At 47.3% G+C, this 57671-nt stretch carries 55 protein-coding genes, 1 pseudogene and 1 other annotated feature (1 of these 57 running past the window's edge); of the genes and pseudogenes, 8 read left to right on the forward strand and 48 right to left on the reverse strand.

The annotated features are described in order from the left end of the window. Positions 1-12: 12 nt before the first annotated feature. Positions 13-963 (reverse strand): annotated as a pseudogene (locus QD47_RS03340) (type VII secretion protein EssC); the annotation flags it as partial. A gap of 67 nt (positions 964-1030) precedes the next feature. Next, complete coding sequence (locus QD47_RS03345) at positions 1031-1351, reverse strand: hypothetical protein (RefSeq protein ID WP_044644794.1); 321 nt, start codon at positions 1349-1351, stop codon at positions 1031-1033. A 393-nt stretch (positions 1352-1744) separates the two neighbouring features. Here QD47_RS03345 and QD47_RS32915 point away from each other — a divergent pair, with 393 nt between their 5' ends. After that, a complete protein-coding gene (locus QD47_RS32915; RefSeq protein WP_081473730.1) occupies positions 1745-1984 on the forward strand; it encodes a hypothetical protein in 240 nt (79 codons plus the stop codon). Positions 1985-2109: 125 nt separating this feature from the next. Here the strand turns inward: QD47_RS32915 and QD47_RS32395 are convergent, their stop codons facing one another. After that, a complete protein-coding gene (locus tag QD47_RS32395) occupies positions 2110-2262 on the reverse strand; it encodes a hypothetical protein (RefSeq protein WP_200893384.1) in 153 nt (50 codons plus the stop codon). 216 nt (positions 2263-2478) lie between these two features. Between QD47_RS32395 and QD47_RS03350 the strand changes: the two genes are divergently transcribed. Further along, positions 2479-3498 (forward strand): flagellar motor protein MotB, encoded by a 1020-nt coding sequence (locus QD47_RS03350; protein ID WP_235332174.1) that lies wholly within the window; start codon positions 2479-2481, stop codon positions 3496-3498. Positions 3499-3539: 41 nt separating this feature from the next. On the opposite strand, the gene QD47_RS03355 is transcribed toward QD47_RS03350, so the two are convergent. The 3 genes from QD47_RS03355 to QD47_RS03365 all read right to left on the reverse strand — a co-directional run bounded on the left by QD47_RS03355 (position 3540) and on the right by QD47_RS03365 (position 6096). Further along, positions 3540-3878, reverse strand: coding sequence for a L,D-transpeptidase (locus tag QD47_RS03355; protein ID WP_044644795.1), 339 nt, complete (start codon positions 3876-3878; stop codon positions 3540-3542). 76 nt (positions 3879-3954) lie between these two features. Further along, the gene (gene rsgA, locus QD47_RS03360; protein ID WP_044644796.1) at positions 3955-5052 is read right to left on the reverse strand and encodes a ribosome small subunit-dependent GTPase A; all 1098 of its coding nucleotides are present in this window, start codon (positions 5050-5052) and stop codon (positions 3955-3957) included. 447 nt (positions 5053-5499) lie between these two features. Then, the gene (locus tag QD47_RS03365) at positions 5500-6096 is read right to left on the reverse strand and encodes a DUF2087 domain-containing protein (RefSeq protein ID WP_044644797.1); all 597 of its coding nucleotides are present in this window, start codon (positions 6094-6096) and stop codon (positions 5500-5502) included. Positions 6097-6417: 321 nt separating this feature from the next. Here QD47_RS03365 and QD47_RS03370 point away from each other — a divergent pair, with 321 nt between their 5' ends. The 3 genes from QD47_RS03370 to QD47_RS03380 all read left to right on the forward strand — a co-directional run bounded on the left by QD47_RS03370 (position 6418) and on the right by QD47_RS03380 (position 8569). Beyond that, entirely contained in the window at positions 6418-7389 is a 972-nt protein-coding gene (locus tag QD47_RS03370) for a YpdA family putative bacillithiol disulfide reductase (protein ID WP_044644798.1), read from the forward strand. Positions 7390-7411: 22 nt separating this feature from the next. After that, on the forward strand, positions 7412-7855 hold the full coding sequence (locus tag QD47_RS03375; RefSeq protein ID WP_044644799.1) for a DUF441 domain-containing protein: 444 nt from the start codon (positions 7412-7414) through the stop codon (positions 7853-7855). A gap of 201 nt (positions 7856-8056) precedes the next feature. Further along, positions 8057-8569 carry a hypothetical protein gene (locus QD47_RS03380; RefSeq protein WP_044644800.1) on the forward strand — a complete coding sequence of 171 codons (513 nt, stop codon included), beginning with the start codon at positions 8057-8059 and terminating at the stop codon, positions 8567-8569. Between the two features lie 135 nt (positions 8570-8704). Here the strand turns inward: QD47_RS03380 and QD47_RS03385 are convergent, their stop codons facing one another. Then, entirely contained in the window at positions 8705-9007 is a 303-nt protein-coding gene (locus tag QD47_RS03385) for a HesB/YadR/YfhF family protein (protein ID WP_014281172.1), read from the reverse strand. 588 nt (positions 9008-9595) lie between these two features. On the opposite strand from QD47_RS03385, the gene QD47_RS03390 reads away from it, so the two are divergent. After that, positions 9596-11353 (forward strand): ABC transporter ATP-binding protein, encoded by a 1758-nt coding sequence (locus QD47_RS03390; RefSeq protein WP_044644801.1) that lies wholly within the window; start codon positions 9596-9598, stop codon positions 11351-11353. After that, a complete protein-coding gene (locus tag QD47_RS03395; RefSeq protein WP_044644802.1) occupies positions 11353-13545 on the forward strand; it encodes an ABC transporter ATP-binding protein in 2193 nt (730 codons plus the stop codon). Before QD47_RS03390 ends, QD47_RS03395 begins: the two co-directional genes overlap by 1 nt. Positions 13546-13656: 111 nt before the next feature. Here QD47_RS03395 and QD47_RS03400 read toward each other — a convergent pair whose 3' ends face one another. The 3 genes from QD47_RS03400 to QD47_RS03410 all read right to left on the reverse strand — a co-directional run bounded on the left by QD47_RS03400 (position 13657) and on the right by QD47_RS03410 (position 17278). Further along, on the reverse strand, positions 13657-14625 hold the full coding sequence (locus QD47_RS03400; RefSeq protein WP_044644803.1) for an S-layer homology domain-containing protein: 969 nt from the start codon (positions 14623-14625) through the stop codon (positions 13657-13659). A gap of 205 nt (positions 14626-14830) precedes the next feature. Further along, positions 14831-16555, reverse strand: a complete 1725-nt coding sequence (gene argS, locus QD47_RS03405; RefSeq protein WP_044644804.1) for an arginine--tRNA ligase — start codon at positions 16553-16555, stop codon at positions 14831-14833. A 60-nt stretch (positions 16556-16615) separates the two neighbouring features. Continuing rightward, positions 16616-16870: a binding site (T-box leader), on the reverse strand. 78 nt (positions 16871-16948) lie between these two features. Then, positions 16949-17278 (reverse strand): four-helix bundle copper-binding protein, encoded by a 330-nt coding sequence (locus QD47_RS03410; RefSeq protein WP_044644805.1) that lies wholly within the window; start codon positions 17276-17278, stop codon positions 16949-16951. A gap of 260 nt (positions 17279-17538) precedes the next feature. Here QD47_RS03410 and QD47_RS03415 point away from each other — a divergent pair, with 260 nt between their 5' ends. Beyond that, positions 17539-18054 (forward strand): MogA/MoaB family molybdenum cofactor biosynthesis protein, encoded by a 516-nt coding sequence (locus tag QD47_RS03415; protein ID WP_044644806.1) that lies wholly within the window; start codon positions 17539-17541, stop codon positions 18052-18054. Between the two features lie 70 nt (positions 18055-18124). On the opposite strand, the gene QD47_RS03420 is transcribed toward QD47_RS03415, so the two are convergent. From QD47_RS03420 to pnp, 38 genes are all read right to left on the reverse strand, one after another. Further along, a complete protein-coding gene (locus tag QD47_RS03420; RefSeq protein WP_044644931.1) occupies positions 18125-19588 on the reverse strand; it encodes a nicotinate phosphoribosyltransferase in 1464 nt (487 codons plus the stop codon). A gap of 120 nt (positions 19589-19708) precedes the next feature. Further along, positions 19709-20275 carry a cysteine hydrolase family protein gene (locus QD47_RS03425; protein ID WP_044644807.1) on the reverse strand — a complete coding sequence of 189 codons (567 nt, stop codon included), beginning with the start codon at positions 20273-20275 and terminating at the stop codon, positions 19709-19711. A 67-nt stretch (positions 20276-20342) separates the two neighbouring features. Continuing rightward, the gene (locus tag QD47_RS03430) at positions 20343-21131 is read right to left on the reverse strand and encodes an NUDIX domain-containing protein (protein ID WP_152643760.1); all 789 of its coding nucleotides are present in this window, start codon (positions 21129-21131) and stop codon (positions 20343-20345) included. 65 nt (positions 21132-21196) lie between these two features. Beyond that, positions 21197-21619 (reverse strand): PaaI family thioesterase, encoded by a 423-nt coding sequence (locus QD47_RS03435; RefSeq protein WP_044644932.1) that lies wholly within the window; start codon positions 21617-21619, stop codon positions 21197-21199. 122 nt (positions 21620-21741) lie between these two features. Next, on the reverse strand, positions 21742-22194 hold the full coding sequence (locus QD47_RS03440; protein WP_044644809.1) for a YlbF/YmcA family competence regulator: 453 nt from the start codon (positions 22192-22194) through the stop codon (positions 21742-21744). Positions 22195-22277: 83 nt separating this feature from the next. Further along, the gene (miaB, locus tag QD47_RS03445; RefSeq protein WP_044644810.1) at positions 22278-23831 is read right to left on the reverse strand and encodes a tRNA (N6-isopentenyl adenosine(37)-C2)-methylthiotransferase MiaB; all 1554 of its coding nucleotides are present in this window, start codon (positions 23829-23831) and stop codon (positions 22278-22280) included. 295 nt (positions 23832-24126) lie between these two features. Next, complete coding sequence (pduL, locus tag QD47_RS03450) at positions 24127-24699, reverse strand: phosphate propanoyltransferase (protein WP_044644811.1); 573 nt, start codon at positions 24697-24699, stop codon at positions 24127-24129. A 112-nt stretch (positions 24700-24811) separates the two neighbouring features. Continuing rightward, the gene (locus QD47_RS03455) at positions 24812-25915 is read right to left on the reverse strand and encodes a low temperature requirement protein A (protein WP_044644812.1); all 1104 of its coding nucleotides are present in this window, start codon (positions 25913-25915) and stop codon (positions 24812-24814) included. A 190-nt stretch (positions 25916-26105) separates the two neighbouring features. Further along, positions 26106-27119 (reverse strand): dipeptidase, encoded by a 1014-nt coding sequence (locus QD47_RS03460; protein ID WP_044644813.1) that lies wholly within the window; start codon positions 27117-27119, stop codon positions 26106-26108. 126 nt (positions 27120-27245) lie between these two features. Beyond that, complete coding sequence (locus QD47_RS03465; protein WP_044644814.1) at positions 27246-27506, reverse strand: stage V sporulation protein S; 261 nt, start codon at positions 27504-27506, stop codon at positions 27246-27248. A 130-nt stretch (positions 27507-27636) separates the two neighbouring features. Further along, positions 27637-28431: a TIGR00282 family metallophosphoesterase gene (locus QD47_RS03470; RefSeq protein WP_044644815.1), complete on the reverse strand. Its 795-nt coding sequence runs from the start codon at positions 28429-28431 to the stop codon at positions 27637-27639. A 76-nt stretch (positions 28432-28507) separates the two neighbouring features. Further along, positions 28508-30052, reverse strand: a complete 1545-nt coding sequence (gene rny / locus QD47_RS03475; RefSeq protein ID WP_014281153.1) for a ribonuclease Y — start codon at positions 30050-30052, stop codon at positions 28508-28510. Between the two features lie 377 nt (positions 30053-30429). Continuing rightward, complete coding sequence (locus tag QD47_RS03480) at positions 30430-31179, reverse strand: regulatory protein RecX (protein ID WP_044644933.1); 750 nt, start codon at positions 31177-31179, stop codon at positions 30430-30432. 195 nt (positions 31180-31374) lie between these two features. Further along, the gene (gene recA, locus QD47_RS03485) at positions 31375-32436 is read right to left on the reverse strand and encodes a recombinase RecA (RefSeq protein ID WP_044644816.1); all 1062 of its coding nucleotides are present in this window, start codon (positions 32434-32436) and stop codon (positions 31375-31377) included. A gap of 247 nt (positions 32437-32683) precedes the next feature. Next, complete coding sequence (locus QD47_RS03490; RefSeq protein ID WP_044644817.1) at positions 32684-33952, reverse strand: competence/damage-inducible protein A; 1269 nt, start codon at positions 33950-33952, stop codon at positions 32684-32686. Positions 33953-34047: 95 nt separating this feature from the next. Continuing rightward, positions 34048-34635, reverse strand: a complete 588-nt coding sequence (gene pgsA, locus QD47_RS03495) for a CDP-diacylglycerol--glycerol-3-phosphate 3-phosphatidyltransferase (RefSeq protein ID WP_044644818.1) — start codon at positions 34633-34635, stop codon at positions 34048-34050. A gap of 208 nt (positions 34636-34843) precedes the next feature. Next, positions 34844-35335 carry a YajQ family cyclic di-GMP-binding protein gene (locus QD47_RS03500; protein ID WP_044644819.1) on the reverse strand — a complete coding sequence of 164 codons (492 nt, stop codon included), beginning with the start codon at positions 35333-35335 and terminating at the stop codon, positions 34844-34846. A 143-nt stretch (positions 35336-35478) separates the two neighbouring features. Beyond that, positions 35479-35643: a hypothetical protein gene (locus tag QD47_RS32400; protein WP_162833917.1), complete on the reverse strand. Its 165-nt coding sequence runs from the start codon at positions 35641-35643 to the stop codon at positions 35479-35481. An 84-nt stretch (positions 35644-35727) separates the two neighbouring features. Then, positions 35728-36849, reverse strand: a complete 1122-nt coding sequence (locus QD47_RS03505; RefSeq protein WP_044644820.1) for a helix-turn-helix domain-containing protein — start codon at positions 36847-36849, stop codon at positions 35728-35730. A gap of 30 nt (positions 36850-36879) precedes the next feature. After that, positions 36880-37653: a DUF3388 domain-containing protein gene (locus QD47_RS03510; protein ID WP_235332175.1), complete on the reverse strand. Its 774-nt coding sequence runs from the start codon at positions 37651-37653 to the stop codon at positions 36880-36882. A 239-nt stretch (positions 37654-37892) separates the two neighbouring features. Then, positions 37893-38147, reverse strand: coding sequence for a DUF3243 domain-containing protein (locus QD47_RS03515; RefSeq protein WP_014281144.1), 255 nt, complete (start codon positions 38145-38147; stop codon positions 37893-37895). Positions 38148-38252: 105 nt separating this feature from the next. Then, entirely contained in the window at positions 38253-39041 is a 789-nt protein-coding gene (ymfI, locus tag QD47_RS03520) for an elongation factor P 5-aminopentanone reductase (protein ID WP_044644821.1), read from the reverse strand. Beyond that, positions 39041-40321 carry an EF-P 5-aminopentanol modification-associated protein YfmH gene (yfmH, locus tag QD47_RS03525; protein ID WP_044644822.1) on the reverse strand — a complete coding sequence of 427 codons (1281 nt, stop codon included), beginning with the start codon at positions 40319-40321 and terminating at the stop codon, positions 39041-39043. Before yfmH ends, ymfI begins: the two co-directional genes overlap by 1 nt. Positions 40322-40324: 3 nt before the next feature. Further along, positions 40325-41605, reverse strand: coding sequence for an EF-P 5-aminopentanol modification-associated protein YfmF (yfmF, locus tag QD47_RS03530; protein WP_044644823.1), 1281 nt, complete (start codon positions 41603-41605; stop codon positions 40325-40327). Between the two features lie 157 nt (positions 41606-41762). Then, positions 41763-42608: a spore cortex-lytic enzyme gene (sleB, locus tag QD47_RS03535; protein ID WP_044644824.1), complete on the reverse strand. Its 846-nt coding sequence runs from the start codon at positions 42606-42608 to the stop codon at positions 41763-41765. 226 nt (positions 42609-42834) lie between these two features. Beyond that, a complete protein-coding gene (locus tag QD47_RS03540; RefSeq protein ID WP_044644825.1) occupies positions 42835-45516 on the reverse strand; it encodes an FtsK/SpoIIIE family DNA translocase in 2682 nt (893 codons plus the stop codon). 103 nt (positions 45517-45619) lie between these two features. Continuing rightward, a complete protein-coding gene (locus tag QD47_RS03545) occupies positions 45620-45832 on the reverse strand; it encodes a YlzJ-like family protein (protein WP_014281138.1) in 213 nt (70 codons plus the stop codon). Continuing rightward, on the reverse strand, positions 45829-46683 hold the full coding sequence (locus tag QD47_RS03550; RefSeq protein ID WP_044644826.1) for a ClpP family protease: 855 nt from the start codon (positions 46681-46683) through the stop codon (positions 45829-45831). The genes QD47_RS03545 and QD47_RS03550 overlap by 4 nt, the downstream gene beginning before the upstream one ends. A gap of 237 nt (positions 46684-46920) precedes the next feature. Then, positions 46921-48600: a ribonuclease J gene (locus tag QD47_RS03555; protein ID WP_044644827.1), complete on the reverse strand. Its 1680-nt coding sequence runs from the start codon at positions 48598-48600 to the stop codon at positions 46921-46923. 353 nt (positions 48601-48953) lie between these two features. After that, positions 48954-49835, reverse strand: coding sequence for a 4-hydroxy-tetrahydrodipicolinate synthase (gene dapA, locus QD47_RS03560; protein WP_044644828.1), 882 nt, complete (start codon positions 49833-49835; stop codon positions 48954-48956). Between the two features lie 41 nt (positions 49836-49876). Further along, entirely contained in the window at positions 49877-51094 is a 1218-nt protein-coding gene (dapG, locus tag QD47_RS03565) for an aspartate kinase (RefSeq protein WP_044644829.1), read from the reverse strand. A 36-nt stretch (positions 51095-51130) separates the two neighbouring features. After that, positions 51131-52168, reverse strand: coding sequence for an aspartate-semialdehyde dehydrogenase (locus QD47_RS03570; protein WP_044644830.1), 1038 nt, complete (start codon positions 52166-52168; stop codon positions 51131-51133). Between the two features lie 135 nt (positions 52169-52303). Then, positions 52304-52897, reverse strand: coding sequence for a dipicolinate synthase subunit B (locus QD47_RS03575; RefSeq protein ID WP_044644831.1), 594 nt, complete (start codon positions 52895-52897; stop codon positions 52304-52306). After that, positions 52897-53793: a dipicolinate synthase subunit DpsA gene (gene dpsA / locus QD47_RS03580; protein ID WP_044644832.1), complete on the reverse strand. Its 897-nt coding sequence runs from the start codon at positions 53791-53793 to the stop codon at positions 52897-52899. The genes QD47_RS03575 and dpsA overlap by 1 nt, the downstream gene beginning before the upstream one ends. Positions 53794-54013: 220 nt before the next feature. After that, positions 54014-54460, reverse strand: coding sequence for a dUTP diphosphatase (gene dut, locus QD47_RS03585; RefSeq protein ID WP_014281130.1), 447 nt, complete (start codon positions 54458-54460; stop codon positions 54014-54016). After that, on the reverse strand, positions 54438-55703 hold the full coding sequence (locus tag QD47_RS03590; protein WP_044644833.1) for a M16 family metallopeptidase: 1266 nt from the start codon (positions 55701-55703) through the stop codon (positions 54438-54440). The genes dut and QD47_RS03590 overlap by 23 nt, the downstream gene beginning before the upstream one ends. 66 nt (positions 55704-55769) lie before the next feature. Further along, a complete protein-coding gene (locus QD47_RS03595) occupies positions 55770-56774 on the reverse strand; it encodes a polysaccharide deacetylase family protein (RefSeq protein WP_200893385.1) in 1005 nt (334 codons plus the stop codon). Between the two features lie 232 nt (positions 56775-57006). Beyond that, positions 57007-57671 carry the final stretch of a polyribonucleotide nucleotidyltransferase gene (pnp, locus tag QD47_RS03600; RefSeq protein WP_044644834.1) on the reverse strand. The gene runs 1438 nt beyond the window's last position, so the window shows 665 of its 2103 coding nt (coding positions 1439-2103); its start codon lies beyond the right edge, outside the window — the gene reads right to left on this strand; it ends in the stop codon at positions 57007-57009.

A 57671-nucleotide genomic window follows, 5' to 3' on the forward strand; every position in this document is an offset into this window, starting at 1 on the left:
ACACGACGACTAACACGGGACCTCCATCCCTTTTCCATGACGTTCGTTGCGGTTGTTTTTACGGCGGTTCAATCTGGCAAACAGAAAGTCCGCCAATTGATGGGCGCTACTGCTGCGATCTGACATCATCCGCCCGGTTCTGTCATCGTCCCACACATGCGGAAGCCAACGCATCCAATTCCATTCACTTTCCTCACGCTCATCATAAAAGGAAGCGATTTTCACTTCATCCGGCGAGTGACGGACAGTCACCTGTGCCAGAATCACTCTTAATGCTGCAAGAGTATGCTCTCGCTCTCCAACCAGTCCAACCACCTTGGATTGAAACAGCGGCAAGGCAATGGAAGCAGCATCCACCAGACGAAACTCTTCCCCCAATTCATCCGCAGCTCCCAGCAACGGGTCTCGGTCATAGCCGTCCGGGCGTGGGATTTGCAGCTTGATATGAAACGGAACTTGTCCGGTTCCAATACGCACTTGCAAAAAATCCTCATCCTCCGGCGAACGCTCCCAGAGAGAGCTGTTACGGTTTTTGACGATTTGAGCGCAGATTTGCGGGTCACCGTGAATTTCATATAGCGTGCGAATTTGCTCTTCGCGTTTCAATTCGAGCTCTTCCCGATGCTTCTGGAGCTGTTCCCGATACATCCGGTCACGTTCCTCCAGCTTGCGCTTGTATTCCTTCTTATTGTTCAAATACACGAAAAAAGGAATGGTATAGGATGTAAGCATCATGACCACAGTAACCATCTGGAACATCAGGTAGTTACTGTTGCCCATCTTGCCTGTTTTGCTCATATATACGTAAAAACCAATCGTTACCAACGTCATCATTAACGGAATAAGTATAGATATAATGGAAAAAGACGGCTTGCTCGGCTCAGCCGGAGGCCGTAAAATCTCCAGCTTCTCCTCTCGGAGCGCCGGTCTTAATCTCGGGGAGCGCTGGTATAATACATTCAAGACAAAAGTCCCCCTTTTCGCTTACTATTTCATTTTACCAAGGTTTCATATAATTTCATGTGTGTATTTACCCATTTTTTTCACTTTGAAACAGCGAGCGCCGTCCATATACAGGAGCTTCGTCCTGGGTTGTCGAAAAAGCGCGCTGAATACGCACCGTACAGCCTTCCCGCAGACCCGCTCCTATCAACAGCTGGTCGTCCTCCACCCTGAACCAAAGCCCCTCCGGGAATTTTGCTTCCATAATATATTGCATTCCTTCCGCCGGAGGCTCACCAAAAATACGCACACCCAGCATCAGCTTCAAATGATCTACCGAGTATTCATCAGCCACCTCGATGTCAAACCACTCTGTTTCCTGTCGTCCCGAAAGCACGGTCAGGATCATCTGTCATCCCTCCCGATCCTTAATATATACAGTAAAGCTCACACAAACAGCCTATTTTCTATAAAAATATGGCTATCGTAACTGTAGCATCCGCCTATTAGACTGTCAATTTGTTACAAACTACCCACTCGCACTATAAAATCATGACTTTAGTTGTATTTTTATATCTTAAAAGAGTCATATGAATCAATAAACTATATTTTCAGAGTTTTGTAGAATTCGCATATACGTCATTTTGTCGATGGGTTAAACCAAATTCGATTGTTTACCAGAGTATTGTGAACACTTTGTAAATTTTTCAGACCTTTATGTTTTTATAAGGTGTTTTTAAGGTAATTTTAAGAAACGGGCTCTACAATAAAGTCATGAAATAACTCAAGCGAGGTGATTTTTGTGAGAACATTAATTACATTTCAAAACAAACGTATTCCCGTATACTTCAACCAAGAAAACAAACAACCTGTACAAAAAACATTAAAACTTCTAAGCAACACTTTGGAGAACAAAATCTCCAGAGGCAAGCGTGCCCTTCAAAAATGTCTTAACTCTTTGATCAGTATAGAAATTGTCGGTTGTGAAGCCATCCTGCATAGCGTTAGTGAAAATGATTCATTGGCACTGTCCCTCTACTAAGAGGGACTTTTTTTGTTCCGAAATCATAGCAAAAAAGAGAGAGTGACTAAGCACTCTCTCCGTATCAGCGGCTTTGAAACATGATACATGTAACTAGCCGAACCTATCATTTTATAGCAATCTGCTTATAGTATTCTTTTGCGATAACCTTTTTTGCCGCCTCGTTCCAACTTCTGCGCCTTCTCAATTCGTATTCTAAACAGTTCCAGTAAATTAGCGCGTGTATGCTCTTCCCGGCAGTTGTCCAGCTTTTTCAGGATAAAACGGTCAATGGACATATGACTCAGGCTCCTTTACAACATGCTGCCCCTGCTTTCCAAGGGGATGATCAGACTATCCATTTTTAACCATTCTGCTTGTAGTTTAAACACGTAGGCACCCTGTTGGAAAAGACAGGAAGGATTACATAACCTTTAAAAAGGGTAAATACATAAAGTTTCAAAGGATTGACCGCTTTAAATCTGGAAGCTATGAACAAGGAGCGAGCAGAAACTATGGAAAAGCACAGATTGGCTAAAATAGGCTGGATATTTTTATACACTTTGTTGTTGCTGACAATTCTGTCTGCATGTAGCAGGGAAAAAGCCTCTACCCGCAGTATGGCCCAACATGAGGCTGAGGCCCGCGCCTACACTGTTACCGGCAACCCAAACCAGAATACGTCCTCTCTAGATGAACGAGCTGCCAATCGCACCCCTGTACACCAACAAGGCAGCAGTTATGTCGAAATATCAGGCGACGTAAATATAGACAGAAAAACCGTAAAGGTCACAGGGCGCTCCAACCTCCCCGCCGGAGCGCGGATTAAGGGTAATCTCGCGGTCAAGAACTCCCTGCTCACCGGATACACAGACGAAGCAACTGTTCAAAAGGACGGAAGCTTTGTACTTCGTGTGCAACGGCCAGGCATACAGGGCAGCATGGATCTGACGGTTTTGTTCCGTCCGGCTGACCAAGACGACCCGATACGCAATCTTTACGGCAGCGGTGGTGAGAAATTGGAAGGGCCCTATGTATATCAATACGAAGAAAAGGAACAGCTTCGGCAAGAAGTCCGAATTGGCGCGGAGTTTGATCCTGAGCAGGAACAAAGCACCCCGCTGGTTAAGCCTGTCTGGAACAAACCAAAGGATTACGGTAGCCCCAAAGTGTGGATCAAGCCGGATATGAAGCAGGAAGGCAACTATTATCATGTATATGCGCGCAGTAATTTGCTGGAAGGATCAGATGTCAAGCTCACTATTGATTTCCCGGGACGCTGGCAGTTTGGCTATGATGATCAAACCAAAGTCATGCCTGACGGCTCTTTCAGCATGAGGGTCAAAAAACCGAGCCTGGCTAATCGTTACACCATGGCTATAAGCTTCGAGCCTAACGAAGACATATGGGCGAATTCGAAACGAGTATACGGAGCAAGCGGAGAGCATCTTTCCGGCACGCTAGTTAAATCCGCAGACGACAAAGAGGGCTCCAAACGGATTGAAGCCCGTATCCCTATTCAACCCAAATCATAATTGGACAGCATGGATTGCAGAGTATTGTAACTTGTCGGTCACTAAGGCTGTATGGTGACCGGCGTGCCGATGCTAACCTTTTCCTGAAGCTCCAGCACATCCTTGTTTTGCATACGTATGCAACCATGCGACACCAGCTTGCCAATGGACCAAGGCGCATTAGTGCCGTGGATTCCATAATGCGGCTTGGACAGCCCCATCCAGAACGCTCCGAAGGGGCCGCCGGGATTGGGCTGTTTATTGATGATGGTAAATTGTCCGTATGGCGTCTGTGTAGCAATTTTACCAATACCGACCGGATAACTAAGTACGGTCTGATCTCCATCTTTTAAATACAGACGACGATCCGACAAACTCACTACAATACTATAATTCGGCATATACTCACCCCTCTACAGGATATGCCGACCACACCGCAGATTCTCTTGTGATTTTTACAAATAACCTTTCTTCATCTCACCACTCCACATCACGTCTCCAGCCACTTCGATTACCGCCTCGGCCCTGATTTGTGCTTGAACGTTGATCCTTTTTCCGCCGATCTGCTTCTTTACGTGCCTGATACTCCAGCTCCCGCTGCATTTTGCGATAGTTGTTCACTCTGGATTCAGATAGCTCACCACGCTGCACAGCCTCCTCTACCGCACATCCCGCTTCTCCCTGATGCTTGCAGTCTGCAAAACGGCAATTTTGTGCCATTTCAGTAATATCCGCGAAGGTATTCGCGACCCCGGTGGAATCATCCCACAGATTCAGTTCACGCATTCCCGGCGTATCCAGCAGAACGGCTTGCTTCAATATGGGGAACAACTGTCGGTGGGTGGTCGTATGACGCCCTCGACTGTCCTCTTCCCTCACATCCTGTGTAAGCTGAACTTCGGCCCCGGACAGCCAGTTCACAATCGTTGATTTGCCGCTGCCGGATGAGCCTGTTAAGGCTACTGTGCGTCCGGGTTGAAGAAACGCCTCCAACTGCTCTCTCCCTTCATTCTGCAAAGCGGAAATAACGATGACAGGCACACCGGGGGCAACCCCCTCCGCTTCGGCCACCCGCTCTTCCACATCGAAACAAAGATCGCTTTTGCTCAACACAACGACCGGATCGACCCCACTGTTCCACGCCATAATTAGATACCGTTCCAGCCTGCGCACATTAAAATCGTGATTCAGTGCATTGACGAGAAAGAGCGTATCTACATTTGTCGCAATCAGCTGCTCCTTCGTCTCAAAGCCCGCAGCCTGCCGGGATATCCGACTTTTACGTGGCAGCACGGCATGAATGACTGCATCCGAGGTTCCATCTGGCACGGTGACAGCCACCCAATCCCCCACAGCCGGCATTTCTGCCGGATCGACAATAGCATGTCTCAGCTTGCCGGAAGCAGCTCCCCAGCGTTCTCCATCCATAGTCATAAGCTTTACTTTTTGACCATAATCGGCAATCAGACGGGCAGGGCGTACCTGTGTATTTTCTGCTCGTTCTTCAAAGCTTTGTTTCCATTGATCCCAAAAGCCGTTCCAGTAATCAGACCAGCCGTATTCATGTATACTCATTGTTTTCCTCCTGTGAATCATCGTTTATTGCTGATGTTTAAAGTTGATGTTTTTTTATTTTCGTGCTATTCGGTGTTTATAAATGTTCTCTCCCGCGAGCAAACAACGCAAAAAATCCGCAGGGAAACCCCTGCGGAGGGTGTATGATTCAGGCCGAGGCTATCCCAAGACCCTAATCATAAAAAAATCCGCAGGGAATCACTCCCTGCGGATTTCATCGGTTCTACTGCTCAACCGAATGCCATGTAAAAACTATACTTATTTCATATAGTCTTCAACTATGCATCATCCGTGCGGGAGACAACGTCATACTGCTGCTGAACCGATCCATTCATGTTCGTACGCATATAACATCGCCTCCTCCTAAAATTTCCTTAATCATACAAGTCCACAATTCGTCTGTCAAGTCTGCCGCAAACCTTTTTTTAAAATCTTTTCAAGTTTCTTTTAGCGCACTTGATCCCAACGCGTCCACATCTCACGTGGATTCAATTCATACATTTCACGTTCCCTGTACATAAATTGATGCATAATCAGCTCACGCCGAATTGTCGCAAAATCCTCATGATACTGCTTAATCCACTCGTTTAGCTCACGTTCAGGATACACGCGGCCCGGCTCCAGCTTTTCTGCCAGCATTTGAAGCACGATCAGCTTTTTCTTGTATTGCGAGGGAATTTGACGCAGCTTGCCGTCCTTGGAAAAAAAATTGCGCAAGACTGTCGCTTCCAGCGTTTCATTAACCTCTGACATTTCTTCCTCCCCCTCTCCTTTTTCAAAAATAAACCGCACTGTCGCTTCGGCATGCTGCCTGATCAGTTCAGGATTCAGTGTGAAATATACCGTATTCTTATCACGCCGCTCCTTGATTAACCCCGCTTCACGAAGCTTGGAAGCATGATGCGTGACAGTCGGTTGGGATAAATTCAGTTTTTCCGCCAACGCCTGACCATGCATCTCTCCACGTGACAAGAGCAGTAATATACGCATACGCGTAGGATCAGCAAGCGCTTTATGATAGTTGACCATTTTATCCAGTTGCATCGTTAACGCCTCTTTTCATCACTAACTACTCTCCGTATACTTTGCGTGAAAAATTAAATTCCACACATAAAAATAGATATATATCTAATTATATGATTGTTAAAAATAGTTGTCAATTGTAGCATTCTTTTACTTCTTTCTGAAAACGGCTGGATATTGTGTACGCATTGCGGTAGGATGATATTACTTGACTTTTGTGCAGAGATTGCATATATTCAATTGTTTCGCCTTTCAAATTTTTTATAAATTAGCGCTTTGAAACGTCTACCATACTACTGCAAAACAGGCGCAACAGACCAATATAACAGGAGGTTCATCGAGATGCACGACGTAGTCATTATCGGAGGCGGGCCTTGCGGGCTGTCCGCTGCAATCGAATGCAGCCGCAGAGGCTTGCAAACCGTCATTATCGAAAAAAGTAACATTGTTCACTCTATTTTTCTGTACCCGACGAACATGCAGTTTTTCAGCACGGCTGAACTGCTGGAAATTGGCGATGTTCCGTTCAGTACGCCTAATGACAAGCCTTACCGTCATGAAGCACTGGCGTATTACCGCAAGGTGGCGACACATTATAACCTGGACGTCTGTCATTACGAGGAAGCAAAAACAATCACACGACAGGATGATGCTACATTTACTGTACATACGGTGAGCAAGCAGGGAATAGCCAAAACGTATTCGTCACGCTATGTCGTCGTGGCTACAGGATATTTTGATCATCCGAACTATTTGGGCATTCCCGGGGAACAATTAGATAAAGTTACTCATTATTTCAGTGAAGCCCATCCCTATACCGGCACGCGGGTCGCAATCATCGGCGGCAGCAATTCTGCGGTGGATGCAGCGATGGAACTCGTACGTGTGGGGGCTACCATTGACATGGTGTATCGCCGAACCGAACTGTCTGAATACATTAAGCCGTGGGTTCGCCCACTGTTCGATAGTATGGTGCAAAAAGGAAAAATTACGCTCCATCTGGGCGCCCGCATCACTGAGATTCATCCGGATTATGTAGTGGTCACCCCGTTGGAGGCAGCAGCTTTCCGGCTCGAAAATGATTTTGTACTGGCACTGACCGGGTTTCACCCGGAACGGAAGCTGCTGGAGTCTGTAGGTGTCCACATGGCTGAGGGTCTGGACAAACCGGAATATGATCCTTCCACGATGGAGACCAATATACCCGGTATATATGTGGCGGGTGTCATCGCTTCTGGCAGCAATGCCAATGAGGTGTTCATTGAAACAGGCCGCTGGCACGGTCGCCAAATCGCTGAACATATTCAAAGCTAAATGAACTAAGGAGAACACATATATGGATTACAGTTCACTCATCCTGCTGGTACTGGCTGGTCTTGGAATTGTCAGCGGCAACTCCACCGTCACCATTGCCATGGTCGTACTACTGCTACTTCGGGTAACCCATTTTCATACTGCTTTCTCCTGGCTTGAAAAGTATGGATTGACGATCGGGATCATCATTCTAACCATTGGTGTGATGACCCCACTGGCCAGCGGTAAAATCAGCATTAGCCAGGTGATGGAGTCCTTCCTTCACTGGAAGTCGCTGCTCGCTATTGCCATTGGCATCCTGGTAGCCTACCTTGGCGGCCGCGGAGTAACCCTGATGTCCGGGCAGCCCATCATTGTGACGGGTTTGCTTATCGGAACCGTGATTGGTGTCGCCTTCTTCAAAGGCGTTCCTGTAGGACCGCTCATCGCCGCTGGGCTGCTGTCGCTGTTAATTGGACGAACTTAGGCTTCCCCGCGTATCCTTTGTCTGGCCGCTGGCAGATGCCATCCATAAAAAAACGTATTTGACCAGCGGCAGACATAATTGAAAAAGGCAGTCAACGTAAAAAACGGATGAACCCGAGCAATCTGCATGAAGGGCTGAATTCAGTCCCGCTTTGTGTTATACTCTTATCGCATAATTTGGTAAATGCAGGAGGCTTGACCGATGTCCCGACAATTTGTAACGGAAGCTGTAATGGTTGCCATATATGGCCAACTGCTTACAACTCCCGCCCCTGTGGAATATATAGTGCCTTACACATCGTTGCTGGAGCTATACGAATTTCAGGATAGCACGGAACCGCTCATGGATAATCCTGCGGACGATCAGCATGTGAAGCGAAAGGTAAGCGAACTGATCAGCTATTTTGAGGAACCTTTGAATCAGAAAAAAATCCGGCGCGCGCTTCAGATGCCCTGGGCCAAAAGCTTGCCCATCCTGTTCGACGCTAACACCACACTGATCGTCATTAATGCCGTCGATACTGCGCATTACGGAGAATATTTTGACCCAATCGAGACCGAACTGGTGCTAACAGCCCAGCGTGAAGAATTACCCATTTTGACAGATCAACTGGACTGGATTCATCGCATTATTGAAGCTTCCGTTCCTGTACATGTGTACGACATTGATGATTTTGATTTTGCGGTGGATGGTCCGATGCTCAACAACCCTTAACATGCAGCACACGCGCCCCAAGGACAACAAAACGGCGGAGTATCACACGCAGGTTAATCCCCTGTATCGCGATACTCCGCCGCTTTTTCATGCCCCCAAACAGTTAACCTGCACGCTATTTCTAACGTTAGAGCTTTAAGACTGCTCTTCCTCGGCATACGTGTAAATAATGTCGTCATGTTCCTCCAGATACTTCACTTCCAGATGATGCCCCTTCAAATACCAGTAATCCTGATCCTCCATATAAAACGTAATGCCAGCCGCTTCATGTTGTAATACGGGGTGCTGCGGAGGCTCTACGGCAATTCCCAGAGAAAAGCCCGGATGTAACCCACCGCCGGAACTATAGCGGGCAAAAAAACGGATCGTATCTCCACGGTTCAGACCAAGCTCCTTGATGTACCACTGTGCCGCTGGTTCAGTTACCTGTATGCTCATGCGTTAGCTCATCTCCTTGTACAATTACATCCTGTTAACTATATCATAGCATGATTTAGAATGACCACCAACCGCCCCTTACTCAAGTGAAAATCTCCAGCGAGCGATATACATTTTTTTGAAAAAGGTTTGACAATTCGCAAAAGACGGTGTTAAGATTCAACCATACGAGATCCATTTTGAAATTAATTACCAAATTGAACGATTACTCATGTTCAGAATGAATCCAATTCGAAGAAGAAAGGAGTGTTACCGGTGCTAAACATTCATCTCGCCTTTTACCCAACTCTACAAACACAACAACTTCATACCGGAGCATCTCCCCTGACGCATCCTTCGGAATTGGGCCATTCACGTTGTATGGTTTAATACGAGTGGCTGCCTGCGTTTGAGCAGTTTTTCAGTGGTGAGTGTGCTGAAAATACCTGCGCGCCATATGATATTGAGATTTAAGGCATATCGTCTGCGGACGGTATGCCTTTTTTGCGCCTGTTACCGGATTGAAGCTAGTGGTAGCAAGCCTTATTGTTTATTCAAAATGGTACAACAACTCTCGCATGAGCTTTTCATGAAAGGATGGGATTCCTCTTGTTTTCGGTACTCAAAAATTTAAGCTGGTTTTTTAAAAGAGAACGAAGCCGGTACTCGATTGGGCTGTTTTTGCTGATCGCCGTTGGCGTGCTGGAGCTTGCTCCGCCTCGGCTGCTAGGTAGCGCTATTGATGAGATCGTACGCGGTTCAATTTCATGGTCCTCGCTCTGGCATTATATTTTTTATATTTTAGGCATTCTTGCCGTCATCTACTACATTACGTACATATGGATGCACAAGCTGTTTGGGGGTGCCAATCTGGTGGAGCGCCTGTTGCGCACACGCTTTATGAACCATCTGCTGCGGATGACACCTCCATTTTTTGAACGCAATCGTACTGGTGACCTGATGGCTCGTGCTACGAACGACCTTCGCTCCGTGGCAAGTACTGCGGGCTTTGGCATGCTGACGCTAACTGACTCCACAGTTTACCTGAGCGTCGTGCTAGTCGCCATGGGTACCCTGATTAGCTGGAAGCTGACACTGGCGGCGGTTCTGCCCCTTCCTTTTATCGCACTGGCAATGAGCATTTACGGCAAAGCCGTTCACGAGCGTTACACGCTGGCACAGGATGCATTTGGCGATATGAACGACCAGGTGCTGGAATCCGTGGCAGGTATCCGGGTTATTCGCGCCTATGTACAGGAACGGATGGATGAAAAACGGTTCGCCGATATTACCGATGACGTATTTCGCAAAAATCTGGCGGTCGCCCGAATGGATGCTCTCTTCGAACCGACGATCCGCTTATGCGTAGGACTTAGCTATGTTATCGGGCTCGGCTATGGTATTTATCTGGTATTTCATAACGATATCACGCTGGGTGAACTGGTATCCTTTAACATGTATCTGGGGATGATGATTTGGCCGATGTTTGCCATCGGCGAACTGATCAACATTATGCAGCGCGGTAGCGCTTCCCTCGATCGGGTGAACGAAACTCTCCATGTGGAGCCGGACGTACAAGATGCAGCTCAGCCTGTAACGATTAACCACCCCGAGTCCATTACGATGAAAGATGTTACCTTCCGTTATCCAACCTCATCTGTTGACAATCTGTTACATGTGAATTTGGAGCTGAAACGAGGGGAAACGCTGGGTGTCGTCGGCCGAACGGGCAGCGGGAAGTCCACCCTGCTCAAACAGCTACTACATGAATACCCGACGGGTAGCGGTGACATTTTAATCTCTGGCACTCGGCTGGAGGACATTGCTGTTGAACAACTGCACAGCTGGATCGGCTACGTGCCACAGGAGCAAATTCTGTTCTCCAAATCAGTGCGTGAGAACATTCAGTTCGGTAAACCGTGTGCAGATGATGACGATATCATGGAAGCGATCCGTACCGCAGCTTTCGATCAGGATTTAGGCACCCTGTCCGATGGACTGGACACACTCGTCGGAGAAAAAGGCATAGCCCTGTCCGGCGGGCAGAAGCAACGTGTTTCGCTGGCACGCGCCTTTATCGGCGATCCGGATATTCTGGTGCTAGACGATGCACTGTCCGCGGTTGATGCTCGAACAGAAGCACGTATTATTGATAATATCCGGCGTAAACGCTCGGGTAAAACAACTCTGATCTCCACTCACCGTCTCTCGGCTGTAGAACATGCAGACCGGATCGTCGTGCTGGAGCAAGGACGCATTATTGAGGAAGGAACCCACAACGAGTTGCTTCAGACGGACGGATGGTACCGTCAACAGTATGAACGGCAGCAAGTGGAATCTGTTCTGACCTCAGGGGAGGTTTCCTAATGAAATCCAATATCGGCAAAAGGCTATTCCAGTATGCCCTGACGAGCAAAGCTGGCTTTATCGCGGCACTCATCGCATTGACTATCGGGGTAGCCGCCGAGCTGGCCGGACCCTTCATCGCTAAAACGATGATCGACGACCATATGCTCGCTATTGAAAAACCATTTTACGAGACAACTAGTGTGGACGGCACTGTAGGTTATGCCGGAACCCATTTTAAGCGTGAAGACCGCTTTGAGGCCGGGGAGCCCAAAGGGCGTGAAGCGAGGATTTTACAAGTCGACAAATCCTTCGTATTTATTGATGGTACGGTGCAGGTGGCTGACGGTAACCGCTCCTTTGCGAACGGCACGCTGACGGTGACACGCGGCTCCGACACCTTTCGCTATGATGCCAAGGCTTTGACAGCCGATGAGCTGTATAGCTTTTACAAGCCGGAAATGCCCGGTATCTTTCAACTGATTGGCTGGTATTGCTTCTTTCTGGTCATTTCGATCTTTGCCGAATTTGGCAAAACGTACTGGCTGCAATCCTCGGCCAACAAGGTCATTCAAAAGCTTCGGCTTGACCTCTACGCACACATTCAACGGTTGCCAGTTTACTTTTTTGACAATCTGCCCGCAGGTAAGGTCGTATCCCGTGTTACGAATGACACAGAAGCGGTAAAAGATTTATTCGTGGCCGTACTGTCGAACTTCACTTCAGGTATTGTGACGATGGCCGGGGTATATGTCGCACTCTTTTTGCTGGACTTCAGACTGGGTCTGATCTCTCTGTTCATTGTACCGCTGCTGATCTTGTGGATTGTGCTGTACCGCAAGGTCGCCACCCGCTTTAATACGATCATTCGGTCCCGGCTCAGTGAGATTAATGCGATTATCAATGAATCTATTCAAGGTATGTCCATTATTCGCGTGTTCCGGCACCAGAAACAAACGCAACATGAGTTTGAAGAACTGAACGATGATTATATGAAGCACCAGAATAAAATGCTGAATTTGAACGCCTTCACTTCACACAATCTGGTCAATGTGCTGAGAAATCTTGCCTTTGCCGTCGTGTTGTGGTATTTCGGAGCAGAGGCGCTTGGCACGACAGGCAGTGCTGTATCACTAGGCGTACTATACGCCTTCGTCGATGTACTGGGACGACTGTTCCAACCGATGACTGGTATGGTCAACCAGCTTGCGGTGCTGGATGCTTCAATCGTATCCTCGGGACGGGTATTTGAACTGATGGATGAAACCGGAGAACTGGTAACAGACGGCACGATGCCGCGTTACAAAGGTCTGGTGGAGTTCGACGACGTAACCTTTGCCTACAAAAAGGATGCTGTCCTTAAGCATATTTCCTTTACTGCACATCCCGGCCAAACGGTTGCTCTCGTCGGACATACCGGATCAGGCAAAAGCTCGATTATTAACCTGCTGTTCCGGTTTTATGATCCGCAAAAAGGAACGATCACCATTGACGGAACCTCTGTCAAGGACATTCCAAAGCAGTGGCTACGCCATCATATGGGTATCGTTCTTCAAGATCCATATTTGTTTACAGGTACAGTAGCCTCCAATGTCAGTCTGGGAGACAGCCGGATTACCAGAGAACAGGTGAACAAAGCACTGTGTGATGTCGGGGCTGACAAACTGCTGGCCCACTTGCCGCAAGGCTTTGACGAGCCAGTGATCGAAAAAGGAAGTACTTTATCAGCCGGGCAGCGTCAGCTCATTTCCTTCGCCCGTGCGTTGGCCTTTGATCCGGCGATTCTGATTCTCGATGAAGCTACCGCCAATATTGATACCGAAACCGAGGCGCTTATCCAATCTGCGCTGGAGGTGCTCAAGAAAGGGCGTACTACCTTCATCATTGCTCACCGTCTGTCGACCATCCGCAGTGCGGACCAAATTCTGGTGCTGCATCGGGGCGAGATTGTCGAACGCGGTAACCATGACGAACTCATGGCTCAGGGCGGTCGTTACTTCCAGATGTATCAGCTCCAGTCAGGAACGGCGGGAACAGATACAAATCCATCCTCTAGTGCATCGTCGGAACAAGAAGCTTTACTTGCAGAGAAAACTGCTGTAGCAGCAGGAGCTGCCACTTCTGGAAAAGCCGATACCCGAGCAGGTACCAGCTCCTTGCAGAAACCGGGCACAGGTCAAAACGGACCCGGCTTGGCTGGAGGAAGCGCATAAAGTAAGCACACAAAGCATGCATAAAAAAACAGCAAGTCTCCGGATACATACAATGGAGGCTTGCTGTTTTACTTTTTTCTAAACACATGCTTCGTGTGTAGGCTACAACTATTATTGGGCTACCGAGGTGCCTGATCCTGTAGGAGGAAAAACGGTTCCCTCTACCGCCTTAATCGTAACTTTATACTTGCTGTCCACCAGTGTACTGGTGTGGGTATCCGTAATGACCTGGATATTCATTTCCCCCGGCTTTGGGCTTGTCAGCTTGTAGTAAATCACTGCATTGGCGTCATCTACGTAGTCGATATGATCCACTTCAATGCCGTAACCGGGATTGGGTGCCTGCAAACGGGTTAATGTTACCTTGTTCTGCTGGTCATTCACCTTCTCTACACTCATACTGATACCATTTTGCTGGCCCGGATCTGAAGGCTCAGCCGGATTTTCTGGAGTGGATTCAATCGGTTTATGATTTTGCACAAATTCGGATGCATTATAGACCATCTCTGCTGCCTCCATTCGGGTTACTTTACGTTCCGGATTAAAGTTGCTCTTTTCATCTAATTTAGCAATTTTGGTCAACAACAGGAACTGAACCGCTTCGCTTGAATCTTGGTCCAGCTTCTTGCCATCCGCAACATTAATGTACATGCGGACTGTTGGATATTCTCCGGTTGCACTAACCGCTTTGTACAGTATATTCGCGAATTGTTCTCTTGTCATCTGAGTGCTTGGATCAATATCCGGTGATAAAGGAATTTGGTGTTGAGCCGCAATCCGGTAAGACTTGGCATACCATGCCGAAGACGGAATATTTGCGAAGGAACCCGTCGTGAAATCCGGCATAACTTGAAGATCCATCGCATTAACAACCATATGCACCCCTTGTGCATACGTAAGTGATTGATCAGGCGCAAACTTATCCTTCGTGATGCCCTGAATAATACCTTTGTTCTGAAGCGAACTTACAATCTTCTCCTGCTCTGTTCCTTTTATATCACGAAATGCAGAAGCTGACGTAGCCACTGCCAACGAACAGATCACCAGCAAAGCTGCTGTCACGCTTTTGTTTTTTTTCATGAGATGCACCTCCATATTTACTATGTTTCTTCTATACTTATCGACGCAATACTATCAACAAATGTTTCAGATACTCAAAAATTGATTGTAAAAAAAGCTTACGATACTTACAGTTAGTGTAACCCGTTTAACTCTTTTCTGCTCTCTTCCTAGGCTACATTTTAAAGATACCCACTTTGCGGGCACTCTTCCTCAGGCCATTTGGCTACATCCGATAGGGTGCTTTCAGACCAAGAAGTTGCAGCGTATGTGCCAAAATATCAGCCGTTTGTTCAGCCAACTGAATGCGCCACGGCCCACCCTCGACAATCCGTTCCTTGACGTAAAAGCGGTTGAACGCCTGCGCCGTATCCAGCGCAAACCTCGCGATAACCGAAGGTTCCAGTTGCCGAGCCGCACGTTCCAGTTGTCCCTGATAACGAACCAGTTGCTTAAGCAGCGCCCAGCCTGCATCCCCCAGCATTTCATCTGATGTATACGTTGAATCAGGTGCATGACGTTCCCCCGCGGGAACATCTATACTAGAACCAGCCAACGTATCAGTGCCAGCATGAGCTTTTTCCAAAAGACTGCGTATACGTGCATGTGTGTATTGTACATAAGGACCTGTCTCACCTTCAAAGGTTAACGCGTCTTCCAGTGAGAAATCCACTTCGTTCAGGCGGTTATTTTTTAAGTCGCCAAAAATGATCGCCCCGATGCCGACGTCCTCGGCTATTTCCTGTTGATCCTGTAAAGCGGGATTCTTCTGAGTGATGATAGATAGAGCGCGGGCTACCGCTTCATCCAGTACCTCTTCCAGCTTCACGACCTTGCCGCGTCTTGTGGACATTTTTTTACCTGCAAAGCGCATCAGACCAAACGGCACGTGCTCACACTGCTCCGCCCACGTCTCCCCTGCACGCTTTAGTACCGCAAACACCTGCCGGAAATGCAACTGCTGCTCTCCACCTACCACGTACAGCAACCGATCAACTTTCATAACCTCATGACGATAGATCGCCGTAGCCAAATCACGTGTCGGGTAGATGGTAGTCCCATCCTTTTTCAAAATCAGACAAGGCGGCAGTCCTTCATCCTCCAAACGCACCACAAGCGCACCTTCACTTTCTTCCAGCAAACCTTTCGTCCTTAATTGGGCAACAACCGCCTGCATTTTATCATTGTAAAAGCTCTCTCCCAGTACATGGTCGAATGTAATGTTCAGACGCTGGTACATGCGATCAAATTCTCGCAGGCTGACTTCAACAAAAAACTCCCATAGCCGCTTAGCCTCGCTATCTCCATGCTCCAGACGACGGAACCATTCACGACCTTCGTCCTCCAAAGACGGGTCATGCTCGGCTTCCTCATGAAAACGCACGTACAGCTTAAGTGACTCTCCAATCGGATCCTGCTGTAGCTGCTCTTCATTTCCCCATCTTTTATAAGCCGCAATTTGCTTACCAAACTGTGTTCCCCAATCCCCCAAATGATTCACACTAACCGGAACATACCCCGTTTCCCCGAGAATGCGGTACAGTGCAGCACCGATGACAGTAGAACGAAGATGGCCGATACCAAACGGTTTGGCAATATTGGGCGAAGACATATCAATCACTACCCGCTGTCCGTGTCCGAGATCTGGCTTGAAAAATTCGGGTTTTCTCAATTCAGCCAGCATCAGTGGAATATGAATGGAACGCCCCAGTGTTATATTTACATAGGCTCCTGATGCCGAAGCAGTCAGTCCTTCTTCACGATTTACTGCTTCCGCCAATTCCAACGCAATTAGCTGCGGAGCCTTCCGAAACTTTTTAGCCAGCAAAAAACAGGGAAACGCCACATCTCCCCATTCTGGCTGTGGCGGTACCTCCAATAAAGATGAAATCTCCTTTTCCTCCAAGCCTGTATGAGCGGAAATAGCTTGAATAGCGATCGACATCAGCATAGCCTTCTCTCCTTTTTTTCATTAGAATCTAACAAAAAAAGCTCCCGCCTCTTGAATTATTCAAGAGACGAGAACTTCAATATCCCCGCGGTACCACTCTTCGTAAATCGGATTGTGCAATGAACTATGCATAATCGCCGATTTCACTCTAATGACAAATAACGGTGTCTGCCGGGCTGAACTACTAACGGAACTCCGTGTTGGAACAACCGTCTCCCGGGTGCGCTTCACGTTGGGCCTCATACCGGCTTCCACCTTTTCCGGCTCGCTGTAATGATATGGCTCCCCTGCTACTCTCCCGTTCCAAGACGTTAATTCCCATCATTATACAAACCTATCCTGTAGAAAGCAATGTTTTATTTTCTGTTCAGGCGCTGACTCGATTTCATGTAATTACACAGCCACCATTTGGCGGCAAGCCTGAACACAACGGCGGCAGGCTTCTGCACATTGCTTGCAATGTGCATGGGCGTGCTTACCACATTCAGCAGCACATACCTCACAGGCTTTGGCACACAGCTCACAAATTTGCTCGGCAAATTCCGTTCCGCGTTCCAACATTTGAGCAGCAAACCCGCATATTTCTGCACATTCCCGGCTCACTCGAATACACTCGCGCAGCATAGCCAAATCATATTCCTTCAAGCTCGCCACGTAACAGACGTTGCAAGCGTTCATACTTTCCAGGCAAGCATCCACGCATTGTTGGTATGAATGTTTCATAATACATTACCTCCCTGTTGTTGACCCTGCTGTATTATTACCCGCCGACAATTGAGATTAATCAACCGTTGTTCACGCTTTCAACTTGACCAAACAAAAAATCCCGTCTTATGTAAGGAAGTGTACTATATTCCATCCCATCCGTGCAAGGGGATAAATCACACAACTCCCTATTGTCCGCTCCTGACTTGCACACCGACAATCATTCCTCTATTGTAAAAAGAGTATGTCTAACTATAGATTGAGGAGTGAGCATTGCAATGAATATATCTTCTGTAGAGGAGCATCGGCGGGAGGCCCCACAGCAGGTTAGCTGCATGGTTGTAACCGTCTCCGACACCCGCACCGTGGAAACAGATACTGGAGGACGTCTACTGGTAGATCTGTTGGAAACGAACGGCTATCAGGTGGTCCGATATGTTATCGTCAAAGACGACTATGATGGCATCCGGCAACTGGTATCCGAAGCCGCGGAACGCGATGACATTGAGGCTGTTCTTCTGACAGGCGGCACCGGTATTTCCCCGCGTGATACAACGTATGAAGCCGTATCCTCTCTGCTGTATAAGGAACTGCCCGGATTCGGGGAAATCTTCCGTTATTTAAGCTTTGCCGAGGATATTGGTTCTGCAGCGATATTGAGTCGTGCTGTAGCTGGCACCGTCGGCCGGACAGCCGTATTTTCTATGCCAGGCTCACGTGGAGCCGTCCGTTTGGCGATGGAGCGCATTATTATACCTGAGCTGCGGCATGTCATGAGGGAAATTTACAAATAACACACAGATTTTCCTCTTACGCTCTGAAACACAAAGAGGCACCCCATCATTTGCAGGATGCCTCTTAAAACTATTCCTTTTCTTCCACTTCTGGCTGCATATAGCTGTCGATCAGCTTTTGTTTCAGCCCCCATACCTTTTCACTGAGATTTACACGGTAAATTTCCGGGTTCATTTTCCGCAAATATTCCGGCCAGAACAGTTGCAGCTGGGAAGTATGGTATGCGCGAATTTCATCCAGCCCGGGAAGTTCATACACTTTCTGCCCATTTACGAAAATAGGCTCCAGCATCGGAACTGCCTCGTAATTTTCCACATACTTCTTCATGTACGGATGCAACGGGTTAAAGAGTTTCAGCCGCTTTCCATTGCGCGGACGGTCTTCGTCCGGAAAAGAAATATAATCGGCGACAGCTCTCCCTTTCTTCTTATCTATAATACGATATACATCCTTCTTACCCGGTGTGGATACCTTTTCCGGATTGCCCGAAATTTTAATCGTCGGCAGCATTTCGCCTTCTACTTCTCGTTCGACCAGCTTGTAAACCCCGCCCAATGAAGGTTGATCCGAAGCTGTAATGAGCTGTGTCCCCACACCCCATACATCGATACGCGCGCCTTGGGCCTTTAAGTTGAAAATTGTATTTTCATCCAAATCATTGGAGGCTACAATTTGTACGTAATCCAGCCCTTCGGCATCCAGCATTTCCCGAGCCTGAATGGATAAATAAGCCAAGTCACCACTATCCAGCCGGATCGAATTCATCCGTTTACCCTGACTCTCCAGCATCTTCGCTGTCCGAATCGCATGGGGAACGCCGCTCTCCAGCGTATCAAAGGTATCCACCAGCAGTGTGACCTGATCCGGTAAAACCTTCGCATACACGTCAAAAGCCTCCTGCTCGCTCATAAAGGTCTGCACCCATGAATGAGCATGTGTTCCCTTCGTCGGAATACCAAAATGCTCACCTGCCAGCATATTAGATGTCGCGTCAAAGCCCGCTACATAAGCTGCCCGTGCTCCCCAAATCGCCGCATCTGCTTCCTGCGCCCGCCGTGTTCCAAATTCCAGCAGCGTATCTCCGCTTGCAACCTGCTTGATGCGCGACGCCTTCGTCGCAATCAGCGTTTGGTAGTTCATAAAATTCAACAACGCTGTCTCAACCAGTTGTGTTTCCATAATCGTTCCTTCGACGCGTACCAGAGGCTCATTCGGAAAAACAAGCGCCCCTTCTTTCATCGAATGAACGGTTCCGCCAAACCTAAACTGGCGTAATGCCTCCAGAAACATGGGATCATACTTCTCCTCTTGCTCTGAGAGGTAACGGATATCCTCTTCTGTAAAGCGCAGATTTGCAATATAATTCACAATGCGTTCCAGACCTGCGAACACCGCATATCCGTTGCCAAAAGGCAGCTTGCGAAAATATGCCTCAAACACAGCTTTGCGCTGATGACTTCCGTTCACCCAGTGGGCGTACATCATATTAATTTGATATTTATCTGTATGTAATGCGAGGCTCGTTGACTGCATCATAATCATCCTCTCTGACTGTCCCCGGTTTTGCAGCGATGTACCCGCCTCATCCATCCGGATTCAGCAACATCCGACTCCATTTTGTTATCGGATATGGGTGCACAATCGTTAAGTAATTTACTTCTTCTGGCGTAAAATCGTATCCTCAGCCGACCATACGACGGCTCCTAGACTGCCCTGAAAATGACCCAAAGCCCAATCATGTCCGGTCTGATTAAAGCTCGCCACAGCGTCCTTGTATACCGTAATCGCGAATCCTTTGTTATAAGCGTCTACAGCCGTATGCAGTACACATATATCCGTGCATACATCGATCAAATGAACTTCCGTAATACCACGTTCACGCAACTTGAGTTCCAGATCCGTGCCAGCGAAGGCGCTGTATCGTGTTTTATCCATCCAATAGATGGAATCACTCTGTTCAGCATAAAGGTTATGGAGCTTGCCATACAAATCTCGTCCCCCGGTTCCACGAATATTATGTGGAGGAAACAGCTTGCTTTCCGGGTGATAAAGATCATTTTCTTCATGCAGGTCCACTGCCATTACGACAAAGTCCCCTTGATCCACATACGCCTGCGTAATGGCTGCCATCCGTTCATCCAGCTCTATTGCCGGTGGTCCAACAGGCAGACTGCCGTCCACAAAATCATTCGTGTAATCAATAACAATCAATGCCTTCATCGTTCAGTCAGCTCCTTCATCCTCAAGTTGGGGAGTGTGCGTTCTTTACGTGACCTACTACAATACATTAGGTGTAGATAGACAATCGCGGCACCCTGTCACTAAAACGATAAAGCTGTGCCGGTCTCTGTGAATACTGGTTGGAGCTGAGCAGTTTGCCATTCTCGTCCCGCACCTCTTCCAATATTCCCTGTCTGCTGCGAGTCGACGTTATTTTGCGAATAAAGTTCGGCTCTTCGAAATCCGGTACGACACTTTGAATGACCTGATACAGCTCGCCCAATGTAAAATGCAGAGGCAAAAACTGCTTGGCTATCGTCGTCTGGAGCATTTGCAACTGAATCTTCCGGTAGGCATCCACAATAATGTCCCGATGGTCAAACGCCAGCTCTAATTCCTCCAGCGCTTCACGGATCGTGAACAGCCCAACCTCGGAAGCATCATCCGCCGCTTGCCGCTGCTCCAGCATCCATTCCTCTACCAGTGCAAAAAACGCATGCGATATAATCCACCCGCGCGGATCACGCCCAGGTCCACTATACACACCTAGGTACTCCAGATGACCGCCGTCCACGCCGGTTTCCTCTAACAGCTCGCGCTTGGCAGCTCCGTAAATGGATTCATCTTCCTGACAAAAGCCCCCAGGCAACGCCCAACGTCCGGCAAACGGCCAACTACGACGCTTGATAAGCATTACCTTCAACTCACGGATCGGCAACGTCTTTGTCACCGTCTTGCGCTCCCGCTTGGTTAAGGTGAACATGACGATATCTGCCGGAGCACCATCGGGGGTGCGGTATTTCTTAATGTTATACGACGCTTTCTGCGTCTCTTCGTTTATACGTTCGTTATCCATTGGCATCACCACATTATATCGTTTTGATAAATTCATTATGACATAATAAAAAGTTTTGTCAAGAGTTAGGCATTACCCAATTGACCTGATTGTTTACGAAAGACTCGGAATGTCGCTGTAGCCATGCAGCCGAGTATTCCTTCACTATCCTTTACTTCCGCCTCAGTCGTTATGGTACGCCCCCCTTGATGGAGAATTCGTGCCTTAACCTCCAATCGCCCTTGTTTCATCGCTGACAGAAAATGAACGTTCAGATTCGTCGTCACACATAATTCCATATTGCGTGAAACCATACTAACCATTCCCATCGCCTGATCCATCAATGTTGTGAGCACACCCCCATGAACAATTCCCACCACATTGGTATGCTGCGGTCCAGCCTGTAAAGCGATATGAACCTCATTTGCATCAGCTTCGATTAATTCACATCCTAAATATTCCCAAAATGTGTTTACTTCACCTTCTACCAAACTACGTAAGATATCCATTCCCTTGTTTTCATCCTTTCTATGATGCCCCATTTCCTCTTGAGGTCTGGTACAGTACGTATGATTACAAGTTGCTCCTGAAAAAAAGGCGTGGAAGCTGAGCCTCCACACCATACATTATTCTAGTCACTGCAATTGGAGGAGGAAGTGCTTTTTCCCTCTTCCACATTCACCTTTTCGGCAACCGTATCACGAATCGCCATGATAACCATTTGCAGAAGCTCATTAATTTCTACCTGGCTTTGCTGAAACTCCGTTACAATCGGAATACCGTCAAGCTCTTCCTGAAGCTCCTGAAGCTCAGCCTCTATTTTGGCAATCATCGTCTGATTCTTCAAGGATTCGAAAGCCACAATTTCCTTTTGCTTTTTCTTCATTGCTGCAATCAGTTGCTGGATGCGCTGATGATCGCGGATTTTATCCTCTGCTTTCCGAAATACCTGCACTTCCTCACTGTTGCCCAAAATACCCGCCAACTCTTGTGCTTTCGCCAATATCATATCGCGATTGACCAAATGATCATGCTGGCGCGCCGCCGGTTGATGCTCTGACTGTTGCAACCGCTCCTCTGTCACTGTCCATCGCTCCTTTTCTCACTTATACAGTCGTACATGCAATTCATATTTGATCCACATGCAAACCTTGCTGTGCTATTTTGTTAACCGTTGACCGCCACGGCAGTTTGAACCAAATCACCCTTGATGTAAAAGGTCATAGGCTCCGTAATTTTCACCTGCACAAAGGTACCGATCAGATCCTTGGAACCTTCAAAATGCACCAGCTTATTGGAACGGGTCCGGCCTGCAAGCACCTCGCTGTTATTTTTGCTCTCGCCTTCCACCAGCACCTCAACCACCTCGCCACGCAGTCTACCGTTAAAGCGGAGGCTGTTTTCGTTCACCACATTGTTTAGACGCTGGAGACGCTCTTTTTTGACCGACATAGGGACATTGTCTTCCATGGACGCGGCTGGTGTACCTTCACGTGGCGAATAAATAAAGGTGTAGGCAAAGTCATAACCGACCTCGCGCACGAGAGAAACGGTATCTTCAAACTGTTCGTCCGTTTCGCCCGGAAAACCTACGATAATATCCGTTGTCAGCGAAGCATGCGGAACAGCCGCTTTGATCTTCGCCGCCAGCTCCAGAACGCGCTCACGTGTATATTTTCGGTTCATTTTCTTCAATATATCCGTATTGCCGGATTGAACAGGCAGATGGATATGCTCCACCAAATTGCCGCCCTTACCGAGTACTTCAACCAAATGGTCATCAAAATCACGCGGATGTGATGTTGTAAAACGTACACGCGGGATATTAATCTTACGCATATCGTCCATCAGATCCCCGAATCTGTAATTCATATCCTTTAAATCCTTGCCATAGGCGTTGACATTCTGACCGAGCAAGGTAATTTCCTTAAAGCCCTGACGTGCCAAATCCCGTACCTCAGCAATAACATCCTCGGGACGACGGCTTCTTTCCTTACCGCGTGTGAACGGAACAATGCAATAGGTGCAAAATTTATCGCAGCCGTACATAATGTTCACCCAAGCCCGCATACCCTCACGCTTCTTCGGCAGGTTCTCGATAATGTCGCCTTCCTTGGACCACACCTCGACCACCATTTCTTTGCTGAAGAGTGCTTCCTTGACGAGCTGCGGCAGGCGGTGGATATTATGGGTACCAAAAATCATGTCGACAAAACCGTGCTTTTGCAAAATCCGGTTGACGACACTCTCTTCCTGCGACATGCAACCACATACGCCGAGCAGCATACCCGGCTTCTCTGTCTTGAGATGCTTGAGGTGACCCAGCTCACCAAATACTTTGTCCTCCGCGTTTTCACGGATCGCACATGTATTCAGCAAGATGATGTCCGCTTCCTTACGATCCTCTGTCGCCTGATAACCCATTTGCTCCAGCAATCCTTTAATCGTTTCGGAATCATGCTCGTTCATCTGGCAACCGAATGTGTACACGATGTAATGCTTTCCCTCACCGATATGCTTCAGCTCATCCGGAACTGCATTATCGTACAATACCTGTACGTCCTCTTTACCGCGTTGCTTTTCTTTTCTATGATTCGGCTCCGCCATAATATTGATTTCACGTCCGCGAATGCGGATCTTCTTGCTATGCTCATCCTGAGAAATGATCTTTGCATCCGAGAAATCAAAATATTTGGAGTAATCTTTCGTTTCCTTGGCCATTCCTTTGGTCACTCCTTACACCATCTATTTCACGCCAATTACGCTTTTACTGTATCTTTACATATGGATAAATCTCTTTTAAGCCCGTAAAAACTCCTTTGAAAAACGCATTACACTAAATTATAGCATGATTTATAAGCCATCGCCATATATCCCCGTGAACGCATAATGGGTACACTGAGAATCTAATGTCCATATTTTTACATATGAACATTTTGAGAATCCTTAGTATGTAAAAAAGCCCGACTCTTTAGCAAGAATCGGACCCTTGGCCTTTCGGCATTATATACGTATATTAGTCTACGATTTCAGCGTTGTCACCGTTTTTCACACCGGCTCCGTTCGCTTCATCTGTATCAATGTGCATATCCAAAGCAAAAGAATCGGACACACGCGCAAGAACATTTTCGAATACAAGACCACGTTCGCCGCCGACACGTACTTTCAGCAACTGCTTGTCCTTAATGTCCCATTTCGCTGCATCAGACGTATGGAAATGAATATGACGGGCAGCTACGATTACGCCCTCTTGCAGTTCCACTTCTCCAACTGGTCCTTTTACTGTGATTCCTGGTGTTCCGTCAATGCTGCCAGATTCGCGTACAGGCGCTTTTACCCCAATAGCAAAGGAATCTGTGCGAGAGATTTCAAGCTGGGAAGCCGGACGAGCGGGTCCCAAAATACGAACCTTATCAAATTGGCCCTTAGAACCAATTACGGCTACCGTTTCATTTGCGGCAAATTGTCCTGATTGGGACAATGGTTTAAATTCAGTCAGTTGATAGCCTGCTCCAAACAAAATTTCAATATGCTCTTGAGTCAGGTGAATATGGCGTGCGGAAACGCCGACAGGTACGATTTTACTCATCGTATGGTCACTCCTTTTTCTCTATACAATACTTTACACATCTATGCTATTATACTCCTACTTTGCCAAGAAAGAAAAGGAGAGCGGGACAAAGTTCAGTTTTTCGCCCTATTCAGCCTTTAATATCGTGAACTGTCATTTTAGCGAACAGGATAAAGAACAGCATGATTTCAGCTACGATGAGATGAGAGGGAACAACAATAAATATGTTAAGGATAAACAAGACACAGAGGACTCCAGTTAAGAAAAAAATGACTCTAAGGCTTGGTTTAAGATGACTTAATCTGTAGCGATGGAATACCAGCAAAACCGACAAAAAGTAAATAAGTACAGAAGCAAAGGTAAAGCAAAGTACAAAGATATAGGCTACTTGTCCCAAAAACAAGAGCTGTATCGAAGCAGCTAGCATGCTAAGTGAAAGATAAATAAACAAATGACCATACATAATAGTCTGTCCTGCTGTTTGTTTTGATTTATCTACGTGCTTCTCCATATTCTCAAAATATTGCCACCAGATTGCGATGACTAATACAAAAGCCAAGGCAGCAAATACAACGGAAGAGACCGTAAAATGATCAGATTGTAAAACAGAAAGCATACTGATCACCGATTCGCCAAGCAGGATTAAGGTGAACTGTGCAAAGCGCTCTAATAGATGCTCCGTATGGATAGGTGTGATCACCAATTTTTTACGACCCATCAAAGGAACGAGGATATCAACAGCAATGCCGACATATAAAATCAAATATCGAACCCAAGAGTCAAAAAAGAGGGAGAAACTGGAGATGACTATTCCGATCCAAAAATAGGTACCGAAAAAACGAGCTGTTTCCTGTTTATGAGCCGTTTCTTTGGGTGCCGAAAGTAAATATTGAACGGCAGTCAAGCCTCTTAAACCAATATAGCCAACAAAAAAAGATACATAATACGCGTCAAAATCTATATTCAAGCTGGCGGTCATAATTAACACGAAAAACAATTGCAGGATCATAAAGATTCGATGCGTCATACTGTCTTGACCAAAACGGTTGTTGTAGACAGTTTGTCCCACCCAAGCCCACCATATCGGAATAAAAATCAAAATAAACTTTGCCAGATGCTCCAAAGAAATACTACCATGTTCAACATGTAGTAAAACATGAGTGGCCTTGGAGACAGCGGCTACGAACAATAAGTCATAAAAGAGTTCAAGCCAGGTAACCTTTTTTATCAACATTATGTAATGGAGCTCCCCTCTGATATGGCGGTACAGCATGGTAACTCGTCAAGCTCGCTCCAAATGTCTGTCATATTTCGGCAAGCGTTATTTTAGCACCATACCATTCTAGGATGCTCCAATTATTTCGTAATATATCTGGCTTTGTCAAGGGTGTGCGTAACCAAAAATAACTGCTATAAATAGCTATTTAAGAAGACATTTTAGAAGGCAGATTCGTTTGCAAATATTCCAGCGCATGTCCTCCCAGCCACCCCTTGACCAGCTCCTCAGGATAATGCTTCAGCAGCAGTTCTGCAAAACCCGGATATTTCCCCGGATGCTCCAGCCCTTGCACATGATGCTCGATACCGTCAAAATCAGATCCGAACATCAAATGACGTTCGCCGCCTAGTGAACAAATATGTTCAATGTGTGGCAACAAATCCTCAGCGGTCACCGTACCCTGCTCTTTGAGAAACATCGTGACGAAAGTCAAACCAATCCGTCCGTTACGCGCGATCAACGCACGAATCTGTTCATCCCGAAGATTACGTGGGTGAGGACATACCGCGAAGGCGTTGGAGTGCGAAGCAATCGGCGGTTGAGCCGCCTCCTCCAGCACCTCCCAGAAGCCTTGTACAGACAAATGCGATACATCTAGTAGCAAACCTAATTCATTACAGCGCTTGACCAACTCATGCCCCTTGCGAGTCAGTCCGCCACCCCTCTGCTCCATAATGCCGTCAGCTGCCCAATTTGCATAATTCCACGTCAGCCCGATCAATCGGATTCCCAAGGCATAGCACAGTTCAGCATAAAATGGATTTCCTTCCAGCGCTTCCACTCCCTCCAGCGATAGCAGAGCCCACGGTGATCCTTGATGTTGTTTTATTTCATTCCCTTCCAGATGTCCCACTGATGTATCCTTACGTTCTTCCAAGTCTTCCTTCCACAATAGCGGCTTCAACCCGACAGATGGGGATATCATATGCTGTCTGAAGAGTTCAACCTGACGAATTACATGCTCAAATCTTGGCGTACCCAGCACCTGGGAAATATATATAGCGAATGTCTGCAAGTTCACATGGCCTTCTAACAAACGCTCTCTTGTAACATCAAGCGAGGGATGACTGAAATCCACCTGCGGGTTAAGCTGCATCTTACACAACACATCACAATGCAAATCGGCAATCGACCATTTCATGTGTGGTTTACTGTTCATGCATCTTACCTCCATTCATAGATTACAGCGTGATGAAGTTATCTTACAATCTATGTAATAAAAGGCGACTTCCATGCAAAAAAGCCCGTTTACACCATCGTAAACAGGCTCAACAACTAATATTTATTATCTTGGCTCTACAATCAACTTGATTGCAGTCCGGTCTTCTCCGTCAATAACAATATCCGTAAAAGCAGGAATACAAATCAAATCCACTCCGCTTGGTGCGACAAATCCCCGGGCAATGGCTACAGCTTTAACGGCTTGGTTCAGTGCACCTGCTCCAATCGCCTGCAATTCGGCATTTCCGCGTTCACGCAGTACTCCTGCGAGTGCGCCTGCAACTGAATTAGGATTGGATTTTGCTGATACTTTTAATACATCCATAGTAAGTACCTCCCCTGGGAATGATGATGGTTTGATTCCACTATTAGATGTTATTCGAGGGTCAGCAAAAAATTCCTGCTTTTTGGTGACAGTTTTCCTTATTCTTTCCTTAAGCAGTTTCCAAAAAAGGTTAATCCATCCGCCATTCATCTTCTTTGAGTCTAATTTTCTGAATTTTACGTGCCATACCGTCGGTGTCATTCAACTCTACGCTAACTGCGTGAAAATGCCATTTTCCGTTGTCCGGTTGAAAACGTACCGGAAGCTGAGTCTGAAATTTCTGCAACACGGCGTCTCTCTGCATGCCAAGTACTCCTTCATAGGGACCTACCATGCCCACATCTGTCTGATACGCAGTTCCTTGCGGTAAAATCGTATCATCGTTGCTCTGCACATGGGTGTGTGTACCAACAACAATTGAAGCACGGCCATCTAGATGCCAACCCATAGCGATTTTTTCCGATGTCGCTTCGGCATGAAAATCAACCAGAATGTGCTTATGCTTCTTGCGCAATTCATCTACGATCTCATCTGCTGCACGGAACGGGCAATCGATGGGTGGCAGAAAGGTTCTGCCCTGCAAGTTAACGATCGCCAGTTCCTTGCCTCCACCTTTCACCACGGTATAGCCTCGCCCCGGCGTTCCTGGCGGGAAGTTTGCTGGACGTATGATACGCGGCTCATCATCTATAAAATCAAATATATCCTTATTGTCCCAAGTATGATTACCCATTGTAATACCATGTACGCCCCAATCAAAAAATTCTCTGGCGATGGCTGGAGTAATACCTCTTCCTGAAGCTGAATTTTCCCCGTTCACGATAATAATATGCGGGTTGTATTTTGATTTTAGCGAAGGGAGATTTTCCCTTAATGCCTTTCTGCCTACACTACCGAAAATATCTCCAATAAATAGTACGTTGATAGAAAACCCTCCCTGGTATGCCTTACATAATGAAAAGTGGCCCTACAAACAGCGGCCACTTTTCGTTAAATTGCTTTTATTTTGCGTATTCTACCGCGCGGGTCTCGCGAATGACGGTAACCTTGATATGCCCTGGATAATCCAGTTCATTTTCAATCGTTTTCGTTATATCACGAGCCAGTCGGAATGCTTCCGCATCATCAATTTTCTCTGGCTGCACCATGACGCGGACTTCGCGTCCAGCTTGAATGGCGTACGATTTTTCCACGCCTTCAAAAGACTCGGAAATGCGTTCCAGCTTCTCAAGACGACGGATGTACGTCTCCAGTGTTTCACGCCGCGCTCCCGGTCTTGCTGCCGACAGGGCATCTGCCGCCCCAACCAGCATAGCAATCACTGAAGTCGCTTCGCAGTCGCCGTGATGTGAAGCAATACTGTTGATGACGACCGGGTGTTCCTTGTACTTCTTCGCCAGTTCCACGCCAATTTCAACGTGTGATCCTTCCACTTCGTGATCCAGCGCCTTCCCGATGTCATGCAGCAACCCTGCCCGTCTTGCCAGTGTAACGTCCTCGCCCAGTTCTCCGGCCATCAGACCTGTCAAGTATGCAACTTCCATCGAGTGCTTCAATACGTTCTGTCCGTAGCTTGTACGGAACTTGAGACGTCCCAGGATCTTGATTAAATCCGGATGCAGGCTATGCACCCCCACCTCGAAGGTGGCCTGTTCGCCATACTCGCGGATTCGTTCATCCACTTCTTTACGGGATTTTTCCACCATTTCTTCAATACGAGCCGGATGTATCCGTCCGTCCGCTACGAGCTTCTCAAGCGCAGTACGCGCAATCTCTCTGCGAATCGGATCAAATCCGGACAAAATAACCGCTTCCGGCGTATCATCAATAATGAGGTCAATTCCCGTAAGGGTTTCAAGCGCACGGATATTACGGCCTTCACGTCCGATAATCCGGCCTTTCATTTCTTCGTTCGGCAACGTGACAACGGAAACCGTCGTTTCCGCCACATGGTCCGCTGCACAGCGTTGGATGGCCAGTGTGATGATTTCACGAGACTTTTTGTCCGCTTCCTCTTTGGCCTGTTGCTCAATTTCCTTAATCATCTGAGCAGTTTCATGACGAACTTCCTGCTCTACGTTGGACAGAATAATACTTCTCGCATCTTCCGTCGTCAGATTGGAAATACGCTCCAGCTCAGTTACCTGACTCTTGTAAATCAAATCAATCTGCTGCTGGGTTTCATCGATTCGTTTCTCTTTGTTGGCCACTTGTTCTTCTTTACGTTCCAGCGATTCCAATTTTTTATCCAGCGATTCTTCTTTTTGCAGCAATCTTCGTTCCTGTCGTTGAATTTCATTCCGACGCTCACGAGTTTCTTTTTCAGCTTCGGCACGGATGCGGTGAATTTCATCTTTCGCTTCCAATACCGTTTCCTTCTTCAGCGCTTCTGCCTCTTTTTTCGCGTTCTCCACGATTTGCGCGGCAGCTTCTTCCGCACTGGAGATTTTAGCTTCTGCAATAGATTTGCGAATAAAATAACCAATCCCGAACCCAAAGAATAACGCGGCTACAGCAACGAGAACGAACCAGATCGCAGTCATCATCATACTGTTCACCTCCCCGTTGGTTCCTCCAAGGCATTCCTTGGGACTTTTTGCAATTGTCACATTAGCTTTGATCGTCAAACTAAGATAACAGCACGCGGTCGTTTCATTTCATATGCACATGCTTTCACATGTACAATTCCGCCTGGCATAGCGGCATCACTTGTTATTTGGCGATGAGAACGTACCCATGGACTCCGCTTTTTTGGAAGGAAAAAGGGTGTTCCACAAGCATCGTTTCATATATATTTTATTATTTGACAAATGGCATTGTCAAGGGAATGCAAACTTTAGTAGATTACCATGTGGCTTTCCATGTGATAACCAGCTTATCCTGTTCGCTTATGCCAGCTAATGGATGCCCGGCTGTTTAACAGCTATTCATCCCACAGCGATAATTCCTCGTCATCGGAAGCCCCGTCTTGCTCGGCCATCGTGAGATGATTGACTACGCGGCGTGTCATATCCCCCGAATATCCGCGTCTCATGAGAAAGGGGTACGTTTTCCGTTTCTTCTCCATTATATCTCCACTCACCTGATTCCATTTCCTGCGTCCGACTATCAAAGCGCTCTCCCATTCCTCCTGATCGCTGACCTCACCTAAAGCTTCCCCGATAGAGGCTTTAGAGATGCCCTTTTGACGCAGTTCCTGCCTTACCCACATCTTCCCCTTCCGCTGGCTCGTTATGCGCTGCCTTGCCCACTGACGGGCGTATAGATCGTCATCCACAAGTTGCTCCCGCTCCAGACGGTTCAACACTTCATCAATAACAGCTTGACCCATTTCCTTTTGCGTCAAACGCTGCTCAATCTCCTGACGTGTACGTGGCTTTCGCCCCAAATAACGAAGCGCGTGCACGTATGCCTGTTGCTTTTCGTCCGCCAGAACGATTTCTTCCAGTTCCTTTTTGACGAAAGTCGTTCCTTTGAACATATTGTACTTGATCATTACATCTTCCAGTACGGACAATGAATACAGGCCAAAATGAATCGTGTATCTTCCGCGTTTCCTACCCTGCCCCTGTTCCACCCTCGTAACCATCAGTTCCTCATGATCAGGAAAAAGGGAGATTCCTTGCTGCTCATTTTCCTTCGAAGTGTGTTCACCTTCATCTTCCAATTGCAATGTGCTTCCCTCACTTTGATATTCACGAAAGCAAGCTGAGAACGCCCGCCACGCAAAAGTAAAATGTAGCTGACACGCAGGCCACATTCGATGCAAAAATACCCTGCACAACTGTGCAGGGCATCAGAATTATGCTATTCAAACGGCTGTGCCATAACCCCTGGCTCCAGTTCACAAACCAGGATTTACCAAGCTTTATTCAAGCTCCAGCAATTCCTGTTCTTCCTTGGCTCGCTGTGCCAACTCTTCTTCTGTCGGCGGAGCTACCGTCGTAATCAAATTGCTGGCCACCCGAATTTTTTGTTCGATCGTACTAGCAATGTTCGGATTTTCCTTCAAAAATTGCTTCGCATTTTCACGTCCCTGACCTAGTCGTTCACCTTCATAGGAATACCAGGCTCCGCTCTTATCGACAATGTCATACTCCGTACCAATGTCGATCAAACTGCCTTCCTTGGAGATGCCTTCGCCGTACATAATGTCCACTTCCGCCTGACGGAAAGGAGGTGCGACTTTGTTCTTCACCACTTTAATACGTGTGCGGTTACCTACAACGTCATTACCGCTTTTCAAGCTTTCAATGCGGCGGACATCCAAACGAACTGTAGAATAAAATTTCAGAGCACGTCCACCTGGTGTCGTTTCAGGGTTACCGAACATAACACCTATTTTTTCACGTAATTGGTTAATAAAGATAGCAATGGTATTCGACTTGTTAATAGCACCGGACAGCTTACGCAATGCCTGCGACATTAAACGGGCTTGAAGACCAACATGGGAATCTCCCATTTCACCTTCAATCTCCGCTTTTGGCACAAGTGCCGCTACAGAGTCAACAACAACAATGTCTACCGCTCCACTACGTACAAGCGCTTCGGCAATCTCAAGTGCTTGCTCTCCTGTATCTGGCTGCGATAGCAACAACTCATCAATATTGACACCCAGCTTGCTGGCATACGACGGATCAAGCGCATGCTCGGCGTCGATAAAAGCGGCTTGTCCGCCTGTTTTTTGTACCTCTGCTATAGCGTGAAGAGCTACTGTTGTTTTACCAGACGATTCTGGTCCATATACTTCAATAATTCGGCCTCTCGGGAAGCCACCCGTTCCTAACGCAATATCCAAAGCAATCGAACCACTGGGAATCGTTTCCACTTGCATGTGGGTGGACTCACCCAACTTCATAATGGAACCTTTACCGAATTGCTTTTCTATTTGACGGAGCGCCATATCCAGCGCAGCACGACGATCTGACAATAAACTCACATCCTTCGTTGTTTGTACTTTAATAATACCTTGTTTTGACACGCTTGCCAAGCATTTTTTCGAACATACATTCGTTTTTTTTGTTTAGGCAGTTCTCTTCTATACTTCCATCTGTCTCTTAAATCAAAAAAGAACCGCAGGCAAAAAGGCTTTTGCAACGGTTCTTCCGATAGTATGATTATATCATTAATCGTTTATCTAAAACAACTCTATGAAAACTCGCGTCGGATGTAGATCATTAAGAGAGCCTCTCATTTTCCACCAGTCTGCGCCATAATCTGTACAGGATTGCTTTAACAGACCGCAGGCGAATCGTTTCACGATTCCCGCTCAGCTTCAGCTCGTATACCTCAGTCTCCTTATCACGCTCAGCAATACCGATATAAACCAGACCAACCGGCTTCCGCTCAGAATATCCGGGTCCAGCTACACCTGTAACCGAGAGTCCGAAATCACTGTCCGTGACCATTCTTGCCTGCTCCGCAAGTACAAGGGCTACTTCCTCGCTTACTGCGCCGGGCGCATTGTCCCCCTCCAAATAATCATGAGGCACGTTGAGCAACTTCTTCTTCATTTCATTGGAATAACACACGATACCGCCCTGAAACATAACTGAGCTGCCCGGAACGGAAGTGATGTGCTCCATCAGCATTCCACCTGTGCAGCTTTCTGCCGCGCTAACAGTCAGTCCGCGATTGGACATCAAATCCACAATAACCTTCTCCAGCGTGACGTCCTCGCTCGCATACATGTATTCCGAAAGACGCTGCTGAATTTCTGCTTCCGTAACCCCCAGCTTGACCAGTGCCTCGCTCTCGCTGATCGCCTTGGTGGATATACGGATTGTGACCTCTCCCTCCTTGGCATAAGGAGCAATGGTCGGGTCTGTCTGTGATTTGATCAGATCCAATAAGCGGGTTTCGAGAGCTGACTCACCGATTCCTGCAAACTTTAGCATTTTCGAATAAATCGGCAATTCCTCACCACTCAGTGCTTGCTGGAGCAACCAAGGTTTCGCCTGATTCTCAAACATCGGTTTGAGTTCCTTCGGCGGTCCAGGCAAAACCACATAATATTTACCATCCTGTGCAATCGCATCGCCCACAGCCAGACCTGTCTCATTTTCAAGAGGGGTAGCCCCTTCAATGGAAAGCGCCTGACGCCGATTATTTTCGGTCATTTCCACCCCGCGATTACGGAAAAACTGTTCCAGCTTATCCATAGCGAGACGGTCTATATGCAATTTACGCCCCAGCACAGCGGCGATTGCATCTTTCGTCAAATCATCCTGAGTCGGTCCCAGACCACCGGAGAACAAAATAATATCCGCACGCTTCTGAGCCAGACCCACCGCTTCCTGAAGTCGATCCATGTTATCGCCAACAACCGTCTGAAAATATACATCAATCCCAATCGTAGCCAACTCTTGTGACAAATATTGGGCATTTGTGTTCACAATTTGTCCGAGCAATAATTCTGTTCCTACTGCGATGATTTCAGCTTTCATCGTTTCTGCCTCCTGTAGAGCGAATGTTGTGGGAATTATACAAAGAAACAGCAATAAGCAAACTCCCTATCGCTGTTCCCATGAAACGTATCCTGTTAAACCTTGGAGGAGCGGAGTAAATGACTGTTCTTTACAAAATAGTCAATGCCCGAGTAAATGGTAATTAACGCAGCCGCCCATATCGTTATTAAATCAAACGGAATACCCAGAAAAACAAACGGGAAGTTATTAATGAGTAACGCTACAATGGCAACGATCTGGATGATGGTCTTTAATTTGCCCCAGTTGCTTGCAGCCACCACAGAGCCATCCAATAAAGCAATCTGACGCAGACCGGTAACCGCAAACTCACGGCTAACAATGACAACAACAATCCACGAATCAATTTTGCCCATTTCCACCAAAGAAACCAAAATAGCAGTTACCAGAAGCTTATCCGCAAGAGGGTCCAGTAATTTCCCCAAGTTGGTGACCATGTTATTTTTACGGGCCAAGTATCCGTCAAGGCCATCCGTGCTGGCGGCTATGAGGAAAATGATAGCCGCAATCAACTGATTATACGGCAGCTCAAAAGCTCCGATCTCAATCGGCGGCGGATAGAAATCAAAATCCACCAGCAAGGCCAGCATCATCACCGGGATGAGGCAAATCCGCGTTATTGTAATTCTGTTGGGTAAATTCACAACACACTCTCCCCTAATTATCGTACTTGATTAAAAATGGCAGTTTTCGGATTGAATTCAATCCTATGTAAATCGTTTTGACTACCGCTATACACCTGATCATCTGCATTTTCGTTACAAGTATAATATGGTGCAAAACGCATGTCAAAATAACCTGCCGCGCATCAAGCATCATTTTTTCTTACAATCTGCATGAGGGAAAACGGCTTTATTTCATATTCGTAAATTGAAGTTCCAATGGTAGATCGGCTTTGCGCAATAACTGAATGACTGCTTGTAAATCATCCTTGTTTTTTCCGGTCACGCGGACCTGATCACCTTGAATCTGACTTTTCACTTTCAGCTTGGAGTCCCGGATAAGAATGTTAATTTTTTTGGCATTATCCTGATCAATTCCCTGCTTGAGAGCAAGACGCTGGCGTACTGAACCCAAAGACGCTGGTTCAAGCTTCCCGTACTCCACGTTTTTAAGGGATAAACCGCGCTTGGCCATTTTGGATTGCAAAATATCAATTACTGCGTTGAGCTTGTATTCGTCCTCCGATGCAATTGTAAGAGCTTCCTTTTCAAGCTTAAGGCTGCTTTTGCTCCCCTTAAAATCAAATCGTGTTTCAATTTCACGCTCCGTCTGATGAACCGCATTGGTCAATTCCTGCATATCCATTTTGGAGACGATATCAAATGAATTTTCTGAAGCCATCGTTTCACTTTCCTTTCCACAACAAAGTTCAATAACTAATTATAGGCTAGTCATTTACAAAAATCCAATAATCCGCTCACTAAAAAGGCGCTCTTGCCATTTAATGACAAAAACGCCTTTATTTCATTCCACGGTCAACATATCTAACTGTGGCTGCGGGTCGGATTCCGGAACATATCCAGGAGTCCCAGCACAATGTGAGCAAGACCAAAGCCCAGTATGCCATAGCCCCATGCACTTGGGGTCAGATAATAGCCAAGCAGACTGACAATTATACCAAGCCCTGTCACAATCCAGCTGACGGTCATAATGTATACACCTCACTTTGCGGAAAATGAAATGACTGGCTTCCCATGAATTACAGTCATTAGTATTTCCGCGCAATAGAGGGTTTATTCACCGCCAGTAGTCGAAGAATCTGTACCGCTCTGTGTTGAATCCGTACTGCCTGTAGTCGAATCCGTAGTAGTACCACTCACCCCGGCACTCGTTCCGGTCGAAGAAGCTTCTCCTTGCTGTATCAAAACACGAGTCGTCGATTTATTATCAGTTATCGGTTGACCTGCTACGGAAATATCCGTGGCAGAAGAACGTCCTGATTTGATATACAAGCCTTCCGGACCGATGTCAAAGGATAAGGCATCTCCACTTTTGGTCATGCCATAACTCAGCTTTTCACCACGTGAGTTTTGTCCCTTGTACACCTCAAGCCAGCTTTCTCCCGTTGCCTTAATATCGACCTTGACTGTAGCTCCCGTTGCACTGGAAACTTTGAAAATCGTCGTTTTACCTTGCTTGCCATCCTGAGCCACGGTTACACCTTGTTGCGGCGTAGTGGTATTCGGCTGCTGGCTACTGTCAGGAGTGGTCATATCCGTTCCTGTACCTGTTCCTCCCGGTGGTTGGGTTTGCCCCGTTTGTCCCGTATCAGGAGTGGTTTGTCCGCCGCCACCATTGGGAGCTGCCGTCTGACCGTTATTCGGCGTTGTCGTCTGCCCGCTTCCTTGAGGAGGGGTTGTCGTCGTATTTTGCGGTGGTGTCGTAGTTCCCTCCTTGGTGCTGTTAGGAATGGACGTACTCGGTGTCGTAATCGGCGTTGTATTCTCGGCTGTTTTTGGAGCCGTATGATTGTTACTCACCCAATATGCATAAATAACCCCAACAATGAGAACCAGAAAAAGCCACATTAAAGCTGTCGGCAACCATTTGAGATTTCCAATCGTAGCCGGACGGCTGGAGCGTTTCTGTGTCACAGGCTCCATGACAGCTTCCGGCTCTGGTTCAGGTACATTGCTTTTGTGTCCTTCCAGAATCTCGTCGGGGTTTAAACCGACCGTTTCAGCGTAAGTTTTAATAAAAGCTCTGACATAAAAGCTTCCCGGCAGCACTTTGTAATCGCCCGTCTCAATGGCTTCCAGATAACGTTTGCGTATCTTCGTCATTTCCTGAACATCGTCAAGGCTCAATCCTTTTTGCAGCCGGGCCTCCTTTAATTGCTGACCCAGTTCTGACATGTCATCATCTCCTTGTATAATTACGCTTATTTAAAGATCTTCTGTATAACTGGCTGTAAAGGTATCATAAATAATTTCCTCAGCCGGATTATTGCGAAGTTCAATAATGAAATTGAAATCGTCGAAGCTGTATCCCGATTCACGTACAAAAACGTCAGGATGCTCAATAACCTTCGTACTCGGCATGCTCATTATTTCCTGAAGCAGGTGATAATGTCTTTCATTTGACCGAATTGTACTCACAATGCCGTCAATAATAAATACATTGTTAGGGTTCATTTCCTCTTCGGAGAGCTGACTGCGCACCGTCTGCCGTAATAACGTTGAAGACACAAAAGTCCAGCGCTTCATGGCGCATACGCTGCTGGCAATGATGGATTCGGTTTTTCCCACACGAGGCATTCCGCGAAGTCCAATCACCTGATTTCCATCCCTCTTTAATACTTCACCCAAAAAATCGACCAGTAACCCAAGCTCGTCGCGTGTAAAGCGGAATGTTTTGCGGTCGTCCGAGTCCCGATCAATGTAACGTCCGTGCCTTACTGCCAATATATCGACCAGCCTTGGAGCGCGTAAGGCCGTAACTGTAATATTGCTGGCCTTTTTTAAAGTATCTCCGAGAATGCGTATCTTCTCGTCATCGTCCGTTTCCAGCAGCATCCCCCGTCTTTCGCCTTCAACACCGTTGATCGTCAGTATATTAACCCCCAGAATACCAAGCATGGAAGCAATGTCTCCCAGCAATCCGGGACGATTTTTATGTATCTTGTACTCCATGTACCACTGTTTCAATTCTTCCGTCACATTAGCACCTCATTCACATTCAAAACCGTCAACATTTCCAAATCAAAGCCTTATTGTATCATAAAATAACACCATTCGACAAAACCAATTATTGAGACCACAAAGGCTTCTTGTATTCAACACAATTGCATAAGCCTCGATCACGTTTATGATATATAAATTACAAAGGAATTACAAGAACAGCTCTGTAACCATTACAGAAAAGCCCCCAAAAGGGAGCTTTTCATGTTGGTTCCTGCTTATGCGTTGCTTTTGGCTAATTTGACCATCAGCCGGGCGATAGTGTGACGCTCGTCCTCATCGGCAACTCCCCACAGTTCTTTCAGTGCGCGGTTGGAGTGGTTGGCCGGATCGACCTTCTCATCCAGAAAATCACCGATTTCATAAGCAAGCTCTGAAATGGTATCCTGGCTGATTCCCAGCTTCTCCGCCTGTTCCACACGCTGACCAAGGAACTTCTTCCAGGTATCGAAATTCTGAACAACTGTTGACATACTTAAATCCTCCTTAGATGATTCAGATTTAAAATCAACAGTTATAATATGTTCTTCTCAGGTGCTCTCTATACTGGTGGTTTCCTCCAAACGCTGTACTTCTCATCAAGTCACCCATCCTCCGTTAGGACTAATGACCTGCCCGTTAATATAACCGGATTCAGGAAGCGCCAGAAAATAAACCAGTGATGAAATTTCATCAGGCCGAGCCAATCGACCGGCAGGAATTTCTTCTTCGAGACTGGAAATTTCCCCTTCGTCCAGATGATCCAGCATAGACGTATCCACTGCACCCGGAGCTACCGCATTTACCGTTACTCCAGAAGGTGCAACTTCTTGAGCCAGTGCTTTAGTGAATGCGTTGATCCCGCCTTTGGTGGTGGAATACAGCACCTCGCACGAAGCGCCGCATATTCCCCATACAGAAGACACATTCACGATACGGCCATAGCGTTGGGAAATCATATGCGGCATAAAAACCTGCGTACACAGAAAGGTTCCCTTCACATTGACCGCCATCACTTCATCCCATTCCTCTTCCGACACATCCGTCAGCAATCCGTAATGAGATAATCCAGCGTTATTCACAAGAATATCTGGCTTCATTCCGTGATTCTCCAGCTTTTCCCGCATGCGTTCAATCTGCTCCTTGCTCCGCAGGTCCGCTGACACGGTCATCACCTTGCCTGAATAAGCCATACAACGGCGGGCAACTTCATTCGCTTTTTCATGGGACTTCATGTAGTGAATGACCACATTCATCCCAACAGCCGCAAAACGCTCCGCAATAGCCGCTCCAATCCCGCCGCTTGCTCCTGTGATCAGCACAGTCGTATCGCCAATGGCTTTTAATTCCCCATCCTTGGTGGTTATCGTTTCCCTCTCCCTGGGCATTACGGACTCACCACCAGCGATATGGCCATCTGATCCCACTGAATATGATCCTTCAGACGACAGTTAACATCCTCAAGTGTAATACTTTCATAGACCGGAAGCAATTGGAAAAAATCGCTGTCCCGGAAGCGGTGTCTCGTAAACTCATGCGCTATATTTTCGGGCGAATTGAGCATACGTAGGTAACCGCCGATTTTCTTTTTACGTGCCCGTTCAAAATGTTCTGCCGTGAAGCCCTGTTTTTGAATGGAGCTCACCTCTTCACGTATCCGCGCCAACAGCCCATCCGGGTCCTTTGTATCTCCACCGATAGCAGAGAACGCATACTGCGGTGTACTGTTGTACTCATGACCGAAGCTATCTGAAATGAGGTCCTCATCGTAGAGCTTTTGATACAGCTGCGTACTGGAGCCAAACAAAAGATCAAGCATCAACTTGGTTTCCAGATCATGACGAAGCAGTTCCCCACCCGTGAGACCTACCTTGGCTTCCTTGAATCCGAACAACAGCTTAGGGAGAGAAACCGCCAGCTTTACCTCACGACGCTTCTCTGCCACAGTAGCAGGCTCTTTGTCAAAAATTCGCTCAATCTCTCCTTGCGGCTTGTAATCCTTTTTCGCCTGATTGTTACGCACCAGTTCTATTACTTCCGCCGGGTCCACTCCGCCTACCACAAAAAGAATCATATTGCTCGGGTGGTAAAAAGCCTCATAACAGCTATACAGCGTTTCTTTCGTAATCGTGCTGATGGATTGAACGGTACCCGCAATATCAATATGCACCGGATGGACCTTGTATAGCGCTTCGATCAGGCCAAAGTAACTCCGCCAGTCCGGATTATCCTCATACATATTGATTTCCTGACCGATAATGCCTTTTTCCTTCTCCACATTTTCATCTGTAAAGTAAGGGTGCTGTACAAAATTGACCAATGTGGTCAAATTCTCCTGAATATGCTCGGTTGCGGAAAATAAATATACCGTTTGATCAAAGCTCGTAAATGCATTGGCCGATGCCCCATTGGAGGAAAAAGTAGCGAAAATATCACCTTGAGGCTCTTCAAACATTTTATGCTCCAAAAAATGGGCGATGCCATCCGGAACCTTAACCGGCTGCTGACCTTCCACACGAAAATGATTATCGACTGAGCCGTATTTGGTCGAAAATGTAGCGTATGTCTTCTGAAAGCCCGGTTTGGGCAACACATAAACGTGTAATCCGTTATCCATCACTTCATAGTACAGCGTTTCCTGCAAATGCTCATAAGGTATGTGCTCCACCCGCTATTCCCCCTTCTGGTCTCTCAAGAAATAAATGGTGTCCAGTCGGAACGTCCGGGCGGCATCCTGAACATCCTTCACCTTGACAGCCTCCACCTGGCTCAGCAGCTCATCTACCGTCCGCTCTTTGCCGGAAATCTGTCTGTTAAAATCGTAAGCGATCATTTCAAAAGCGGAATCCTGCATTTCCTTCAATAAATTGCGGATCATCGCCTGTGTCTGGGTCATTTCCAGCTCGGTAATCGCCCCATTTTTCGTATCTTCCAGTTGCTTGCGGATAATGGTAACCGCTTTTTCATAATTGGGTATTTCGATACCGGATTGAATCGTCCCTATGCCCTTGTGCCCGTCATACCGTGATGAGGCGTAATACGCCAAACTTTCCTTCTCCCGCACGTTGACGAACAGCTTGGAGTGAGGATAACCGCCTAAAATCCCATTGTACATCAGGGCGGAGGCATATCGATCGTCTCCATACGTAATTTGAGTACGCAATCCCATGTTCAGCTTCCCCTGATTTACATCAAGACGCTCCACCACCGTTTGTACATCACGCTCCACCGATTTTGGTTGTTCAGGAGCATAGCCCTTTACTTCCGAACGGTTCAGTTGGAAATAGCGGTCTACGAACTTCTCCACTTCCTCCAGCGTCGTATCTCCAACCACATACAAATCCATGCTGGCGTTGTTCAGCCATTCTCCATAAGCCTGATACAAGCCTTGCGTATCTATACTATCCAGATCAGACCGCTGACCGAGCGGGTGCAGACGATAAGGCTCATTTTTGCACATTTCCTCCATGCAGCGCTCTCCAGCATAACGAATTTTATCATTGACTATAGATTCCAGCTTCTTGCGTACGTTTTCCCGTTCCTGCTGGACGTATCCGGTCTGAAATGCTCCATTCTCCAATGCAGGCTTCGTCAACACCTCTCCGAGAAAAGCAAATGAACGATCCAGCAAGCTGTCCGAGCTGTTTACAAAGCTGTCATTAATCGTATCCATTCGAAATTGCACGATTTGATAATCTCCGCGTTTATATACATCAAATCCAAAGCCCGCGCCATACAATTGCTCTAATTGTTCTCTGAATTGTGTAGTCTGCGGATATGATTCTGTACCCCGTCGTAGTACGAATGGTGTCAGTCCCACTCGGGTTACCGTTTCCTCACGTAGTGGAGTACCTACATACAATGATATGGCAAACGTCTTGAAGCGTTTGGTTGGCAGTACATGAATCCTTAATTGTCTGCGCGTCCCACGCTCGAAACCTGTTTTGTTCAAGTCCAAAACTCCTTTGTGACGTCAATTTCGTCTAGCCTTTTTAGCATGAGCCGCTGTGAATCATTATCCTGTAAAGAGGTAAAGCGTGCCAATCTTTATTCTAACGATGCAAAAGCCAAGAAGCAACCGGAGACAAGCTCCCGGCTGCTTCGGCGGTTTACATGCAGAAAATATGCTGACCAATCGTCTTTACCTGCGGGCGGCTCCAAATCCATTTGGAGGTGGCTGTTTTTGGATTAAAATAATAGAGGCAGCCTCCGCTTGGGTCCCAGCCGTTCAGTGCCTGGCGAACTGCCTTTGTTGCAGTTTCATTTGGCGTGAGCCAGATTTGACCATCAGCTACAGCTGTAAAGGCCCCCGGTTGAAAAATCACTCCAGACGGTGTGTTTGGAAAGCTGGGGGATTTGACCCGGTTCAAAATAACTGCCGCCACGGCTACCTGTCCTTCAAACGGCTCGCCACGGGATTCACCGTAGACTGCGTTAGCCATAATTTTGAGATCGTTGTCAGACAGCCCCATCGTGTTAGCCGATCCCATCGTTTCATCTTTTTGATCCGGTTTATTATTGTCTGCTGTCTGTCCCTGAGCGGAACCCTGATTTTTACGATGTAAAGGAGTTTCTGTCGGTTTCCAATTAGGAGTTGCATTCACCAGCTTTAATTTTGTTTTTGCACCGACCACTCCATCAGGGGTCATGCCAAACTCTTTTTGAAAGCCCTTGACAGCCTTCAATGTACTGCTGCCAAAATGACTGTCCACTTCCGCCCCGAAAAAGCCCAACAGCTTCAAACGGGATTGCAGTTCATATACATCCTGACCATAGGAGCCATAATTAACCGCCTCTGTGCTAAATGTCGCTTGAGAAGGCTGTGTTGCTTGTAATTCCTGCTGTGTGCTCAGCGGCTCTGCATGCTGCGCAGAGACGTTCGCAATAAGTCCTGTGTACGTGATAGCCGAGGCTGCGAGAATACCCGTGCAAATCCAGACCATTGTCTTTTTCATATGCTGCGCTCTACCTTTCTTTTGTGGGATTAACAGGATGGCTACGTTTATTATGACAAGCTCTGCTTAAAGCTATTCACCCTTTTAATCTTCTTTCATTCGGCTACTCCTGTTCCTGAAAAAAAAGCAAAAAAAATCGCTGTCTGTACGCATAGTGTTGTCGAATTTAAACAAACACCACACTTACAAACAGCGATTTGGATGCGATTTCTGGTAAAGCCTATGGTCAGGAACTGACTTTGTTTTGCTGATATTGCTCCATTGAAATAAGCACCTCACGGGGCTTGCTTCCCTCGTAAGGGCCGATGACGCCACGAGCCTCCATAGAGTCAATCAACCGGGCCGCACGTGTATAGCCGATCCTCATTCGGCGCTGAAGCAGAGATACAGATGCTTGCTTGGCCTCCAAAATGATGTTGACAGCCTGATCGTACAGCTCATCCAGCATTTCATTGGCATCAGCCGATACTTCCTCTACCTCCGGTACAAGCGTTTCATCATATTGTGCTTCACCCTGCTCACGCACATAGTTAACGATGTTCTCCACTTCCTGATCGCTCATGAACGCTCCTTGAACACGAACCGGCTTGGAAGCGCCCATCGGCATGAACAGCATATCCCCACGCCCAAGCAGCTTCTCAGCCCCACCCATATCCAGTATTGTACGGGAATCCACCTGCGAGGACACACCAAAGGCAATACGCGAAGGAATATTGGCTTTGATAACCCCGGTAATTACGTCAACCGACGGTCTCTGCGTTGCAATGATAAGATGAATCCCTGCGGCACGCGCCATTTGGGCCAATCGTGCAATCGCATCCTCCACATCCCCCGCAGCTACCATCATCAGATCCGCCAACTCGTCCACAATAACGACGATGTAAGGCAGGAACGCAGCAGGATTGTCTTTCATCAAATTATTATAGCCTTCTATGTTACGGGTTCCTGATTTGGAAAATAATTCGTAACGTTTTTCCATTTCTACTACAATTTTTTTCAAAGCGAGTGAAGCGCGCTTCGGATCGGTAACGACCGGTGCCAACAAATGCGGAATACCGTTGTACACGTTCAACTCCACCATTTTGGGATCGACCATGAGAAATTTAACCTCATCTGGCTTCGCCTTGTACAAAATACTCGTAATAATACCGTTAATACACACTGATTTACCTGAACCGGTTGCTCCGGCTACAAGCAAATGGGGCATTTTGGACAAATTACCAACAATAGTCTGACCTGCAATATCACGTCCGAACGCAATGGACAAATTGGATACAGACTCCTGGAAAATGGTCGTCTCCATAACCTCACGCATCGTTACAATAGAAACCTCGTTGTTCGGAACCTCAATACCGATAGCCGATTTGCCTGGAATTGGAGCCTCCATACGAATATCCTTCGCAGCGAGCGCAAGCGCAATGTCATCCGTCAGGCTTACAATACGGCTGACCTTCACACCAATATCCGGCTGAATTTCATAACGCGTCACCGCAGGTCCACGGACAACCTCCAGTACCTTTGCCCGTACGCCAAAGCTTTCCAATGTGGCCTCCAGCTTGCGTGCCGTTTGCATGTAATCCTTTTGCCCAAGGCCTTTACCCACGTTTTGTGGCTTGGCAAGCAAACGGAACGACGGGAGCTTGTACGGTTTGGGTGGCGGTGGAGCAGGAATGGCCGCAGTTGTGCCTGCGGTCTCTTCGCCTGACGTCCCCGTTGCATTCGCTTGGGCCTGTCCATCTGCACTGCCCGGTGTATTATGGCCTGTTGTTGCCATACCGTCCGTATCTGTGTTCACAGCGGCATCCATAAAGTTGTCATCCAGCGACTCATCATAAGCTAAATCCGTCTGCACTGACCCAGCCAAGGATGCCTCTGATTCATCCTCAGGTCTTCTTTCCTCATGCTTCACCTGCTCGAAGAAATCCCGAATGATCGGTGACCTTTTTACCGGAACAGAAGCTTCCTCCTCTATGTGTTCAGCAGTATCAGACAATTCTTCTGCTTGCTTGGCGTTTCTCCACAAGGGCTGTGCTTCCTCACCATCATAAGCAGGCTCTTGATCATCCTCATCAGCATGAACGGAACGATCATCCTTGTTCTCTCCAGCCGATTTTTTCAGGCCAAACAGCTGGAAGAAAATCGGCTGCTTACGCGCCGAAGGCTGCATTTCATCAAGATCATCATCCATATCTTCCTCATAAGCAGGAATCGACTCGGACTTGATTTTTTTATTCCCGGTACCTCTGCCAGATGCCGAAAGTGGAGTGGCTTTACCAATCCATTTTTTCCGAACGCTTCCCCCTGCCGCCAGCATCTTCGTCTGAACAATTCGCACCAGATCCACATAAGACAGCTGGGTCAGCAGCATAAAACAAATCACAAACATTACAATCATAATCAGCTTGGCACCCGTAAGACCAAACAGCCACAACAGCACAGTAAGCTGCAATGCGCCGATGTATCCCCCGCTAATATCCTTGTTCAGCATTGAGGTATGGCCTTCCTTGTCAGGCGACAGCAACTGCTCACGCATATCTATATGTATCTGGCTCATCACCCCGCCTGGTTGAAGTGCATTAATCGGCCCCAAACGCTGCTCCATAGATGAAATAGAGCTCATAAGCGTAAAGGCAAATACCAGCAGCAATAGCCCCGTTTTACGTGAGTTCCACTGGTTTGGCCATTTGCGGTGAATCATCACCATCAGACCGTAATAAATGCCGATCAGGGGTATGACAAAATAAAATTTCCCCAGTACCAGCCCAAACATCTTGGAAAGCGACCGACCGACTGCCGCTTCACCCGACAGCGCAATGACCGCCAATGTAATCAGCACAATGCCGTAAATTTCGAATTTTAGAACTCCGCCAAACGCGGCTTTCTTTTTCCTTTTCCTTCTTCTGGACATTCAAGGTCACCCCCCAGAAGAATATTATACCACGTCACCCGGTATCCGCACATATGTTCTTTTTCAACATTAAACGACCTATTTTCGTCCTATTCGACACCTTCTACGACCATTCGATGACTTGTCCGGGTGCATAACGCGGATTCAGGTAAGTTTCCAGCGGACAATCTAGCAATCGCACGATAATCCCCCTGCGACTTTCGAGCGGCTGCACCTGCATAAGTAAACCGTCAACCCGAATCTCCGCAAACGTCTCCGCCTCCTTCCACATGCCCTCCCACACCATTTCCATTGGCATTACGGTATATAAGGTCATTGAGGCAACTCCCCACTATGCTCATTTGGGAGCGTTCCAGTCGGATTCCCTGTAGCATTGGGGGGAAAAGGTACGAACGGAGCCTGCTGCTGAGTCCCTGTAATCCCGTTTTGCTGACGTTGAGATTCAATGATGGTGTTCAGTTGTTTCAATGCTTCTCCGATGCCACCAACCGCGTCCATCAAGCCATATTTCACTGCATCGGCTCCCCCAACCGCAGTACCAATATCCCGATTCAGTTCACCGGTTTTAAACATAAGCTCCTTAAACCGCTCCTCAGTAATACGCGAATGGGAAACCACAAAACGTACAACACGCTCCTGCATTTTTTCCATATATTCAAACGTTTGTGGAACTCCGATAACCAAGCCATTCATACGAATCGGGTGAATGGTCATCGTCGCGCTCTCGGCAATATAAGAATAGGTGGACGAGACAGCGATAGGCACACCGATACTATGCCCGCCTCCAATGACAATGGTCACCGTCGGTTTACTCATTGAAGCGATCATTTCAGCAATAGCCAGCCCTGCCTCGACATCCCCACCTACTGTATTCAGCAGAATCATTAAGCCTTCAATACGTGGATTTTGCTCCGCTGCTACCAGCTGGGGAATAATGTGCTCGTATTTGGTCGTTTTGTTTTGCGGTGGCAGAATCAGATGCCCTTCAATCTGACCAATTATTGTCATGCAAAAAATATTGGATTCGCTTCCGGGCATGGAGGTTTGTCCCAGTTGCTGCAAGGCCTCCATAGCGGGGGAAATGGGTCTTTGCCCAACTTCAGGCATAGGTTGATCCGGTGCTTCCGTTTCTTGTCTGCCGGATGATAGGTTGCTGTATTGTTCCATGTGGGCGATCTTCCTTTCGCTTTACGCGTCTTTGTGACCCGTATTCACCCTATAGTATGGGATGGAAATGGAATATTTTATACCCGCCCCCATGGCTTTCCTTCTTTCCTCACCCGGAAAAGCCAAAAAAGCCTCCCCTCCCGCGGAAACCGTCCAATATTTCCTGCGGGAAGAGAGGCGACTGTGTGCCTGTGACTTAAGTTTTTAATTCAGGTTTTTGAGCAAATTTCAATTGACTCACACTTCCATAATGATTGGCAAAATCATCGGTCTGCGACGAGTTTGCTCATACAAGAAGCGACCCAGCGCATCCTTGACATTTGTTTTAAGGGAAGCCCATTCATTTACATTCTCGCTCATGAGCTTATGCAGTGTGCTTGAGACAATACGATTCGCTTCATCCAGCAAACCTTCCGATTCGCGGACATATACGAAACCACGGGAAATGATATCCGGTCCAGACTTGATCGTGCCGTCCTGCTTGCTCAGGGTGACAACAACAACCAAAATACCGTCCTGTGACAGCAATTTGCGGTCGCGTAATACGATATTCCCTACATCTCCTACACCCAGTCCGTCGATTAACACGTTGCCCGCTGTAACCTTACCAGCTCTGCGTGCTCCACCGTTCTGAATTTCAATAACTTCACCGATATCTGTGATGAAAATGTTGTCCGGCTCTACACCTACCGATTCGGCAAGGAGGGCATGACGACGTTGCATTCTGAACTCACCATGAATTGGCAAGAAGAATTTAGGTTTCATCAGATTCAGCATCAGTTTGAGTTCTTCCTGGCTTCCGTGTCCGGAAACGTGAATTCCCGGATTAGCTGCGCTGTAATAAACATTGGCACCTAAACGGAACAGTTCATCAATCGTGCGACCGACATATTTTTCATTACCCGGTACCGGTGTAGCTGCGATGATAACCGAATCTCCCGGAAGAATATCCACCTTACGATGTGTGGAACGCGCCATTCTTGTTAGAGCAGACATCGGCTCGCCTTGGCTACCTGTGCAGAGAATAACTACGCGATCCGCTGACATTTTGCCAACTTCCTCAGGCTCGATCAGCATTCCATCCGGAATTTCCAGATAGCCCAAATCAGATGCAATCCCTACGACATTAACCATACTGCGACCGATAACCGTCACTTTGCGTCCTGTCGATTCAGCAGCATTAATAACCTGCTGAATACGGTGTACGTTGGAAGCAAAAGTAGCTACAACTACACGCTGTTTCGACTTACGGAAAATGTCTTCCAGCACGATGCCGACGCTTTTTTCCGATGGAGTAAAGCCTGGTTTTTCCGCATTGGTACTGTCTGACAAAAGAGCCAGTACGCCACGTGTGCCGATTTCAGCCATACGCTGCAAATCGGCATATTGTCCGTTAACCGGAGTATGATCAAACTTGAAGTCACCTGTATGAACAACAGCGCCCTCAGGAGTATCAATGCATACACCCACCGAATCCGGAATACTGTGGTTTGTTCTGAAGAATGTTGCTTTCAGTGTGGAACCCAGTTTGATTTCGGAATCAGCATTGATCAAAATACGTTTGGTTTCGCCAAGCAGATTCGCTTCCTTCAGCTTGTTTTCCACCAGCCCCAGCGTCAATTTGGTACCGTATACTGGTACATTCAAATGTTTCAGCACGTAAGGCAAACCGCCGATATGGTCCTCATGACCATGAGTCAGCACAATGCCTCTTACCTTGTCGCGGTTCTCCGTAAGGTAGGAAATATCAGGAATAACGATATCAATGCCAAGCATGTCCTCTTCCGGGAATTTCAGACCCGAATCCACCACGACAATGTCATTGCCGTATTGAACGACATACATATTTTTCCCGATTTCACCGACGCCGCCCAAAGCGAAAATCATCAATTTATCGTTGTTTGTTTTTTTAGACAAATGAATCTAAACCTCCTATGGTAGTTGGACGTCGTACCTTGATTTATTTATTTAATTTTCAAAAGAATACCGCACCCAGTCACTTGACCTCATTATACATGATTAAAATAAGAAAAAACAAGTCATCCTGTTCGTTGCGCATAGGTTTCCCACTGCCGTCTAAAACCATTACTCCCTGTTCAATTATCTTGATACATGGTTAAAAGGCACAGCAAAAAGGGCGCCCTATAAGAACGCCCTCATGCCGGAGTACCTTGTCAAGGCTATAAAATCCTCCGGATTCTTTACTCCCGGCTGCCTTTAACAAGCGTACTCCCCGTATTCATTTAACATTTAAAATTCATTCTTCCCGATTAGCGGGCAAATAACTTCTTAATAAATTCCGCTTCCTCTTCGGTCGGAGGAATAAGCGGCAACCTAACAGAACCGACCGAAACATTCCGTAACTCCAATGCATATTTTACAGCCACCGGATTAGGCAGCGGATGAGGACAGCCGAACAAACCCTTGAAAACCGGAAACAACTGCTGATGCAGTTTTGCTGCCTGCTGTGCGTGTCCCCCTACAAGTGAATCAATCATCTGCTTCATTTCTGCGCCTACTACATGACTCGCCACGCTGATAATACCATAAGCCCCTACAGCCATAGCAGGCAACCCGGAAGCGTCATCCCCCGAATAAATGAAGAATCCCTCCGGAGCTGCGGCTGCAATCTGTGTGACCTGCGCCAGCGACGCGCATTCTTTGGTTCCTACAATGTTAGGGATTTGCGCAAGACGCAGCGTCGTTTCTACGGTCAGGCTGGCTGCGGTACGGCTTGGTACATTATACAGTATGACTGGAAGGGATGTGGAATTTGCAATACTTTCAAAATGCTGATACATCCCTTCCTGATTCGGCTTATTGTAATAAGGCACTACCAGCAAAATACCGTCTACCCCCGCCTGCTCCGCAGCACGGGTCAGATGAATGGAGTGACGTGTATTGTTGCTACCGGTACCGGCAATGATTTTACATCGTCCGGCTGCTTTTTCTACAGTAAATGCAAACAACTTGATTTTTTCATCATCGCTCAGGGTAGGAGACTCGCCCGTCGTTCCTGATACGACAAGAGACTCCGAATGTTGTTCTTCTATTAAATAATCAATCAACGAGGACAATGCAGTCCAGTCAATCTCTCCTTGCTGATCAAAAGGTGTCACCATTGCGGTAATCAGTCTGCCGAAATTCACCATGCTGCCTCCTTTTTTTGCAAGTCCGAGCACGGACATTGCGCCTATTGATGGAGTTCAAATTTATTATGCAATGCGCGTACAGCCTGCACCATATCTTCTTTTTTAACGAGTACCCAAATCGTCGTGTTGGAATCTGCCGATTGAAGAATCTGTACGTCTGATTCTGCCAATGCCTCTACAATCGTCGCCATAATGCCAGGTACCCCATTGATACCGCCACCTATGACGGATACTTTAGCGCACCCTGCCAAAATTTTAGGCTCCAAGCCCAGACCGTTCAGTACTTCAACCGCTTTGCTTCCATCAGCATCGAACACGGTATAAACCGCCCCGGATGGAGTTACATTAATAAAATCGACGCTGATTCCATGCTCAGCCATGGATTTGAATACTTGTAATTGCAAATGCTCCGAGCCTAGCTTTAATTCTACGGTAATTTGTGTGACGTTGCCGACATACGCAATACCTGTCACGAAACGGTCAACGATGTCTGCCTGTACGTCCTTAAAGCCCTCCGGATGGGTGACCAGCGTTCCTTCCCCTTCGGAAAAGGTAGAGCGAACCCGAACCGGAATATTCGCCTGCATGGCAATTTCAACAGCACGGGGGTGGATAACCTTAGCCCCCTGATGAGCCATATTACAAATCTCCGTATAGCTGACATGGGCAAGCGGTTTTGCATTTTCCACGATGCGCGGATCGGCGGTCAAGATGCCGTTCACATCCGTATAAATGTCTACCATGTCCGCTTGTAGAGCGGCACCCAGAGCGGTAGCGGAAGTATCGCTGCCACCACGACCCAAGGTAGTCATATCACCGCTTACAGTCTGACCCTGGAAGCCTGTCACAATGACGACACGGCCCTGGTTCAGCTCTTCCACGATACGGTCTGGCTTTATATCCAAAATACGAGCATTGCCGTATTGATCATCCGTAATAAAGCCCGCCTGTGCCCCAGTCAGCACCGTAGCAGGAATACCTTCATTTTCCATCAGGCTGCATAATGTAGCGGCAGAAATGATTTCACCACAGCACAGCAGTAAATCCCGTTCACGCTTAGGAAGACTGTCGCCGTTAGACGCCGCCCATTCGAGCAGCGTGTCCGTGGCATAAGGCTCTCCTTTCCGCCCCATGGCCGACACAACGACAACCAGTTGAAAATTTTGTTCCAGCTCTCGCTTCACATGTCCTAGCACCAGTTGACGCGCTTCGGGTGTGGACAGCGAGGTTCCCCCAAATTTCTGTACTAAAATACTCATCGCTCTTCCCCCATCTTACTCCCTACTTCAGGAACGTTATTCCGCATTTGCAGCAATAATCTCCGCGATTTGCACCGCGTTCCATGCTGCTCCCTTGAGCAGGTTGTCGGATACGACCCACAGATTCAATCCACGGCTGTTGCCCAAATCACGACGTACACGTCCAACGAATACATCAGGTTTCCCTGCGGCTTCGGATGCCAGCGGATAGAGCTGCGCAGCAGGATCGTCTACCAGGGTTACTCCCGGTGCCGAAGCAAGCAGATTGCGGATTTCTTCCACATCATAATCTTTTTTAAGCTCTACATAGACGGATTCCGAGTGTCCGTATACGACAGGAATACGTACACACGTTGCTGTTACGTCCACGGATTCATCATCCAATATTTTTTTCGTTTCAAGTACCATTTTCATTTCTTCCAGTGTATAGCCGTTGTCCTGGAATTTGTCGATTTGTGGGATAGCATTGAAAGCAATTTGATGCTTCACCGGCAATGAACCGACTGGCAGCAGATCAGGCTGAACTTCTTCACCGTTAAGGATCGCTGCACTTTGACGATTCAGTTCATCAATGGCACGGCTTCCAGCCCCGGACACCGCTTGATATGTGGATACGATGATACGAGAAATGCCATACTGATCATATAATGGTTTCAAAGCAGCTACCATCTGGATGGTGGAGCAGTTCGGGTTGGCAATGATTCCTTGATGCTTGGCAATTTTGTCGCTGTTCACCTCAGGAACGACAAGAGGAGCTGTAGGATCCATCCGGAAGGCGTTTGTGTTGTCAATGCATACTGCACCATGACGAACAGCATGTGGTGCCAGTTCCTTACTTACGTCTCCGCCTGCGCTGAACAAGGCAATGTCGATTCCTTCAAAGCTGTCGGGGGTTGCAATCTCTACTGGAATTTGCTGACCTTTAAAGCTAATTAAAGTGCCGGCAGAACGAGGCGAAGAAAGAAATTTAATTTTATCCACAGGAAAATCCCGTTTTTCCAGCAGATTTACGATTTGTTCTCCTACGGCGCCTGTCGCTCCAACGACAGCTACATTAAACTTTCTATTGCTCATCTGGTGTATCTCCCCTTCTCGACTAAAAAACCATTTTTTTATTCTGAAAGCATCCACCGCCAACAAGAAATTAGACCCGATGCATCATCGAATCATCTTCTAGGCGAGGGATGCTCAGCAGTTAACTATAGTACTTCATGGAGTCTTGCGTTCCACAATCATCGGTTGAAGCTGTTTGCCCTGCATAGCAGCGTAAGCGGCTTCCGGAATCAGCTCCATGTCAGCCACAAGTGAATTGGGCTTTTTAACTGGATTGTCCTGTCCGAACGGCACAAAAAATATATTTTTGGCTACCAGCAACTTGGCGATATTCGCAGCATTCAAGCCAAGCCCATCATTGGTTGATATGGCCAAAAGAAGTGGACGACCGTTGCGCAATTGCGCCTTGGCGGCCATCAGAACCGGACTGTCTGTCATAGCATTCGCCAGCTTACTCATCGAATTCCCCGTCAAGGGTGCAATCACCAGTACATCGAGTATTTGGGAAGGACCCAGTGGCTCAGCCTCCACAATTGTAGAAATGATATCATTCCCTGTTATATCTTTCAACTGTTTTTGCCAACTTTGCGAAGTACCGAAGCGGGTATCCGTTGTTAATACCGTATTGGATATAATGGGAACGACCTTCGCGCCCTCGTCAACAAAACGCTGTATAACAGGCATAACCTCTTCAAATGTGCAGTGTGAACCTGTAATTGCATAACCTACCGTTTTCCCTTGCCAACTCATTACGCATCACCCCGATCAGGATTATCTTCCATTAACAACTGCACCAACGTATTCGCTATAATGGCACCAGCAGTTTTGGGAGCGACAATACCGGGAAGGCCGGGGGCGAGCATGGCCGTGATTCCACGCTTTTCCGCAAAACGGAAATCACATCCGCCCGGGGCGGAAGCAAGGTCAATAATCACGGTGGCCTGTTGCAATTTAGACAGGATTTGCGCTGTGATAATCATAGAGGGTATCGTATTAAAAATCAAGTCAACACCCTGAGTCTCATCCGCCAAATCCCTTGTCATAAAAGGCTTCCAGCCCATTTCCACCGCTCTCGCCGCATCCTCTGCCCTACGTACCCCGACCTTCACTCTGGCTCCCAATCCTTGTAGCGCCCTTGCCATGGTAAATCCAGTCCGTCCCATGCCCAGAACCATACAATTTGCACCATGAATCGTAAAATCCGTATGTTGAATCGCCATCATCAGTGCGCCTTCCGCCGTAGGTATCGAGTTATATATGGCCACATCGTCTCTTTCCAGCAACTCCACCAGCTTTAAATCATGTCTGGAACAAATTTCTTTTAAGTACGTCCGCGCCATCCCCGTATATACGACGCAGTGCGGCGGAAGAGCAGCGGCGTGCTCATTAAGAAACTGCAGCTTTTGCGATCCAAAAAGTGCATTCACATTGCCTCCCTCATCGCACCCCACAACTGGCAGCACAAGTGCATCTGCCGATTCCAGCAGCTTGACAGACAACGGCTCCCGCGATGCTCCTCTGAGCGGCTCTTCAAGCTGGTCAAAGCCGACCACGCTGACGGTAGCATCCATGTCTACACATTTTCGAATTACCTCAAGCTGCCTCGCATCACCACCCAATACAACGATGCGTATTCCTGTTAGCATCCGGATCACTCCTTTCCGAGACACGATATGCTTTTAGTCTATGCAGCCACCCATAGATAGGTGAAGAAACACAAAAAAACCGCCCCTTTTCGGGACGGCTTTCATGTGTATCCTTATTCATATGCTATTCATGCTCTAGCTTAAAATCGACAATTCAGTTACATTCTCCAAAATACCGATTAAAGCCGTGACATTCAGTCGTTTGAAGGAAACTGTAGACTCAGCGTCCTGTATGACCGAAGCCTCCAGCACCACGCACTGTTTCAGACAAACGGTCTACCTGCTTCAACTCTACCTCAGGCACAGTCTGAAATACCATTTGTGCAATTCGCTCATTACGTGTAATGGTGAAAGGTTCCTCGCCCAAATTGATAAGCAATACCTTAATCTCCCCACGATAATCCGCATCAATTGTGCCTGGTGTGTTGAGACAGGTAATACCATGCTTGAGAGCCAGTCCGCTGCGCGGACGGATTTGTGCCTCCAGCCCTGCCGGCATCGCTATAGCCAATCCGGTTGGAACAAGACAACGCTTGCCGGGTTCCAACACTAAGTCTTCCTGTACCGCAGCATACAGGTCAAACCCGGATGCAAGCTCTGACATTTTACGGGGCAGCTCAATATCCTCATTGCCCCCAAGTCTGTTAATTTCCACGTAAGTTAACAAAATAGTCCCTCCTCATATCCTTAACCGCTGAATCGCTTGCTCCGACCATCGACAGAGCAAACGGCTCCGAGAACATCCGGTCCAGTACCTTGTTCACATCATCAGCTGTCACTTGCTCAATGTGCTCAATCATTTGATCCAGCGTGTAATGCTGACCTAGCATCAACTCATTTTTTCCAAGACGATTCATCCGACTTCCTGTGCCCTCAAGGCTTAATATCAAGCTTCCTTTTAACTGCTCCTTGCCTTTACGAAGCTCGTTATCATCCAGTCCCTTGACAGCCACATCCTGCAACAGCTCAAGCGCCAGATCCAGCACATCCTTCGTCTGCTTGGGAGCCGTACCGGCATAAATGGTGAACATACCACTGTCCGCATGGGAGCTATGGTAGGAATAGACCGAATAAGCCAGCCCACGCTTCTCCCGAATTTCCTGAAACAGACGTGAGCTCATACCGCCGCCGATCGCGTTGTTCAGTAATACCATAGCATACTGGAGATCGTCACCCGTTGCAAATCCAGGCAGAGACAAGCAAATATGATTCTGTTCCGTTGCCTTTTCATGATACAACAGCTCACCGTTAAACGCAGGAACCGTCAGGGGCGAAGCAGTTCCATGGTTATCAAAGTGCCCAAAGTGACGCTCCAGTAGCTCTACCAGACTATCATCAATATTACCAGCCACACTGATGACCGTATTGTCGATTGTATAGTGTTCTTTCATATAATTGCTGAGATGGGAGCTGTCCATAGCTAATAAATGCTTTTCGGTACCGAGAATGGGGTAAGCCAGCGGATGGTCGCCATAAGCGGCCCGTGATAAGAGATCATGCACCATATCGTCCGGTGTGTCCTCGTACATGGAGATTTCCTCCAGGATCACGTTTTTCTCTTTTGCCAGCTCTTCATGATCTAATTTAGAATTAAAAAACATATCGGACAGTACATCAACCGCAATCGGCAGATGCTCATCCAGTACTTTTGCATAATAGCACGTATATTCCTTCGAAGTGAATGCATTAACATTCCCTCCAATGGCGTCAAATTGCTCGGCAATTTCCTTCGCGTCGAAACGCTCTGTTCCTTTGAAAAGCATGTGTTCAATAAAATGAGAAATACCGCTATTGTCCGGGGTTTCATTTCGGGAGCCGGTTTTAACCCAGATGCCGAAAGAAACGGAACGCACAGTTGGAATTTTTTCAATGACCACTCTTAGGCCGTTTTTGAGTTGAATTCTTTCCACGATTGGCCCTCCTAAACTGAATTGCAAACTTTGCCATAATGTTCAATCCTAACAGAAAAAAGACGTTCACTCAACCGGAGCAGGTAGCTGCCGATCAGGGGAAAGCGTCTGACTGACGGTTCCGGGCACCAGTCCCTTGCTGCGAATGGCATGAATCATACCTTTGAGAGCCGCTGATGAAGAATCTGTCGGATGCATCAAAATCAGTGATCCCGATTCGACCTTGCTACTGATTTTAGCAATTACCGATTCTGGGGAAGGATGTCTCCAGTCCACTGTATCCAGTGTCCACAGCACTGTTTTAAGCCCAAGACCTGCTGCTAAATCAACCGTTTCCTGATTAAAATCGCCTGACGGCGGGGCAAACCATCTGTTTTTCACACCTAAAATGTCCTGAAGAAGCACTTGTGTCTTCTCTATTTCCTGTGTAGCTCTTTCCCTGCTCAGACGGCTCATATTCGGATGGGAGTAAGCATGGTTCGAAAGCTCATGTCCTCTTTTTTGAATCTCTTTGGCGAGTTCAGGATTTTTTTTCAGCCAGCTACCATCGAAAAAAAACGTAGCCTTGACCTTTTCCTGATCCAGCGTATCCAGTATAGGCACGATATACTCGTTTCCCCAAGCTACATTGATCATGAAAGAAACCATCGGCTTTTCGGGATTTCCCCGGTAAATCGGGACATTGCCGAGCTGGTTCAAATGTATCTTGGGCGCAAGCTGTCGATACACATATTGTATGGGTCGGTCCGGAGCCGCAATTGCCTTACGATAAGTCGCGTCCAGGTCAACCTCCAAGCCGTTATAGCCGGGAATAGCCTTCCATACCCGGTCGATCTTCGCATCAACCGGCTCTCGTCTTTGCCGGGCAGCCTCTGATCGCAGTCGCTGCATGAGTGCATTATCAGGTAAAGCCGCGATCGCCATCGTTGTTGCAGCCTCGGGCTCACTCGTTTCCGTGCTGTGTCCGGCGCGTAGTTGACTCACATACTCACGTACCCCACTAAACTGCCCAATCACCAGCGTAATGACCAGACTGGCTACAACCCACGCTGCTCTCTTTGCCTTTCTCATGATCCCTTCATCCTCCCGCCCGTTTGTCCACATTGTATGCGGGGAGGACAAGAACTATGACGCAGCAAGCCACTGGAAGCCCACTTCGACACAGCCTGTGCATATGTATGAAAAAAGAGCCAGAAACGTAGCTCTGCCTCTTTCCAAAAGCTTAAAAGATGCTATTCCAATCCCAAGTGTTCTGTAAAAAACGAACAGCACTCCTGTTATAGTGATCCGCTGTACGCAGGTACTAGGACTTTGCAGGAGCTTCAGCCGTCAGAACAGCTTTGCGGGATAAATTGACACGACCTTGTTGATCAATTTCGGTTACTTTCACCGTAATCGTATCTCCAATAGCAACTACATCCTCAACTTTGGCTACACGTTCAGTAGACAGTTGGGAAATATGAACCAGACCGTCCTTGCCCGGTAAAATTTCGACGAATGCACCGAATTTTTCAATCCGCTTCACTGTGCCGATGTAAATCTCTCCGATCACAACTTCTTTCACGATACCTTCAATAATGGAACGTGCCTTTTCATTCATCTCTTGGTTTGTGGAAGCGATGAATACACGACCATCTTGTTCGATATCAATTTTTACGCCGGTTTCTTCGATGATTTTGTTAATGATTTTACCACCCGCACCAATAACATCACGGATTTTATCCGGATTAATGTGCATCGTCATAATTTTCGGCGCATACGGAGACAATTGCTCACGCGGCGTCTGGATGGCTTCCATCATTTTGCTAAGAATGAACAGACGTCCTTCTCTGGCTTGTTTGAGCGCGTCCTGCAAAATGTTACGATCGATACCGTTAATCTTGATATCCATTTGAATAGCAGTTACGCCTTCTGCTGTACCAGCCACTTTAAAGTCCATATCGCCCAGGTGATCTTCCATACCCTGGA

Origin of the sequence: Paenibacillus terrae (assembly GCF_000943545.1) — a bacterium.
In the GTDB taxonomy this organism is placed as follows: domain Bacteria; phylum Bacillota; class Bacilli; order Paenibacillales; family Paenibacillaceae; genus Paenibacillus; species Paenibacillus terrae_A.

What these genes read in the sequence shown, in the direction of transcription:
- QD47_RS03345 (WP_044644794.1), bottom strand. Translation starts at nt 1,351, where the DNA reads ATGATCCTGACCGTGCTTTCGGGACGACAGGAAACAGAGTGGTTTGAC.
- QD47_RS32395 (WP_200893384.1), bottom strand. Translation starts at nt 2,262, where the DNA reads ATGTCCATTGACCGTTTTATCCTGAAAAAGCTGGACAACTGCCGGGAA.
- QD47_RS03350 (WP_235332174.1), top strand. Translation starts at nt 2,479, where the DNA reads ATGGAAAAGCACAGATTGGCTAAAATAGGCTGGATATTTTTATACACT.
- QD47_RS03355 (WP_044644795.1), bottom strand. Translation starts at nt 3,878, where the DNA reads ATGCCGAATTATAGTATTGTAGTGAGTTTGTCGGATCGTCGTCTGTAT.
- rsgA (WP_044644796.1), bottom strand. Translation starts at nt 5,052, where the DNA reads ATGAGTATACATGAATACGGCTGGTCTGATTACTGGAACGGCTTTTGG.
- QD47_RS03365 (WP_044644797.1), bottom strand. Translation starts at nt 6,096, where the DNA reads ATGCAACTGGATAAAATGGTCAACTATCATAAAGCGCTTGCTGATCCT.
- QD47_RS03370 (WP_044644798.1), top strand. Translation starts at nt 6,418, where the DNA reads ATGCACGACGTAGTCATTATCGGAGGCGGGCCTTGCGGGCTGTCCGCT.
- QD47_RS03375 (WP_044644799.1), top strand. Translation starts at nt 7,412, where the DNA reads ATGGATTACAGTTCACTCATCCTGCTGGTACTGGCTGGTCTTGGAATT.
- QD47_RS03380 (WP_044644800.1), top strand. Translation starts at nt 8,057, where the DNA reads ATGTCCCGACAATTTGTAACGGAAGCTGTAATGGTTGCCATATATGGC.
- QD47_RS03385 (WP_014281172.1), bottom strand. Translation starts at nt 9,007, where the DNA reads ATGAGCATACAGGTAACTGAACCAGCGGCACAGTGGTACATCAAGGAG.
- QD47_RS03395 (WP_044644802.1), top strand. Translation starts at nt 11,353, where the DNA reads ATGAAATCCAATATCGGCAAAAGGCTATTCCAGTATGCCCTGACGAGC.
- QD47_RS03400 (WP_044644803.1), bottom strand. Translation starts at nt 14,625, where the DNA reads ATGAAAAAAAACAAAAGCGTGACAGCAGCTTTGCTGGTGATCTGTTCG.
- argS (WP_044644804.1), bottom strand. Translation starts at nt 16,555, where the DNA reads ATGCTGATGTCGATCGCTATTCAAGCTATTTCCGCTCATACAGGCTTG.
- QD47_RS03410 (WP_044644805.1), bottom strand. Translation starts at nt 17,278, where the DNA reads ATGAAACATTCATACCAACAATGCGTGGATGCTTGCCTGGAAAGTATG.
- QD47_RS03415 (WP_044644806.1), top strand. Translation starts at nt 17,539, where the DNA reads ATGAATATATCTTCTGTAGAGGAGCATCGGCGGGAGGCCCCACAGCAG.
- QD47_RS03420 (WP_044644931.1), bottom strand. Translation starts at nt 19,588, where the DNA reads ATGCAGTCAACGAGCCTCGCATTACATACAGATAAATATCAAATTAAT.
- QD47_RS03425 (WP_044644807.1), bottom strand. Translation starts at nt 20,275, where the DNA reads ATGAAGGCATTGATTGTTATTGATTACACGAATGATTTTGTGGACGGC.
- QD47_RS03430 (WP_152643760.1), bottom strand. Translation starts at nt 21,131, where the DNA reads ATGGATAACGAACGTATAAACGAAGAGACGCAGAAAGCGTCGTATAAC.
- QD47_RS03435 (WP_044644932.1), bottom strand. Translation starts at nt 21,619, where the DNA reads ATGGATATCTTACGTAGTTTGGTAGAAGGTGAAGTAAACACATTTTGG.
- miaB (WP_044644810.1), bottom strand. Translation starts at nt 23,831, where the DNA reads ATGGCCAAGGAAACGAAAGATTACTCCAAATATTTTGATTTCTCGGAT.
- pduL (WP_044644811.1), bottom strand. Translation starts at nt 24,699, where the DNA reads ATGAGTAAAATCGTACCTGTCGGCGTTTCCGCACGCCATATTCACCTG.
- QD47_RS03455 (WP_044644812.1), bottom strand. Translation starts at nt 25,915, where the DNA reads ATGTTGATAAAAAAGGTTACCTGGCTTGAACTCTTTTATGACTTATTG.
- QD47_RS03460 (WP_044644813.1), bottom strand. Translation starts at nt 27,119, where the DNA reads ATGAACAGTAAACCACACATGAAATGGTCGATTGCCGATTTGCATTGT.
- QD47_RS03465 (WP_044644814.1), bottom strand. Translation starts at nt 27,506, where the DNA reads ATGGATGTATTAAAAGTATCAGCAAAATCCAATCCTAATTCAGTTGCA.
- rny (WP_014281153.1), bottom strand. Translation starts at nt 30,052, where the DNA reads ATGATGACTGCGATCTGGTTCGTTCTCGTTGCTGTAGCCGCGTTATTC.
- QD47_RS03490 (WP_044644817.1), bottom strand. Translation starts at nt 33,952, where the DNA reads ATGAAAGCTGAAATCATCGCAGTAGGAACAGAATTATTGCTCGGACAA.
- QD47_RS03500 (WP_044644819.1), bottom strand. Translation starts at nt 35,335, where the DNA reads ATGGCTTCAGAAAATTCATTTGATATCGTCTCCAAAATGGATATGCAG.
- QD47_RS32400 (WP_162833917.1), bottom strand. Translation starts at nt 35,643, where the DNA reads ATGACCGTCAGCTGGATTGTGACAGGGCTTGGTATAATTGTCAGTCTG.
- QD47_RS03505 (WP_044644820.1), bottom strand. Translation starts at nt 36,849, where the DNA reads ATGTCAGAACTGGGTCAGCAATTAAAGGAGGCCCGGCTGCAAAAAGGA.
- QD47_RS03515 (WP_014281144.1), bottom strand. Translation starts at nt 38,147, where the DNA reads ATGTCAACAGTTGTTCAGAATTTCGATACCTGGAAGAAGTTCCTTGGT.
- ymfI (WP_044644821.1), bottom strand. Translation starts at nt 39,041, where the DNA reads ATGCCCAGGGAGAGGGAAACGATAACCACCAAGGATGGGGAATTAAAA.
- sleB (WP_044644824.1), bottom strand. Translation starts at nt 42,608, where the DNA reads ATGAAAAAGACAATGGTCTGGATTTGCACGGGTATTCTCGCAGCCTCG.
- QD47_RS03540 (WP_044644825.1), bottom strand. Translation starts at nt 45,516, where the DNA reads ATGTCCAGAAGAAGGAAAAGGAAAAAGAAAGCCGCGTTTGGCGGAGTT.
- QD47_RS03545 (WP_014281138.1), bottom strand. Translation starts at nt 45,832, where the DNA reads ATGACCTTATATACCGTAATGCCAATGGAAATGGTGTGGGAGGGCATG.
- QD47_RS03550 (WP_044644826.1), bottom strand. Translation starts at nt 46,683, where the DNA reads ATGGAACAATACAGCAACCTATCATCCGGCAGACAAGAAACGGAAGCA.
- dapA (WP_044644828.1), bottom strand. Translation starts at nt 49,835, where the DNA reads ATGGTGAATTTCGGCAGACTGATTACCGCAATGGTGACACCTTTTGAT.
- dapG (WP_044644829.1), bottom strand. Translation starts at nt 51,094, where the DNA reads ATGAGTATTTTAGTACAGAAATTTGGGGGAACCTCGCTGTCCACACCC.
- QD47_RS03570 (WP_044644830.1), bottom strand. Translation starts at nt 52,168, where the DNA reads ATGAGCAATAGAAAGTTTAATGTAGCTGTCGTTGGAGCGACAGGCGCC.
- QD47_RS03575 (WP_044644831.1), bottom strand. Translation starts at nt 52,897, where the DNA reads ATGAGTTGGCAAGGGAAAACGGTAGGTTATGCAATTACAGGTTCACAC.
- dpsA (WP_044644832.1), bottom strand. Translation starts at nt 53,793, where the DNA reads ATGCTAACAGGAATACGCATCGTTGTATTGGGTGGTGATGCGAGGCAG.
- QD47_RS03595 (WP_200893385.1), bottom strand. Translation starts at nt 56,774, where the DNA reads ATGAGAAAGGCAAAGAGAGCAGCGTGGGTTGTAGCCAGTCTGGTCATT.